The organism is Rhizobium sp. IY2, assembly GCF_047532935.1.
In the GTDB taxonomy this organism is placed as follows: Bacteria; Pseudomonadota; Alphaproteobacteria; order Rhizobiales; family Rhizobiaceae; genus Rhizobium; species Rhizobium anhuiense.
In genome coordinates this window covers 1-53,141 of sequence record NZ_JBLKNU010000009.1, presented here as the reverse complement: position 1 = coordinate 53,141, position 53,141 = coordinate 1, and the positions used below count along the sequence as shown (strand labels likewise).

The window sequence follows — 53,141 nt, the reverse complement described above, 5'->3', positions numbered from 1 at the left end:
ATGGCGGAAATGGCCGAGCAGGGTGCGATAGGGTTCGTTCATCGAGCTGCGCGCCTGTTCGCGCGTCGCATCGTCGGCCTCCGCGGCACGGATGGTGATCAGGCCTTCCTCGTGGCCGGTCATAGCAGGCACGACATAGCCGTTGCTCTCGATCGAATCCTCGAGGAAATCGAAGACCAGGCCGCCCTGCGGGTCTTGCGCCCGATCGGGATGCGGCAGCCTCCAGCGCAAGAGCGAATAAAACAGATGGCGCTGCGCCTGGCTGATGCGCCGCCAGCGGTCGATGCCGTCCTGGGTGTCGGTGTTCGGCACCAGCCGGTTATGGCGGCAGGCCACGCAGAATTCGCTGTTCCCATCGCCGTCCACCAGCCAGTTGCAGATGTCGAGGCCGGCATTGGCGCAGAAGCTGACCTCACGCTCGGGATCGGAAACCAGCTGCCAGAGGATCTCGTCGCGCGGCTCCAGCGCATGCATGGCGAGATCGCCGGACAGAAAGCCGAGGCGATGATTGCAGCGCACGCAGTGACGATTGTCGAAGTGGACGACCTGATCGCAATTGTCGCAGGCAAAAAGCTTCATCGTGTCTATCTCTGCAAAGCATTGGCGTGGGGGATTAAAAATGCCTGCCGCGCGAGGGCGCAGCAGGCATGGTGATAAAGGATGAGCGTCTGGCTCAGAGCCGGTCGACGGCGCCCTTGAGCTTGTCCTTGACCTTGCCGGTTGCGACCTGGCCCTTGCCCTTGGCTTCCTGGACGGCGCCCTTGGCCTGCATTTCGCGATCGTCCGTGGCCTTGCCGACGGCCTGCTTGGTCTTGCCGGCAATTTCGTTTGCCTTACCGGAAATCTTGTCGCTGGTGCTACCCATATGTGATGTCTCCTTGGTCGGCATGGGCCTCTTGCCCATGCTTGCCGAAATGAAACGTCACTTGCGGCTATTCGTTCCCACTGGCGCGAACCAGCTATTTTCTCAGGCGGGCTGCTTCTCAGGCCAACTGCTTCTCAGGCCAAGTGCTTTTCAGGCATGCCCGGCTTCAGCCGAAAGCATGGCGGCGGTCACGCCCATGCCGGCGAGCGCCCGCTCGTATTTGTCGTCGAGACTGCGGTCGAAGATCAGTTCCTCATTGGCCGGGCAGGTGAGCCAGCCATTGTTGACGACTTCGCTTTCCAGCTGGCCGGCTGCCCAGGAGGAATAGCCGAGCAGCATCGTCGCCCGCGTCGGCCCGTTGCCCTTGGAGATGGCGCGCACGATGTCGAGCGTCGCCGTCAGGCAGATATCGTCGCTGACGGGGATCGAGGAGTCGCTGGCATAATCGTCCGAATGCAGCACAAAGCCGCGGCCGCTCTCCACCGGGCCGCCGGTCTGGATCGGGAAGTCGCGGGCGCGCTTCGGCAGCACGATCGAATCTTCCTGCTTGATCATGTCGAGATGCTGCAGCACATCGGTGAAGGTGAGGCTCTGAGGACGGTTGATGACGAAGCCCATGGCGCCGGCATCCGAATGCGCGCAGATGTAAATCACGGTGCGCGCAAAATTGCGGTCTTCCATGCCGGGCATGGCGATGAGGAACTGGCCATCGAAGAAGCCACGTTCCCGTCTGTTCTTCAGCGTCGATAAGGACATCGTTCCTCCTGCTGCCAGACCGCACCAAGGCCTCGACAAGAGAAACATGGGCCAATGTCACACATCAATCAACTGAAAATGAAGATTTAAATCGCCGCGACTTCTGGCGGTCAAACACCGCTTTCGGTAAACCTTTGTTCCATGATGATTATTTCCTCAGTCCCGCGCGGTTTTTTGATTGCGGTCGTTTCGGCGGTCGCAGCACTTGTGCCGTTTTCTTCGGTTCATGCGGAAATGAGCGGCTGGGCGGAGAACGAAGGCGGCCGCATGCGCCTGGTGGCGCTTGCGCCCGATGCCGGCGGCAAAATCCGCGCAGCGCTTCAGATCGAGCCGAAACCCGGCTGGATCACCTATTGGAAAGAGCCCGGCGGCAACGGCATTCCGCCCCAGCTCACCATCGCGGCGGAAAGCGGCGTCACGCTCGATGCCATCGCCTATCCCGTTCCGAAACATTTTTTCAACGGCGCGATCGAGGATATTGCCTATGATGCGCCGGTGACGCTGCCGCTTTCGCTGAGCGCGGCCGGTAAAGGCCCGGTCGAGATCGATGCCGGCGCCTTCATCGGTATCTGCAAGGATATCTGCATTCCCTTCCAGGCGAATTTTCAGCTGAAGCTCGGCCCGGCCATGCAGTCGCGTCCGCAAGAGGAGGCGATCCTCCAGGCCGCCGATGCGAGCCTGCCGAAGCCGCCATCGGCGGATTTCGACGTGACCGCGCATGCGATGTCACCGGACAGGAAGACGCTATCGCTGACGCTGGTTTTGCCGAGTGAGGGGCCGAGCGACGGGAAAGCCGCCCCCGATATCATCGTCACCGGCCCGAGCGGCTATGCCTTCACCAAGCAGATCGGCGGCAAACGCGACGGCGCCACTTTCAAGGTCGATGTATCCATCGGCAAGCTGCCGAAGGATTACGACATATCGGGCAAGCGCTGGGGCGTGCTGGTGATCGATGGCGCAAGGGCGATGGAGACGACTCTTGCCTTTGAATGACTGGTCTTGCCTTTGAATGACCGGGTCTTATAGTCGCCGCAGGACCCCCGCGGCGGCCGCCGCCAAGGCAGAACCCCAAAGCCACAACCCCCAAAACCGAAACCCAAGGAGAAGACCATGACCATCGCGATCGGCGACAAGCTTCCTGCCGCCACCTTCAAGGAAAAGACGGCCGACGGCCCGGTCGAAATCACCACCGATCAGCTCTTCGCCGGCAAGCGCGTCGTGCTCTTTGCCGTGCCGGGCGCCTTTACGCCCACCTGCTCGCTGAACCACCTGCCGGGTTATCTCGAAAACCGCGACACCATCCTCGGCAAGGGCGTCGATGACATCGCCGTTGTCGCCGTCAACGACTGGCACGTGATGGGCGCCTGGGCGCAATCATCAGGCGGTATGGGCAAGATCCATTTCCTCGCCGATTGGGATGCCGGCTTCACCAAGGCCGTCGGCCTCGACGCCGACCTCTCCGCCGGCGGCCTCGGCCTCCGCTCCAAGCGTTATTCGATGCTGGTCGAGGACGGCGTGGTGAAAGCCCTCAACGTCGAGGAAAGCCCCGGCCAGGCAACCGTCTCGGGCGCTGCCGCGATGCTGGAACAGCTGTAAGCGTTTGAACAAGATCTGCCCCTCACCCTCTCCCCGTAAAAACGGGGCGAGGGGACGTGCCCTGCAACAGCGAGGTGGGAACCGAGAGGTTGCGGCTATCCCCCCTTCGCCCCGCCTGCGGGGAGAGGTTGCGGCAGCCGGATGACGGGCACGCGCCGATGGCAGGTTTGGAGAAACGCGCCTCCCGGAGCGTCGCATCCTTAAGCATCATGACAGATGAAGGCGGCCGTTCGGTCGCCTTTTTCGACTATGCAAGCGTCACCGGCTTCCGCCGAGCCGTCAAACGAGCGACGAGCCCGCAAAGACCCAGCACCACCAAGGGCGGAATTCCATGCGCATATTCGCCATGCAAGAGAACCGTCGCCACAGCCGCCAGCATCACGGCACTCCCGAGCAGGGAACCGTAGAGGCGCAATGGTTTGACGATGAGCATGACCGCTGCGGTCAATTCGCAGACGGCGGTCAGATAGTGGAAGCTTTCCGGATAACCCCACCGGGCGTAGTCCGCGGCAATTTCGGGGCTGACGAAGGTGTTGCCATAGGCGCCGATGAAGAAGAAGGCTGCAAGCAGCCAGGCAATGACGTTTGCCAGGGATAGGTTGACGACAGACATCGGCGCGATCTCAACGCGGTGCTTGCAGAGCGAGAATGCGGCTCGACAAACGCCAGCCCTCCGGCGTCCGCCGCAGCCGGTCGGTATAGGTCACGCTCGCCACCGCCCCATTCGACAACAGGCCGAGCCCCTTCGAGACGGCGGTGATCTCGTCGCCCGCGCCTTCCTGAACATACACATTCGTCGTGTGATGGGCCTTGGCATGGCCCTCCTGGCTGGCCATATGGCAGATCGCTGCAATGCCCGTGACCGGCGCAAAGCCGAAAACGCTCGAGTCGAAATATGCATCCTCGGTAAAGACTTCACCGAACCTGTCCCATGCATGGTTGTCGACGAGGTGGGCCCAGAGCGAGAGGATTTGGTTGATCTCGACGATGTCATCCGTCGTTGGTTTCATGTCTCATGGTCCTTGAAAGGGGATGGGAGCGAATTCGCTGTCGCGGGCGAAAAGGCGGATGCCCCGTCCTCGGGACGCCACATCCGCCGTGTCGGCTGAACGGTGGTGCGCATGCCGGGCCGTCAAGCGCCCGGCCGCGGGCCGTTACCAGTTGATCGGGCCATTGGTGTTGAAAAACTGGCCGGTGGGTCCGGCGTCATCCAGCAAAGCATATTTGACCGGTGCCCGAACGCCGTCTTCGATCGTGATGTAGCCGCCGCCTCTGTTCAATTCGGTCATGACATAACCGGGGCAGACGGCATTCACCTTGATCGGCGTATCTTTCAGCTCAAGGGCAAGCTGCACGGTCAGCATGTTGACCGCCGCCTTGGAGGCGGCATAGCCAAGCCATTTGACATCGGGGGACGGATTGTTTGCATCGCCCGTCCACCAGAGCGAACCCACGCTGCTGGAAAGGTTGACGATGCGGCCACTGGCCGCCTTGCGGATCAGCGGCAACAGTTTCTGGGTCACGATCACCATTCCGATGAAATTGACCTCATAGGATTCACGCAGGGTTTCGATGGAGGCGACGCTGGGGAAATCGTCGGTGTCGAGCAGCAGGATTCCCGCATTGTTGATCAGGATGTCGAGCCTGCCGAACCGCTCGCCGATCGAAGAGGCGGCAGCGTCGACCGTATCAGGGCGGTTGAGATCGATCTCGATCGCCTCGACCGCCAAGCCCTCCGCACGCAATGTTTCGGCCTTTGCCCGCCCGGCTGCAAGATCGCGTGCGCCGAGAAGGACGAACACGCCTTCACGGCCGAGCTGGCGAGCCGTTTCGAAACCAAGGCCGCGGGTCGCGCCGGTGACGAGCGCGATCTTTTGATATGTGGACATTTTATCTCCCGAGCAGGCGCACTCGCATGGCGAGGCTGTTTGCAATGACGTTGCTTAGCAACGCATCGTGAATTTGCACGGAAAATTATGTCCGTCAACGACAAATGTCACTAAGTGACATTTTGTTCGAAGTGGACGATGCCGGCGGCGCGATCGAAGAGATCGGCAAGTGACATGGCCGCTCCGCCATCCACCCAACTGTTTATCGATGCCCGAATGAGCGCGAAAACCGTTCCCGCGATCGTATAGGCGACAACGTCCGGGAGCGGAGACCGTCTGTCCGGCGAGGCGAGAATATGGGCGATTTCGTCGATCAGTTCGGCGATCATCTGTTCCTTTCGCGCAGAAATGCTCCTGTTGGAGCGGATTGCCGTTTCGATGGCGAGAAAGAAACGCGACTTTTCGTCGAACGCCGCAAGCATCGCCCGCGCGGCAGCAAGCAGTGCGACAACCGGCGGCTCCGAGGCGAGCCGCTCCGTCAGTTCCGCACGGATGATCGTCATGCCATCCTGCACCCAGCTGACGATCACATCCTCCTTTGTCGGGAAGTAGCGAAGCAGGGTGCGGGGCGACACGCTGACGGCGGCAGCGATATCGGCAATGGTCGTTTCCTCGAATCCTCGCTTGTGGATCAGCTCCAACCCGGCTTCGAGCAGCTGCGCGCGCGTGCGATCCTTCTTATCTTCCCGAAGTCCCAAAATTGTCTCCACGCTGACATGCGGCGGGCTTCTTTTGACACATCATGCCATTTGTCGTCCAGCGACAGAAATTTTGGGTGGAGGGGTGCCGCCATATCAGCCCCGTCCTTCGAGGTCCCGCGGGGGCACCTCAGGATGAGGCTGGAGAGAGGGCGCGGAATGGACCGGCGGCCGTTTGTCGCGCTTTACAATTGTGTGAGCAACTGCGCGCTCCCCGCCTCAATCTCGCCGCAATCGTTATAACATAACGGTAATGTTATTACATTGTAGGATGCGCTATGCCCCCGAGCCCCGACCGCCCCTCCGTCAGCCTGCTGGGACAGTCGGCATTTTCTAGGGTCATCGGCATCACGCTGGTCCTTGCCGTGCTCTGGCTGGCGATCCACTGGGCGGTTCTGCTGCCATGACGCCGCTGATCCGTCTGGAGAATCTGACCGTCGCCTACAACAGGCACCCCGCCGTCCACCACGTCTCCGGCGCCTTCGCCTCCGGCAGCCTGACGGCGATCGCCGGGCCGAACGGGGCGGGCAAGTCGACGTTGTTGAAGGCGATCATGGGTGAGCTTCGCCCGGCCGAAGGCAGGGTCGAGCATCGGCTGGGGCGGGCGGAATTCGGTTATCTCCCGCAGGCGGCCGAGATCGACCGGCGCTTTCCGATCTCGGTGATCGACACCGTCATGCTCGGCGCCTGGAAGAAGACGGGAGCCTTCGGCCGCATCGCGCCCGGCGAGATGAAAAGGGCAGGCGAGGCGCTCGCCGCCGTTGGTCTCGAAGGTTTCGGCCGGCGCCATGTCGGGTCGCTCTCGGCCGGCCAGTTCCAGCGCGTGCTCTTTGCCCGCCTGCTGCTGCAGGATGCCGGCATCATCCTGCTCGACGAGCCGTTTACCGCAATCGATGCCCGCACGACCAGGGACCTCGTCGATATCGTCACCCGCTGGCATGGCGAGGGCCGCACGGTGATCGCCGTGCTGCACGATTTCGAGCTCGTCCGCACGCATTTCCCGCAAACCCTGCTGCTCGCCCGCGAGCTTGTCGGCTGGGGTCCGACCAGTGAGGTCATGTCATCCGCCAATCTGTTGAAGGCGCGCGCCATGGCCGAGCGCTGGGATGAGGATGCCGTTGCCTGCGATCCCGAACAGGCGCCGGCGGCATGACGGCTTACGATCTCTTCCTCGCACCCTTCGCCGATTTCGGCTTCATGCGCCGCGCCCTCGTCGCCTGCCTCTGCCTCGGGCTCGGCTCGGGCCCGATCGGCGTCTTCCTGATGCTCAGGCGCATGAGCCTGATGGGCGACGCGATGAGCCATGCCGTGCTGCCGGGGGCGGCGATCGGTTATCTCGTCGCCGGCTCCTTGTCGCTGACGGCGATGGGCCTCGGCGGCCTGATCGCCGGCCTGTCGGTGGCGCTGCTGTCCGGCGCCGTCAGCCGGATGACCGTGCTGCAGGAGGATGCGAGCTTTGCCAGCTTCTATCTCGCGTCGCTGGCGCTCGGCGTGCTGATCGTCTCGCTGCGCGGCTCGAATATCGATCTGCTGCATGTGCTCTTCGGCACCATCCTGGCGATCGATGCGTCGGCCCTTTATCTGATCGGCGCGATCACCTCGCTGACCCTCGTCATCCTCGCCTTCATCTACCGGCCGCTGGTGGCCGAATGCTTCGATCCGGGATTCCTGCGCGCCGTCGGCGGGCGCGGGCCGGTCTATCATGTGCTCTTCCTGCTGCTCGTCGTGCTGAACCTCGTCGCCAGCTTCCAGGCGCTCGGCACGCTGATGGCGGTCGGCCTGATGATGCTGCCGGCAGCGATCGCCCAGCTCTGGTCGCGCAGCCTGGCCGTGATGATGGCGATTGCGGCCGGAAGTGCCGCCGCATCCGGCTATCTCGGCCTGATCGCCTCCTACCATCTCGAACTCGCCTCCGGCCCGACGATCATCATGACGGCGGCGATCCTCTACGGCTTTTCGATTTTTTTCGCGCCCTCCGGCCTGGCCCGGCGCTTCTTTCCCCGCCCGCATTTGAAGGGCTGATCCCAAGGAGACTTCGATGAACCCGAAAAGACTGCTTCTCTCCGCAGCAATCCCCGTTTTGATGGCGCTGTCGGCCATGCCCGCCTCCGCCGAAACACTGAAGGTTGTGGCGTCCTTCACGGTGCTTGCCGACGTCGTCAAACAGGTCGGCGGCGAGCATGTAAAGGTGACGAGCCTCGTCGGGCCGAACGGCGATCCCCATGAATTCGAGCCGTCGCCGGCCGATGCGAAGAATTTGAACGCGGCTCAGGTGACCTTCGTCAGCGGCGAGGGGCTGGAAGGCTGGATGGACCGGCTGATCACCGCCTCGGGCTACAAGGGCAAGCCGGTCACCGTCTCCGAAGGCATCGCCACCCGCACCATGGAAGAGGACGGCGCGGAGATCACCGATCCGCATGTCTGGAACAGCCCGGTCAACGTCAAGATCTGGGTCGCCAATATCGAAAAGGCGCTGTCTTCAGCCGATCCCACCGACGCCGCCGCCTTCAAGGCCAATGCCGAGAACTACACCAAGACGCTGGATGGATTGAACGCCTACGCCCATGCGAAATTCGACAAGGTCGCCGACGATCGCCGCAAGGTGCTGACCAGCCATGATGCCTTTGGCTATTTCGGCCGCGAATATAATATCAGCTTCCTCGCCCCGCTCGGTCTGTCCACGGAGAGCGAGGCCTCTGCCGCCGACGTCGCCAAGCTGATCGAGCAGATCAAGAGCGAGCGGGTGAAGGCCTATTTCTTCGAGAATTCCAATGATCCGCGCCTGGTCAAGCAGGTCGCCAAGGCAACCGGCGCCGAGCCCGGCGGCGAGCTCTATGTCGAATCGCTCTCCGACGCCAAGGGACCGGCGCCGACCTATGAAAAGATGTTCAAATACAATGTCGACCAGCTCGCCGCCGCCATGGCGAAATCGAGCTGATCAATTGAGGGACTGCGGGGTTTGCCCCCGCAGTCTTCACTGATTGAGGTCGAAGACCAGAATGCCGGCAAGGCCTCCATCCGTCGAGGAGACGATGCGCTCGCCCACAGCCACATGTTCGGGATGAATGAGATAAGCGTCGCGGGCTTCGGCACTTTCGAAGGTCACCGCAAAACCGTCGACGAAGCCGCCATGCAGCCCCTCGGGCGAAACGTTCGGCCCGTATTTGATATCCAATATGCCGGGAATGACCTGTTTCAGGGCGACGATCGCGTCGAACAGCGATTGTTTGTCGTCGGCCGTCATCGCCGTCTTCAGCCGCAGGAATACGCAGTGCAGGATCATCATGGTCCTCCCGATTTTCTTTGGCTGGAGAATAGCGGCGAAAACCGGGAGAGCAATGAGATTTATTTTCACGCAGGCGTTGCGCTGCGGGCCGGGCCCCGGGCAGATTACATCTGGTCGGTCTTGACCAGGGGCCGCTTGTAGATCTGCTGGACCAGATCGCTCGCCAGCGCCCGGGCTTCGTCCTTCTGGGCCGCCGTCATCGGCCGGCAGGTGTTCCTGGTATTTGAACTGTCGAGCACGGTCGTCGAACCGGAATTGGCGATGACCAGATGCCAGCTGCAGGAGGCGACCCTGTCGATGGCGACAGCACCATGGCAACCGGTGGACAGGCAGAAGGCAACGGTGACCTGCGCCCCGTGGTCGCCTTTATAGGCCAGCTCGACGGCTTTCTTGATATCCGTGACCCATCGCTGGCATTGCGCCTGTTTTGCCCCCGGCTCGCAGCTCTTGGTGACGGGAGTGATGTCGCCGGCCTGAAGCGGCGATACGCAAAAAACACCCATCGAGAGGGCGAGCAGAAACTTGAGCATGGGATTTTCCTTGTGCAAGCATTGAGAGGCGCACATCGCAGGCCATTGGTCAATGGCCGTTTATGGGAGGGAAGGGGCGCGACTGACAGCTTTCAGCCAACACCATCCTGTAATCGAACGCTCTCGTCTGCTGCTGGACGATGATTGGGACGGCGCTTTCCGGAAAGGCCTCGGCTTGCTGCTCGATCGCATTGCTGGGAGACAATGAATATTCGTCATTCCCGGACGAGACAGGGCCGGATCCTGAGCGCGTGCCGTGGGTGATCGCGGATGCTTCCGCGACATGGATTCCTGGCTATTTCCGCAGGATTTTCTCCATCGCTTTCCCCTTCGCGAGTTCGTCGATCAATTTGTCCAGATAGCGGATTTCACGCATCGTCGTTTCTTGGATGTCTTCCACGCGAACGCCGCAGATCACGCCGGTAATCAATGATCGGGAGGGGTTCATCTGAGGCGCTTGCGCAAAGAAATCCTCGAAGCTGGTCTTCTCAGCCAACTGATCGTCCAGGCTCTGCTGGCTATGCCCCGTCAGCCAACAGATGATTTCATCGACCTCTGTCTTCGTGCGTCCCTTCTTCTCTGCCTTGGCGACATAGTGAGGGTAGACGCTCGCGACGCTGACTGAATAGATGCGATGCTTCGTCATGCCTGCTCCTCAACGTTCCAGTTGTTTTCAGGCTTGAGATAGCTGATTTCTAGACCTCAACAAGCGGCCGATAATGGGTAAGCTTCCGCGGGCGCGAAGTAGATCGGTGCAAAGGCGGCATCTCTACAGCGCCGCGCATCTTCGACTGGATTGCACCAACAATGGACATCGGCTCGGCTTGGGTAGACGACCGCTACGGGGCCGCTTCCCGACCTTCCGTTCTCGGGCGTCGAAAATGAAATAGCTGCCACTAAGCGCGAAGCTATTTCAATGAACACGTCCGACCCCATTTCGGAGCATCCAGGATCTACTTTCGCCTCGCGAAGTTGCCGTTTGCGATCGAGAGTGGTGAACAATAGATAAGGGGTACTCCCCGCCGCTAGCGGCAGTTGATGTTTTCGAGTTCAGGCTCTCGCCGAGTTAAGCTTTATCATGAGCGGCGGCAGCAGGATCGATCTTAGGGGCTATACCCTTCAGCACATAATTTTCGCGTGCAATCTGGCCGTGGCGAAGCACTCGCTTCACTGCCATGTCAACTGTGGCGTCAACGCCTACAAGTTCCCGGTTCCACCTTTCCAGGTCGATGGCTGTCCAAGCCGGATCGACTTTTCCCTTTAGGGCATCTCCGCCCCTCGCACGGAACTCGAACTGATGTGCACTTGGAAGAACACCAGCTAGCTGGCCCTCTAGCGATTTCTCGTCTTCCTCGATCGATGTACCGCTCGCCCGCTCAAAGCCACGCGCAACCGCCTCGGAGCCGAATTGGAATTCGTTTTCGCCAGCGACCATGCGAAGTGTCGCACCGTGTTGGCGCATCAATTCGAAGAAGTCGCGTGTCGTCGCGAGGATGCGCTGATCTACTTCAACTACAGTGGACTGAAAGCGCTCCTCATCCGCCTCGCCAAAAATGTCAAGGAGTTCGGAAGCTTCCTCGACGGCCTCCTTTAGATTGGTGTCAATCAATTGCGCCTGATCACGGACCTCTTCCAACATAAAGCCGAACGAACCCCGCACAATGTTGGTTATATGCATGGAGGCCGCGGACTTATTCGCAATCGGGCCCTTTACCCCCAACCCCGACGTGTTCTTTGCTAGGACCTTGGATACCAAGTCTTGAAAAGTGGCGACCGCACCTGCTCCGAATTCAGCTTCGATGCCGTGCGAGCCAATCACAGGTCGACCGCCAAAGAACAGCGCCGCGGACGCATGTGTTGTCTCAGGCTCCAGATCTTGCGCCGCTATTTGCGTGTTGAGCTCTGCGAGTCTTGATTCAAGACCAAGCCGCGTTAGCGCATCCGCTTCGGTGATACGATCGAGCAAGCCCACTACGGCTGCTCGATCCGCCTTGGCGTAATCCCGTTCAAGCTTTCTAATCGAGCTCATGATGCGACAGCTCCTTCTACTGTCGGGGCAGGCCCCAGAATCGCAGATGCATCTGTGTCATCCGCTGCATTCTCCAACCGAACCTTTAACATGCCCTTCCACAGGTCGTCGCCTCTGCGATGAGAGAATAGTCCCATGTAGTATCGGGCCACTTCGACAATGGTCTCGGGGTGACCATGCAAGTCGATAAATAGAGCATCCAGCCTAAATTTCTGCTTCAACTGGCCTCGATCAAACAGGGCTAGATTTCCGCCGAGGAAGGCGTTCCAATCCGCCAACTGAAGAGCAGTCGCAGGGCGATAAATGAAGGACACCGTGTCCAAGTCATTCGGCTCTTTTTGCTCCAGAAAACTCCCATCAAGCCATTGAAATCCTTGCGAAATCCCTGCTGAGCGCAATTCACTTCGATGGTTTAACCATCTTCGCAGAATATCCCGTCGATTCTGTGTCGTTCCGAGTGTGCTGACGACCTCCAGCGCCGAAACTTCGTATGGGCTGAGATTCTCAAATGCGCCACCTGGCCCCTTAGAACCAACATAAGGCGGCAGTACCCCGTCGATTGTAAATGAAGGTATCGGCATTCGCTCCCCATCGAACCCTGGACGTTGCGGATTATACCGCACATTGCCGATCATATCGGACGCAAACAAGGCCTATAGCAGCACTTCAGGTGAATGAACCTGCTCCCGCTCATGTTGGCGGACTTGACGTCCGCTCGCTTTTTATACCTGCTCGAAATCCACCACTCTGCTTTCCACGCCAGTTTGGACATCTAGCCTCATATGGCGAACGTCTGCTTCCAGGGAAATCTAAAGGCGGCTGAACACCTGAAGTGGGGCGCGTTGCCGCCCGGCAGCATGGGCTCGGTCGGTGATCTCTGACCGAATTTCTGCTAAAGCTCGGAAGCAAATCGCCCGCGATGTCACCCACTGCCGAAGTGTGAAGGGCGCAACGGACTGACGGGCCTCTCGCTTATCAGGCCCCTTGTCTTGAAGGAGGAACGCCAGGATGAGCACCGACCTGGATACCGTGCGGTCCTATGATGCGGTCGCGGCGGAGTACGCTGCCGAGGCCGCGGCGATGCCCGAATGGGTCGCGACAGAGATCGATGTGTTCGTGACCGGGCTGGGCGGCTCGGGCAGGGTGCTGGAGATCGGAAGCGGTGGCGGGCGAGATGCACTTGCGCTTGAGAAGCGGGGAATTAGCGTCCGGCGCACCGACATTGCAAGGGGTTTCGTTGAACTGCTTCGCGAAAATGGCTTCGAGGCCGACCTGTTGGACCCGCTGACCGAAGACTTGGCCGACCCGCAGCGTCCCGGCACGCCGTACGACGGGATCTGGGCCTGTGCCTGCCTGATTCATGTCGCGCGCGAGGATTTCGGCACGGTGCTCGGACGGCTTGCCGAGGCGACCCGGACCGGTGGCCGATTGCACGCCTCGGTAAGAGAGGGCGAAGGCGAGGACGTGTCCACACATGGCAGTGCTGCAGCGCCCCGGCGCTACGTCGAGACGTACTGGCGCGAGTTTGCCCTGCGGTCCGCACTCACGGACGCCGGCTGGATCGTCAGCGAGATACGTCTGTGCGTCGGAAAGCCCCATGATCGGTGGCTCAGCGTTCGGGCGAGTCGGGCGTGACGCACATAGAACTTGCGGGAATGGCCGCTCCGCTCAAGCCCGTTTCGTCAGCGGAAAGCGGTCGCGCAACAGCCGCAGTACCGATTCAGAAGGGATCGGCGGCCCGAACAGGTAGCTCTGGCCGTAGCTGCAGCCCATCTTGGCGAGTTCGATCGCGTCCTCGTTGGATTCGATCCCCTCGGCCACCACCTTCATCTCAAGCTCGCGCGCCATCGATATCACCGACCGGAGCACGGTCGCCTTCTTGTCGCTGCCGTCGCGCACCAGCGCCTTGTCGAGCTTGATCGTGTCGAAGGGGAAGCGGGTGAGATAGGCGAGCGACGAATAGCCGGTGCCGAAATCGTCGAGCGCCAGCCCGATGCCGGCCTCCTTCAGCTTCTGCAGCACGAGGCGGGCCTGTTCCGGATTTTCCATCACCATGGATTCCGTCAGTTCGAGCTTGAGGCGCGAGGGATGGCAATGCGTCTTGGCGAGAACCGAGCGCACGTCGTCATAGAGTTCGTTGTTGAGCAGCTGCACGCTCGACAGATTGATCGAGACGAAGATCGGCAATTCGCCGGTCTGGTGCTGCCAGCTCATCAGATCGTTGGTCGCCTGTTCCAGCGCGAACATGCCGAGCGGGCCGATGAGATCGGAGGACTCGGCGATCGGAATGAATTCGGATGGCGGAATATTGCCGCGTTTGGGATGTTCCCAGCGCATCAGCGCCTCGAAACCGGCAATCTCGACATCCTCAAGCCTGGCGATCGGCTGATAGACCATCGACAATTCCTTGCGCTCGATGGCGCGGCGCAGATCCGTTTCCAGCTGCAGCCGATCGGTGCCGAAATCGCGGAAGGCCGGCTGGAACGGTTCGACGCGGTTGCCGCCCGCCCGTTTTGCCCGGTACATCGCAAGCTCGGCATCGCTGAGCAGGCCGGTGGCGCTTTCCTGCCGGTCGACCCAGGAGGCGAGCCCGACCGAGGCCGTCAGGATGATCTCGCGATTGGCGAAGTTGATCGGCACCATGATCGCCTTGCTGATCGCATCGGCGAAATCGGCGACCTTGGCCGGATTGTGCTCGGACACCAGGATCAGGCCGAACTGGTCGCCGGCAAGCCGGGCCAGCGTGTCCTGCGGCTTCAACAGCCGGCGCAGCCGCCGCGTCAGCGCGATCAGGATGTTGTCGCCGGCAGCCACCCCGAGCGAATCATTGACCAGCTTGTAGCGGTCGATGTCGATCACCATCACCGTCGGCCGCAGCGTGTCGCCGCCCGGCGCCAGCGCCAGCACCGATTGCAGCCGGTCGAGGAAGACCTGGCGGTTCGGCAGGCCGGTCAGATTGTCGTGCAGCGCATCGTGCAGCAGCCGCTCGACGGAATTCTTCTGCTCGGTCACGTCGACGATGGTGCCGACGCAGCGGATGATCTCGCCGTTCGAGCCGAGCACCGGCCGGGCGCGGATCAGCAGCCAGTGGAAATGCCCGTCCTCGGCGCGGATGCGGAACTCGTGGTTTAGCCGCCCGCGGCGGTGTTCGAGCAGCACGTCGAGTGTCGCGCGGAAGCGGTCGCGGTCGTCGGGATGCAGCCGCGGCAGCCAGTTGCGCGCCGCGCCATGCATGGCGCCCGGCGATAGGCCGAGTTTGGTCGAGACATCGGGAATGGTAACGACGCGGTCGCGCGCCACATCCCAATCCCAGACCATGTCGCCGGAGCCGGTCAGCGCGAGCGATTGCCGCTCGAGATCGGAAAACAGCCCCTGCTGGAACGCGCCGCCGGCAAAGGCATGCTGCATCACGGTGAAGCCGATCAGAAGCACGATGAGCACCAGGCCGCCGCCGAGGGCGGGCTGGATGATATCGTTGTCGAGCCGCCCGGTGACCGTCAGCCACGCCCCGAACAGCCAGACGAGGATCAACGCCCAGGCCGGCACCAGCAGGATGGCGCGGTCGTAGCGGTTGAAGCCGAGATAGATGATGAGCAAGAGCCCCATCGTCGCCGTCAGCGCGAAGGAAAGCCTGGCGATACCGGCGGCGATCGACGGATCGTAGATCGCCACGCCGAAGAGCAGGGCAAGGCCGAGCACCCAGGCAAGCGTGGCGTAGCCGAGATGCGCATGCCAGCGGTTGAGGTTCAGATAGGTGAACAGGAAGATGACGAAACTCGACGCCAGCGCCACCTCGGCGCAGGCGCGCCATATTCGCTGGTCTGCCGAGGCGACGCTGATGAGCTTGCCGAGAAAGCCGAAGTCGACGCAGATATAGCCGAGCACCGCCCAGGCGAGGGCCGCCGTCGCCGGCAGCATCGAGGTGCCCTTGACGACGAAGAGGATGGTCAGGAACACGGCGAGCAGGCCGGCAATGCCGAGCACGATGCCGCGATAGAGCGTGAAGGCGTTGATCGTATCCTTGTAGGCGTTCGGTTCCCAGAGATAGATCTGCGGCAGCTCCGGCGTCGACAGTTCGGCGACGAAGGTGATGACGGCGCCGGGGTTCAGCGTGATGCGGAAGACGTCGGCCTCGTCGCTCGGCTGCCGGTCGAGCGCGAAGCCTTCGCTCGGGGTGATGGCGCTGATGCGCTGCGAGCCGAGATCCGGCCAGAACAGCTTGGAATTGACCAGGCGGAAATGCGGGGCGACGATGACGCGCTCGAGCTGTTCTTCCGAGACATTGGCGAGCGCAAACACCGCCCAGTCGCCCTGATGGTTCTCCGAGCTCGCCCTGACCTCGATGCGGCGGCGGATGCCGTCCGCACCCGCGGCCGTCGAAACCTGGAAGGCCTCGCCCTGGTTCACATAGATCTCGGTCGTCGCGGTCAGGTCGAGCGCGGTATCGTCGCGGGAAATCTTCACCGGTTCGGCCGCCTGGGCCGTACCCGCCACGAAGGCGAAGGCCGCCAGGAAAAGGGCTGCGATCACCGCGATCACTCGTCCGGACGGTGACTTGGGCAGCATGCGGTCTCTGGTCATCGGCTGTCGGTTTTCCTGCCTTTATCCGTATCGGTGGCGAGACGTGAAAACATCACATGATCATGCCACTGACCGTTGATCTTCAAATATCCGCGCAGATAGCCTTCTCGCTGAAACCCGGCCTTTTCAAGCAGACGGATGCTGCGCGCGTTATCTGGAATACAGGCTGCTTCGATACGGTGCAACTCAAGCCCGGTGAAGATGTAAGGAATAACCATTTGCAGGGCGGCGAACATGTGCCCCTGGCCGGCATGGCGCTCGCCCATCCAGTAGCCGATCATGCAGCTTTGTGCCGCACCCCTCCTGATGTAGCCGATGGTGATGCCGCCGACGAGCGTCATGTCGCCTTTGAGGAAAATGAACAGCGGGACCGCCTGGCCCGAGGCATATTCCTGCTTGCCACGGATGACGCGGGCGCGATAGGCGCCCTCGGTCAACTCGTCGCGACGCCAGGTCGGCTCCCAGGGTTCGAGGAATTTGCGGCTTTCGGCGCGCAGCCGGTGCCACTGGTTGAAATCCTGGTAGCGCGGCAGGCGCAGGAGATATCTGTCGTTCTCCAGCTCCACCGCTTCCGGCTGCCGAGACAGAAACCGAAAAACGGATTTTGCCATCGATTACTCCCGGCAGACGGACGTCGGATCAGCTTGCCTGCAGCGTCTTCGACGCCGGGACCGAAAGCGAGGCGGTGATGTCTTCCATCGGCGCGAGCTGCTCCAACGGCCCGATCGCCGAAAGCGTCGGCACCGTGTCGTAGAACAGCCGGCCGGCAAGGTCGGTCAGCCGCTCGATGGTGATGCCTTCCAGCCGCTCCATCATCTCCGGATTGGAGATCGGCCGGCCGTAGAGCATCATCTGCCTGGCGATCTGGCCGGCGCGGGCAGCCGGGCTCTCCTGGCCCATCAGCAGCTGGGCGCGGATCTGGGCGCGGGCGCGCTCGATTTCCTTCTGGTGGATGGCATCGGTGGATTTGTGCAGCTCGTCGATGATGACCGGCAACAGTTCCGGCAGGTTCTCGCCGCCGGTCGCGGCATGAATGCCGAAGATGCCGGTGTCGGAAAAGCCCCAGTGGAAGGCATAGACGGAATAACAGAGGCCGCGGAACTCGCGCACTTCCTGGAAGAGCCTGGAGGACATGCCGCCGCCAAGAATATTGGCAAGGATCTGCGAGCAGTAGAAATCGCGGGCATGATAGGGCTTGCCCTCGAAGCCGAGCAGGATCTGCGCGTCCATCAGGTCGCGCGGTTCGCGCACGCTGCCGCCGATATAACGCGCCGCTTCCATGACGGGCGGGGCGGAAGGCGAAGTCGGCAGGCTCGCAAAACGATCCTCGACCATGCGGACGAATTCATCATGCTCGACGGCGCCGGTCGCCACCACGAACATGCGGTCGGTCGTGTAGTTGCGGCCGAGATAGCCGCGGATCTGCTGCGGCGTGAAGGAGACGACGGTCTCCGGCGTGCCGAGGATCGCCCGGCCGAGCGTCTGGTCGCGATAGGCGGCTTCGGAGAACCGGTCGAACACCACGTCGTCGGGCGTATCGTTGGCGGCGTTGATCTCCTGCAGGATCACCTGCTTCTCACGCTCCAGTTCCTCCTCCTCGAAAGCCGATTCCGTCAGGATGTCGGCGAGGATATCGACTGCGAGCGGCACATGATCCTTGAGCACGCGGGCATAATAGGAGGTCGTCTCGGTCGAGGTCGCGGCGTTGACTTCGCCGCCGACATCCTCGATCTCCTCGGCAATCTGGCGGGCCGAGCGGCGCGCCGTGCCCTTGAAAGCCATGTGTTCGAGCAGGTGGGCGATGCCGTGCTCGTCTCCCGTCTCGTTACGCGATCCTGATTTGATCCAGACTCCGAGCGCAACGCTTTCAAGGTGCGGCATGGTTTCTGTGACTACTGTCAGCCCGGATTTGAGCCGGGTGCACTCAACTGTCATTGGCTATCTTTCTGCGCCTGCTGTCGTCTCGCCACGGGCATGTTTGCCGATAAAAGTCTCAACGGCTTTCAGCTCCGGCTTGATGATCTGGAAACGCTCCTCCCTGTGCATCACATCAGCAAGCCACGTCGGAAGCGCCGGGTCAATACCGCAAGCGGATTTTACGGCGACGGGGAATTTCGCCGGATGCGCGGTCGAAAGCGTCACCATCGGCGTATTCGGCTTCTCTTTCTTCGCCGCAACGAAGACGCCGATCGCCGAATGCGGATCCAGCAGATAACCGGTCTCGGCATGGGTCTTGCGGATCGTCTCGGCCACCTGTTTCTCGCTGGCGCGGCCGGCGCGGAAGTCGCGGCGGATCGCCTTCAGCGCTTCAGGAGCAATCTCGAAGCCATTGGATTGTTTGAGACTCTCCATCGCCGCGCGCACCTTCGAGGCGTCGCGCCCATAGGCTTCGAACAGCAGCCGTTCGAAGTTCGACGAGATCTGGATGTCCATCGACGGCGAGCTCGTCGCCTTGACCGCCTTCATGTCGTAGCGGCCGGTCTTCAGCGTCCGCGCCAGAATGTCGTTCTCGTTGGTGGCGATCACCAGGCGGTCGATCGGCAGGCCCATGCGCTTGGCGCAGTAACCGGCGAAGATGTCGCCGAAATTGCCGGTGGGCACCGTGAACGAGATCTTCCGGTCGGGTCCACCGAGGGCGACGGCCGCGGTGAAATAATAGACGATCTGGGCCATGATGCGGGCCCAGTTGATCGAATTGACGCCGGATAGACGAACCTTGTCGCGGAAGGCCACGTCGTTGAACATCGCCTTCACCAGGTTCTGGCAATCGTCGAAATTGCCCTCGACGGCAAGCGCATGCACGTTTGGCGAAGACGAGGTCGTCATCTGCCGCTGCTGCACCGGCGAGACCTTGCCGTGCGGGAAGAGGATGAAGATATCGGTGCGCTCGCGGCCCGCAAAGGCGTCGATCGCCGCCCCGCCGGTATCACCCGAGGTGGCGCCGACGATCGTCGCCCGCTCGCCGCGCTTTTCCAGCGCATAGTCCATCAGCCGGGCGAGCAGCTGCATCGCCACGTCCTTGAAGGCGAGCGTCGTGCCGTGGAAGAGCTCCATGACGAAGCTGTTCGGCCCGGTCTGGACGAGCGGCGCGATCGCCGGGTGGCGGAAGGTGCCGTAGGCCTCGTCGATCATCGCCCGGAACGTGTCGTCGGGGATCTCGCCGTTGGTGAAGGGCGACAGGATGGTGAAGGCCACTTCCTGATAGGTCTTGCCGCGCAGTGCCCGGATCTCCTTCTTCGAGAAGCTCGGCCATTTACGGGGAACGTAGAGCCCGCCGTCGCGCGCCAGCCCGGTCAGCAGGGCGTCGCAAAAGCCGAGGGAAGGGGCCTCGCCGCGGGTCGAGATATAGTCCACGTTCGTCATCCTTGATCTATCGCTGGAAGAAATCCGGCCGGGCGCAGCCGTGGCTTGCTCTGCCGAAAATTGGAGAGGGGCTGCCCCGTAGGCACGCCATCGCGGGTATCCTGTTGAAGTTGCCCGCATCCGGCGGCGAAAAGTGCATCAAAACGGCGCTTACCCAATCGATTTTTGTTTGCGCCGCTGATATAGACCATCGCAAACCGTCATGAAAGGCCTCGCGGAAAAGACATGGGGCCTCCAAGAAACGCTTGTACAAGGGATGGAATATGGTGCTCGGCAAGGTCTCGCGTCTCATCGTCTCCGCATCTTTTCTTGCCCTGCTCGCCGGCTGCAACTCGCTCGGCATAGGCGGAGACAGCAAGTCGTCTGCACCGCCGACCCAGCCGAACGGCACCGCCCAGATCATGCCGCTGGCACCCGCCAACCCCTCGTCGAACAATCCGTCGATCGGCACGGCCACGACCGCGCAGGGCACCGTTGCCCCGGTCGTCCAGGGCGCCTGCCCGCAGATCTTCATGCGTGACCAGGATGCGATCTTCCGCACCTATGCCAAGGGCAAGAAGGACGATCCGCAGCAGATCGTCTACCAGGCCTCCTTCGGCGATTACACCCGCCAGTGCACGCTGAACGACACCAACCTGACGATGACGGTCGTTGCCCAGCTGCGCCTGATCACCGGCCCGGCCGGCGCGCCGGGCCCGCTGACGCTGCCGATCCGCGTCACCATCCTCGACGGCGAGAACGTGCTCTATTCCGAGGTCACCAAGTTCGCGACCGAGATCCCGGCAGGCGCGCCTGGCACGCAGGTGATCTTCCGGAAGGAAGGCATCAAGATGCCGGTCGGCGCCGGTGCCCTGGTGCGCGTCAATGTCGGCTTCGACACCCAGCCGGCGAAGACCAAGAAGAGCAGCTAAGCAATTCGGCCTTCGGCCTACACCGGCCTGGGAGCTCATCGATAGCGGCCCCTCATCCGGCTGCCGCCACCCGGTCAGGCTAGGGTGAGGGCAGCCGTACGCTCAAACCAGAGCGGGCTAGCGGGCTTCGGGCGCTTCAGAGAACGTTGTCCCAGGCGGCCAAGGCGGCGACGACGCCCGGCAGGTCGTTCATGCGCGAGATCGCCGTTTCGGCGCCGGCATCGGTCAATTTATCGGCATGGGCGGGGTAGCTGTGCGAGGCGCCGGTAAAGCCGATGACGCGCATGCCGGCGGCGCGCGCCGCATGCACGCCGTGCACGGAATCCTCGACCACGACAACCTTGTCAGGCGAAACTCCCATCTGGCTTGCGCCGTGCAGGAAGATGTCGGGCTTCGGCTTGGCGCGGTCGGGGCCGAGATCCTTGGCGGAGAAAATGTTGGGTGCAAACAGCGGCTTCAACCCCACCTTGGTCAGCATCATGTCGAGCCGCTTGGTGCTGGAATTCGAGCAGATGCAGCGCTTCATCGGCAGCCGGGAGACGGCGAATTCGACCCCCGCAATGGCCTTGACGTCCTGCGCCAGCCGGAGGTCGAGCATCTTTTCCGACTTGTCGAGCAGCGAGGCCGAAAGCGGGATGCTCGCCTCGCGCTCGATCTGCAGCAGGATGTTGCGCCATGTCATGCCGGCGAAACGCTCGCCCATTTCCTCGACGCCGATCGGGTAGCCGGCCTCCGTCAGCAGCGCGGATTCGACTTCCGCCGCGATGATTTCGGAATCGACGAGAACGCCGTCGCAGTCGAAGATGATGAGGTCGAAGCCGTCCATATGTTCACGCCTTGCTGAAATCTGGGCCGAAAGCCTGGGTCTTGTCCGGGGATGCTGCGGCTTTACACGATGCCCGCCCAAAGCTCAACCGGATCTCAAGCATGGCTGCGATGCGGCAAGCGACCGGCTCCGGCGTTGCTGCCGGATCGACGGCGTAAGCCACCGTCATCCCGGCCTCGACAAGCAGGCACTCGCTCGCCACCGAAGGCGCATGGGGAGGGAACCGGAAGGCACAATCGCACGCCGCATCAGCCGAATGCTCGCCTGGCATCGTGCGCGGCGCTATCAGGTGAGAGCCCCTGGAAATGACCGTGGAATGACGTCGGCAGGATTGCCCGCCAACGTCATGGCAAGCTTAAAGCGAGCTCAGAAATGCGAGGGACGGCATAAAGAAATATTCGCCTCCCTTCATCTTCACCGCTTGAGGAACGGTTGCAACGGTCTTGAGGGAGCCGGGATCACCCCAGATGGCCGCTCCTTCCATATCTGGTCGCGCAGCATCTTGTTTTGTTTGACCGATGACCGGATCGACCCCAGGCGCTGGAAAGCCGGTCGGCACAGCTGGGAAACCGGGATTGTTGGCCCAATTTTTCTGCGTGAATTCGAACTGATTGCCTATATCACTGTTGAACGCCATGAATAACAGGCCGACGTATTTACTCGGTTTGTTCTCGATCCTGCCATCGTTCGGATTATCTGTTCGCACGCCATAGGTTTGGCCGCGTCGAGCCATGAGGTGCTTTCGTTCGCCAGCACTGTTTTCGAACCCGCCCGACCCGCGCGGATTGGTTTTTCGGATATGCCCTGAAAAGGGACACTTTGCGCCGCTCTTGTCGCTGAAGTAGTTGAAGTTGTTCGGGACGGGTGACTCAACGCCGTCTTCTGACTGCATCGTGACCGGCGTTCCGTCCTCAAAGCGCCCGACGACCATGGCGCCGGCCCTTTCGTCATCAGCTCCGAACAAACGATCTGCAAGTTTCTGCTCTTGCCTTTTGAACCGGCGGACGTTTTGTTCCAGCTTCCGGTATACGAAGTAACTTCCGAAATGAACGGCCGGATCGGGCGCTGCTGGATCAGGAACAATAACCTGTTCTAATGGGAAAGCCGGATCCCAGTTGGCAATTCCATCTGTCGCGTTTTCTTCCGCGTCGATGTCTTCCAGCAGAAACAGCGGCTGGCTGCGCCCATCGACATAGCCGAAGTGTTCGATACCTTCTCTATTGTCATTGTGAAGACCCAGGCCATCTTGCGTCCCCACGATTGTTACCCCATGCGAGGCCTGGATCAAGTTTACCACCTGATCGTGAGCAGTGACCTTGGTGTCATTGAGCATATCTCCCACCAGAACGACCGCATGGATGGGATTGCGAAAATAAGAATCCCACCTGCTGACATCAGGGTCATTCAAGTCGGATTTTTGCATGCCCGCGCGAAATATCGGATCGCTCGGCCTTTGGGCGATTTGGAGGGCTTGATAGCCCTCGTCTGTGAGGCCAAGCCCAATGTACGGCGTTCCCGGCGTCGAAGGTTTGGCTTTGAATGCTTCAATTTCCATTAAATGCTGCTTTGCCGATTTCATCAGCGTCGTGGAAATTGCCCGAAGGAAGTTTTTCGCAGCTTCCTTATCGTCAAACCGCAGAAAAAACAGAGTCAAAAACTCACGAACATGCGCCTTGATGATGTTCGGCTGAAGGTTGTCAAGCATAGTGCTGTCGTCGGCAGATGGATTTTTCCATGAGATTGGAGAATTTAACGTGACGGACATCTTGCGTTCCTCCGTTAATGACATCGTCATTAAACAACAGGTAGCATATTAGAGTCAACGCAACCATTTATTGTTTGATTTGTGTTTCCAATGGCGTGTTGAATCTTTTGCCGTTTTTGATCTGCAAACGACCCTATTGGCATCAGGGTGCGCTAGATGTCCTCGATGCTGCGGGTGAGGGGGTGGACTTTGATCTGATTTATCACCCGCCCACTTGGATAGGCTCTGCTGCCACTGCCGGAGAGTGCAGGCACTGCCGGTCGCCCTCCGCTGAGAAGATGATCGGGCGACTTTCCGCCGTCCGGCGCGCCCAGCCTTTGTCGAAGAAACTTGAGAGCAGGGCCTCGCCGAGACGGCCTGCCAGATCAGCCCGCCTTTCGTTACAGTTGAGGCAGGAGCGGCAGCCGCGATGATCTGAGGCCCCCGACGTCGCGGGAATGGAAATGGCGAGCAGACAGAAGCCGTCAGGCCGCCAGCTGCCCGCTCCGGCGTCCAGCGGCGGATGGCGTCGAAGCCGTCGCGCGCAGCTTGAACCGGGAAACGAGTTCACGCAGCTTGGCGGCTTCCTCGGCGAGATGACCGGATGCCGCGGTTGATTGCTCGACCATCGCCGCGTTCTGCTGGGTCACCTGATCCATGGAATTGACGGCGGTGTTGACTTCGGCAAGGCCGGTCGACTGTTCTCTTGCCGAGACGGCGATGGCATCCATGTGCTGATTGATGCGGGCGATCTGTTCGCTGATCGCCTTCAGAACCTGGCTGGTGTCGAGAACCAGCTTGACGCCGCTTTCCACTTCCACCGACGATTTCTGGATGTGGCCTTTGATTTCCTTTGCCGCCTGGGCCGATCTCTGGGCGAGTTCGCGCACTTCCTGGGCCACCACCGCAAAGCCCTTGCCCGCCTCTCCGGCGCGCGCCGCTTCGACACCGGCGTTCAGCGCCAGCAGGTTGGTCTGGAAGGCGATCTCGTCGATCACGCCGATAATGCTGGAGATCTGCTGCGACGAAGCCTCGATGCGGCGCATGGCCTCTTCGGCATGCGACACGACCTCCGAAGACTTGGCGGCATTGCGGTTCGCATCGGTCGCTTCCGTGCGCGCCTCGTCGGTGCGCTTGCTCGAGTTCGAGACATTGGCGGTGATCTGATCGAGCGCTGCGGCGGTTTCTTCGAGCGAGGCAGCCTGCTGTTCGGTGCGTTTGGACAGATCGCCGGCCCCGGATGCGATTTCCCGGGTGCCTTCGTCGATCGCGGCAATGGCGGCCGCAATGGCGCCGAGCGTTTGGTCGAGCTGGCGGATCGACATGTTGAAATCATGCCGGAGGCTTTCGAAATCAGGTGCGAACGGCTCGTCGATCTGGAAGGCGAGATCGCCGGATGCAAGCCGCTTCAGGCCGGCGGCAAGGCCGGATGTCGCCGCCCGCAGCCGAACGGCTGCATCTTCGTCGGCCTGTTTGCGGGCCGTCAGCCGTTCGGTTTCGCCCTGCAACCGGGCTGCCTCGGCGTCTTGCTCGAGCTGCCTGTTGGCAATTGCCGCCTGGCGGAAGATTTCGACGGCCGATGCCATCGTTCCGATTTCGTCCGAGCGGCCGATCCCGGTGCAGGCAATGGCCGTGTCACCGCCGGCAAGCCTTTGCATATCGTTGGAAAGCGCCAGGATCGGCTTGGTTACGGTCTTGCGGGTCAGGAAATAGAGACCAATGGCGAACAATGCGGCTGCGGCCAGAAGTGCTTTCAGAGCGATATCGACCGAAGCCTTGACGTCGGCGCTACGCTTGGAGATTTCGTCTGACGCGGCGGTGATCTCATCGCCGGCCTGTTCCATGGCCGTTTCCAACGTCGAGAACTGCTGCATGAATGCGGGCAAGGCCTTCAAGGCTGCCGAGGGATCCTGGCTTGCCAGATCCACGATTTTCGTGGCGCTCTCGATATAGCTCAGAAGCGGAGGTTCGATGCTGGCAAGCAGCGCTTTGGTCTTGTCGTCGGCGGCAAGTGCCTTGTTGGCGGCAATCATCTCGCGAAACGACGCGTCGTGTTCCACCAGGTCCGCCTTCACCGCGGCCGCTTCTATGCCCGCTGCCGGATTGGACGCCAGCATCGATGCCAGCACGTCCGCGCGCATCGCGTCATGCATCATGTCGGCCTGCATGTGGTTGCGCAGAATTTGCGCCGACCGGGCAACGTCGGCGTTGTTTTCCGACAGGGTCGAGGCCGACCAGATGCCGACCCCCGTGGCGCCACCCGCCAAGGCGAAAATCGCGATGCTCGCAATGATGATCTTATGCTGGATCGACGCCATGACAGGGCTCTCTCGTTAATTTAGAACGTGAGAGTACCGGAATATGCTTAATGATTTCTCAGCACCGGTCCTTAGTGGCGTGAAAACAACAGGTTGCATTCGATATTTCATTTTCGATGAAAGGTTGATCCGCCCATCGTGGCCGCTCATTGCTGCTTCATGGTCTCAGGCGTAGCATGCAGGTGCACAAGGAGAGGGACCATGAGGCTTTCAGCTTTCGTCCGACCGGCGGCAGCCGTAGTGCTGCTGTTTGCCTTCACATCCACCGACGTCATCGCCAGGGGCAAGCACCGAAGCTGTGCGCAGCTGCAGGCGATGAAGGATAATGCCCTGACCGGCGGAAAGCATGCCGGGGATGGCACCGACAAGAGAGCCAAGGTCGAAAGGAAGATGAGGAAGAAGGGCTGCCAGAGCTAAGCCGCCGATAGCGTGCGAGTACCGAGAGAACATGGACCGGCAGCAGGCGAGCCTGTTACCGAAACGGCAGACTACGCCTTCGTTGAGGACGGCGCGAGATCCATCAAATCCGCGTCATGCAGTTCTAACCGAAGCCCCAGGACTACCTTTGGCATTCTCATGCACTAGATGGCGATCGAGGAGGACGTCACCGCCGCTATGGGGAGGAGAACAAGCGGCATGCCAAGGAACGGACGAAGAGGAAGACCGCATGACGATCGAGGACATCATCGAGACCCTGGAAAAGACTGATATGCCCGACAGCCGGATCGACGCCTTCATCACCTGTGCTTTCCTGCTGAAGCAATTCCGGCCGGCCGAACCGGACGATTTCGACGGTCCCCACGACTATATGCCGAGCAGTATCAAGTCGCCGCATGGTTTCCTGATGGCGCGCTCCTTCACGCATGATGTCAATCACGCCATCGATCTGTGCCGGGAGGTGCAGCCGGATGCGGTTTGGCACCTCGCCTGCGGCCGCCAGGCATCGGACGAGTCGCTTTACGGTGCGCAGCTGCGCGAGATCGATGAGGGCGAAAGCGTGCTCGGTGAAGCCGAGAGCAACCACGCGGCGCTGGCGCTCACTCTCGCGGCGCTGCGGGCGCATGTGCGGCAGGAAGATGAAAAGAGGGCAGGGGCATGAGGCCGCCGGAAACGGCCTTGGAACCTCCTGCAGACCGGCAATAAGCTACGGATCGACCGGAAACAGCCTGAGAAACTGCCGGTCGCCTTCCGGGGAAAACAGGATCGAGCGGCTTTCGGCCGTGCGCCGCGCCCAGCCCTTGTCGAGGAAGCTTGACAGCAGCGCCTTGCCGAGGCTGCCGGCGAGGTGGGTGCGTCTTTCGCTCCAGTCGAGGCAGGAGCGGCAGAGCGGCCGGCGCGAGGATCTGAGGTCGCCGACATCGATGCCGATGCATTTGAGGTCGCCTTCGCCCTTTTCCGTCAGCGCCAGGCCGTCGCCGACCGCCTCGATCGAGCCGGAGGCAATCAGGCTGTCGAGCATACGCACGCCGTAATCACCGGCAAGATGATCGTAGCAGATGCGCGCCTTGCGCAGCGCCGGCTCCTTCGGTCCCGGCTGGTGGCGCAGGTGCCCGCGTCCGGCGGCAAAACCCATCATGCTTTCGATCAGCCGGGCAACGGCCTCGTCGGCGAGGGTGAAATATCGGTGGCGGCCCTGCTTGCGCTGGGCAAGCAGCCCACCGGCTTCGAGCTTGGCGAGATGGGTGCTCGCCGTCTGTACGGTGATGCCGCCGACGCCGGCAAGCTCGGTCGCCGTCAGCGCCCGGCCACCAATCAGCGCCGCCAGCATGTTGGCGCGGGCGGGATCGCCGATCAGCGCGCCGATCTGCGCAATGTCTGGGCCTTCCTTCATAGTTCGATCGTAACCGAAGCATCGCCGTCAGGCAATGTGCGAAAACGGCCCAGGAGAGCACTGAGACAGCAAAGGAGAAACGATATGATCACCTGCTTCATCCGCTATCAGATCGACCCCTTCAGGAAGGAAGCGTTTGCCGAATATGCCCGCAACTGGGGCCAGGCGATTCCGAAGAACGGTGCTGACCTGATCGGCTATTACGGCCCGCACGAGGGATCGGCGACGACGGCTTACGGCGTCTATAATATCGAGAGCCTTGCCGCCTATGAAGCCTATCGCGCCCGGCTGGCGTCCGACCCGCTCGGCCGCGAGAATTACGAATTGGCCCGACGCGAGCGCTTCATCCTGAAGGAAGATCGCATCTTCCTCAAAAATGTCTCCGCCCCTCACGCCAAGCTGGTGCTGCCATGATCGCCGTCATCTTCGAAGTCGTGCCCTATATGGGCGAACGCCACAAATATCTGGATCTTGCCGGCGAGTTGCGCAGCGAGCTCGAAAAGATCGACGGCTTCATCTCGATCGAGCGTTTCGAGAGCCTGACGAACCGCGGCAAGTTTTTATCGCTCTCCTTCTTCCGCGACGAGGCGGCCGTCAAGGAGTGGCGCAATCTCGAGGCGCACCGGGCAGCGCAGCAGGCCGGCCGCGGCGGCATCTTCGCCGATTACCGCCTGCGGATCGCCAGCGTCGTCCGTGATTACGGCATGTTCGAACGCGACGAAGCGCCGGCCGACAGCCGCAGGATTCACGATGCCGCCTGATCGCCGGCATCGGCAAAGTCTGCCGCTCACTCATCGGCCGGCCGAATAAATTCCCGAAATCGGCCACCGCTTCAGGCTTTGGTAACTAAGTTGCGTAACCATAACGGACAGTTAAGCGTAGAGCGTATAAGTGAGTATCAGAATGGCATCAGTTTTTCCGCTTGCCGACCTCAAGGCTTCCGTCAAGTCGGATTCCCGGCCGGGATCCCGGTCGGATTCCTGGGTTGACACGATCATCAAGGGCGATTGCGTCAGCGCCCTCGAAGCTTTGCCCAGCCACTCCGTCGATATCATCTTTGCCGACCCGCCGTATAATCTCCAGCTCGGCGGAACGCTGCATCGTCCCGATCAGTCGCTGGTCGATGCGGTCGATGACGAATGGGATCAGTTCGCCTCCTTCGAGGCTTATGACGCCTTCACCCGCGCCTGGCTGCTGGCCTGCCGGCGGGTGCTGAAGCCGACAGGCTCGATCTGGGTGATCGGCTCCTACCACAATATCTTCCGCGTCGGCGCCACGCTGCAGGATCTGAACTTCTGGATCCTCAACGACATCATCTGGCGCAAGACCAACCCGATGCCGAATTTCAAGGGCCGCCGTTTCCAGAACGCCCATGAGACGATGATCTGGGCGAGCCCCAACGCCAAGGCCAAGGGCTATACCTTCAATTACGATGCGATGAAGGCGGCCAATGACGACGTGCAGATGCGCTCCGACTGGCTGTTCCCGATCTGCAATGGCGGCGAGCGGCTGAAGGGCGAGGACGGCAAGAAGGTGCATCCGACGCAGAAGCCGGAAGCGCTGCTTGCCCGCGTCATCATGGCCTCGACCAAGCCCGGCGATATCGTGCTCGATCCTTTCTTCGGCTCGGGAACGACGGGTGCGGTCGCCAAGCGTCTTGGCCGCCACTTCGTTGGCATCGAGCGCGAACAGGATTATATCGATGCAGCCTCGGCCCGCATCGCCGCCGTCGAGCCGCTCGGCAAGGCGGAACTGACCGTCATGACCGGCAAGAAGGCCGAAGTCCGCGTTGCCTTCAACGTGCTGGTCGAAAGCGGCCTGATCAAGCCCGGCCAGGTGCTGACCGACGCCAAGCGCCGCTACAGCGCGATCGTGCGCGCCGACGGCACCGTGGCCTCGGGCGGCGAGGCCGGCTCCATTCATCGTCTCGGCGCCAAGGTGCAGGGTCTCGATGCATGCAACGGATGGACCTTCTGGCATTTCGAAGACGGGCAGTCCCTGCGCCCGATCGACGATCTCAGGTCCGTCATCCGCAGTGATCTGGCAAAGGTGGAGTGAGCACCACCTTCGCAAGATCGAGATACCTTCTTCCGATTTCCCTCCAGTTGCGGGAGAAGGCCAAGGCGCCCGGAGTTCAAGCTCCGGGCGTCTTCTATTTGCGCTGTACCAGCAAAACTGCGCAGCGGTTTTGCTGGAACGCGGTCATCAGAACTCTTGATAATCGGTGACCTCGACCCGCGTGACGCGCCCTTCCGCATTGAAGGTGATTGTCTCCTCGCCCTCGCGGATCAGCGGCTTGCCCGTCTTGCTGTGGGTGGCGCGCACCGACCAGACCGATCGGCCGGAGAGCGGCGTCAACGTTTCCACCAGCGAATTTTCCGCCGTCTGATCGGGATAGTCGTCGAAATAGCGCCGGAAGGCAGCCATGATCTCAGGCCGGCCGGCAAGACTGCCGACGCCGTTCGAGACATAGGTCGCATCCTCGGCGAAATAGGCCTCGATGGCGGGAAAATCGAGGGCGTTGATGGCGGCGTGAAAGCGCTCGATTTCTTCTGCGGGGTCGAAAGCCATGGATCTCAGACCTTCAATCCGTAAGCGGCGAGATCGCTGCGCAGCTTCTCCGCACCCGAAAACAGCACCGCATTCCAGCCATAGGCCTTGGCGCCTTCGACATTGACCGGCGCGTCGTCGATGAAGATCGTGGCCGCCGGATCGAGGCCGAAGCTTTTCGTATGCGTCTCGTAGATGGCGATATCCGGCTTGATCAGGCCGACATCGCCGGAAACGGTGACGCCGCGCGGTCGGTTGAGGAAGGCGAAGCGTTGCTGCGCCTCGCGGAAGGTGTCGGAGGCGAAGTTGGTCAGCATCGTCACGTCGCGCCCTTCGGCGATCAGCCCCTCCATGATCGCGACGCTGTCCTCATAGGCGTGCGGCACCATCTCGTGCCAATATTTGCGGAAGGCGCGGATCTGTTCCTCACGTGCCGGGTGCTGTTCGATCAGCAGCGCTTCGGCCTCCGCCCATGTGCGGCCGCGGTCCTGCTCGATGTTCCAGTCATGGGTGCAGATATTGGCGAAGAACCAGTTGCGCTCGGCCTCATCCGGGATCAGGCGGCTGAAGGGAAGATGCGGATCGTAATGAATGAGGACTTTGCCGATATCGAAAACAATATGCTTTATGCCGGTGGTCATGGTCATCCCTTGGATGTTTTAAACGCGAGAGGAATAGCCGCTGCGATCGCTTTTTTCATGACGGTCGGCAGCGCCTGCGCTTCAAGATTTGTAACCGGCTCCCACCATCCGTCATTCGTGCCGACCTTATCGGCGATCGCTGCGCGCCAGATCGACAGCCGGAGCTCGAAATGGGTGAAGACGTGGATGACGGTGCCACAGGACTGCCATGCCGCCTCGAAGGGCGCGGCCTTGGTTGAGGTCTCGCCGTCGATGCGTGCCGTCCAGGCTGTCGTCGGCACCTCGGTCATGCCGCCGAGCAGGCCGCTGTCGATGCGCCGCCGCAGCAGGATTTCGCCATCGCCGGTCACCGCGATGAAGGCTGCGCCATAGCGCACAGGCTTCTCCTTCTTCGCCGCCTTGACCGGATAGATCTCGGGATCGGAAAGCTTGAGCGCCTCGCAGGCGCCGCGGAACGGACAGAGCGAACAGGCCGGCCGCTTCGGCGTGCAGATCGTCGCACCGAGATCCATCATCGCCTGGGCGAAATCGCCGGGGCGTTCTGCCGGCGTCAGCAGCGCCACCTTTTCCTTCATCGCGGGCTTGGCGGCCGGCAGCGGTGTTTCGATGGCATAGAGCCTGGAGATCACCCGCTCGACATTGCCGTCCATGACGGCCGCCTGCCGGTTGAAGGCAATGGCCGCGACGGCGGCGGCCGTATAGTCGCCGATGCCGGGGAGCGACTTCAGCCCCTCTTCGGTATCGGGAAAGATGCCGCCATGCTCTGTCGCCACCGCCTCGGCGCATTTCTTCAGGTTGCGGGCCCGGGCGTAATAGCCGAGCCCCGCCCAGGCGGCCATGACAGCGTCGTTCTCGGCCGCGGCAAGATCGGTCACCTCGGGCCAGCGCTTGAGAAAGCGCTCGAAATAGGGTTTGACCGCCTGCACCGTCGTCTGCTGCAGCATCACCTCGGAAAGCCAGACGTGATAGGGATCGGCCTTGACGCCGCGGGCCGCCATGCCGGGCGAGACACGCCAGGGCAGGTCGCGGTGGTGGCGATCGTACCAGTCGAGGAGGGGCTTTGCCGAGGGCGTGTCGAGTGTGGTGATCGTCATGATTTGCCGCGATGGGGGGAAGTGCCTATACTTGGCGAAGCAATGCCGCGCGATCAAGTCGGCCGCGCCAATTGCCTGTGCGATTGACGGCAGGGCCCAAGGGTTTCGATGAGTTATCCACGCAAAGATGTAAAGCAGATTTCCGAGCTGGCAAACGGGCTGATCGATCCCGTCCTGGCGCGGCGCGCCGGCATCAACACGGCGCTGCTCGGCTCGTGGAGCGAAATCGCCGGCGAGGATTTCGCCGATTGCACCCGGCCGGAAAAAATCGCCTGGGCCCGCGGCGGCAATGAGGCCGGCGGCTTCCGCCCCGGTGTGCTCACCATCGCCTGCGAAGGCGCGCGCGCGCTGTTCCTCACCCATGCCCAGGGCGAACTCATCCAGCGCATCAACAGCTTCTTCGGCTTCGCCGCCGTCCACCAGATCCGCATCGTCCAGAAGCCCGTCTCACAACCCATCCGCCGCTCCCGCACCCCGGCGCCGCTGAAAGGCGAAGCCGCCCGCAAGCTCGAAGGCATGATGGAGGGGATCGAGAACGACAAGCTGCGCCAGGCGATCCAGCGCTTAGGGACCGCGGTGATGGGGAAGCGGGGGAATCAGCGCTGACGTCCAGGACCGCCGCTAAACGACACCCTTCTTCAGGATGAAATTGCCGTAGGGCCGGATCTCCCCCGTCTGAACCACCGCAAAGCAGGCTTCAGCCAGTGGATAATAGGCGAAGCGCTCGATGGGCCTGCTCGTGATGCTGCGCTTTTCCGCCGTCGAGCAGAGCAATTCCACATCTGCATGAACCGGTAGCATGATGCCGGTTTGATCCGGATCCTCCATATGCATGAGCGGCTGTTCGACGAAATGATCGAGCGGCATGACCGCCAGGATCGCCGCTATGGCGTCTGGCGCGCTGGCCGCGTTCATCGATATGAGCCTGCCGCTGACGGTCTTTTTCGACACGCGGCACGCCGAGAAATTCTTGTCGACGATGGCGATCTCGTCGCCGTGGCCCATCGCGCTCAATAGCCACAAAAGATCCGGGCAAAGAATCCCGGGAATGTTTTTCAGTGCCATGTTCGTTCCTCCCTTTGGATCCGTATATCACCATAAATCGCAGAAGAAAACGCTTGCGCAAACGTTTCGATGGCCATATAGCGGTTTTCAGCATTTCATTGGAGGATGAAATGGGCCGGGTGACCGCCGAGGCTGGGGAGGCTTGTTCAGGGTGGTTGAATCTTTCGATTTTGTTCTGGGAATTGACGCGGCGGCAGTTTGAAGCTGCGCGTCAGGCGTGACGGGGAGGTCTGCAATCATGGCGACAATCACTGACGTTGCACGCGCCGCGGGCGTCTCGGTCTCGACCGTGTCGCACGTCGTCAACGGCACCCGGCATGTGAACGAAGCGACGGCGGCGCTCGTCAGGGACGCGATCGAAAGTCTCGGATTCGTGCCGAATGCTGTGGCCCGGTCTCTGGTGCGATCCTCGACCGATGCGGTGGGTATCGCGATCTCGATCAGCACCAATTACTATTTCAACGATATCGTATCTTCTATCGAGCGAGCCTGCGCCGCCATCGGGCAGCTCGTTTTTCTCTGCGACACGCAGAACGATCCGGAGACCGAGTTGCGGCTGGTCCGTGAACTCGTTCAGCGGCGGGTGGATGGGGTAATTCTGGCTCCATCCTGTGATCCGGAAAATCGAGCCATCGACTATCTCAAATCGTCTCGTATGCCCTTCGTGCTCGTCGACCGTCTGACGGTTGCCGATGCGGATGGGGTTTGCCTGGACAATGAGACGGCGATGGAGACGCTGATCGACCATCTGGTGGGCCACGGCCACCGCCGCATCGGCCTCATCGCCGGCGAGCCGGGGCTGCTTTCCACGATCGAACGCGTGCGTGGATACGTCGGCGCCATGCGCAAGCACGGGCTCGAGATCGATCGTAGCGTGATGAGCGAAGGCAATGCGAACAGCGCGGATGCACGCCAGTCGGCGCTTGCGATCCTCAGTCGGGCGGACCGACCGACGGCGATCGCCTCGGGCAACAATCTGGCCACAATCGGCGTCATGCGCGCGGTGCGGGATCTTGGCTTGCGCATCTCCGAGGATCTGGCGTTGATCGGCTTTGACGATTTCGATTGGGCTGACTGTTTCGAGCCGCGGCTGACCGTCATGGCGCAGCCGAGCGAGATGATCGGCATGCAGGCTGCGGAAATGCTGGCCAGGCGGATCAAATCGAGCACGGAAAACGCGCGGCAGGTCCGTCTGCCGGCAAAATTGGTAATTCGCCGCTCCTGCGGCTGCGGAGGGCATTGAAATGACGTCGGCGCTGGCTCTTGCTGGGATCACCAAATCCTTTCCGGGCGTGCGCGCCCTGAAGGGCGTGTCGTTTTCCCTGCAGCCCGGAGAAATCAGGGCGTTGGTGGGTGAAAACGGGGCCGGAAAATCGACGCTGATGAAAATCCTCTCCGGCGCCTATTCGGCCGACGAGGGGAGCATCGAGCTTTTCGGCGAAGCGGTGCTCGATCCGACGCCGGCCGGGATGATTGCCCGCGGCGTCGCGGTCATCTATCAGGAACTGGCGCAGGCGCCGCACCTGACCGTCGCCGAAAACGTTCTGATGGGGCGGCTGCCATGCAAGGGCGCCCTGATCGACTGGGGCGAGGCAAAACGCCGGACGATGGAGGTCGTTGACCGGCTCGGTTTCGATGTCGATCCGACAGCACGGATCGGCACGCTCTCCGTTGCCAAGCGCCAGATGGTCGAGATCGCCAAGGCGCTGGCCCGCAATGCGAAGATCATCGTTCTCGACGAGCCGTCGGCGGTGTTGGCGCAGGCAGAGATCGACCAGCTATTCCGGGTTGTCCGGCAGCTGGCTCGTGAGAGCGGCGTTGCCTTCGTCTATATTTCGCATCGCCTGCGCGAGGTTTTCGAACTGAGCGACACGGTCACCATCCTGCGCGACGGCACAGTCATCCACAACGGACCTTCAAATGGCCTGACGACGGACGATCTCATTCGCAGCATGGTCGGCCGGGAAGTGGGCGACGTCTTCCCCACCCGCACGCCCCGGATCGGCGAGGAAGCGCTGTCCGCTCAGGGCATTTCGACGCCAGCGCTGCTCAAAAACGTCAGCATCCATGTTCGAAAGGGCGAGATTGTCGGTCTTTTCGGGCTGGCGGGTGCAGGCCGCACCGAGCTTCTGCGCGCCATCTACGGCGCTGACCCGCGCGGTGCCGGCGAGGTTAGGATCAACGGCGCGATGGCCAGCATCGGTTCGCCGCGCGCCGGCATCACCAAGGGGCTCGGCCTGGTGCCGGAAGACCGCAAGACGGAAGGCCTCTTCCTGATACAGAGCGTCGGCTTCAACATCATGTCGGCCAGCCTCGCGCAGATCGTCCGTTTCGGGCTTCTGTCGCTCCGCCGCGAGCGCAAAATCGTCAACGGTCTGATCGAGCGGCTGCGGATCAGGACGCCGAACGCCGCGGCAGCGACGCAGAACCTTTCGGGCGGCAATCAGCAGAAATGCGTGCTGGCCCGGCTCGTCAGCGCCGGATGCGAGATTCTGCTGGCCGACGAACCCACACGCGGCGTCGATGTCGGAGCCAAGCGCGAGATCTACGACCTGCTGGTCGAACTGGCCGAAGCCCGTGGGCTGGCAATCGTCATGGCTTCTTCCGAACTGCCGGAAATCCTTGGTTTGTGCGACCGGCTCTACGTTTTGAGAGAGGGTGAGGTGACGGCTGAACTCGACGCACGCACAGCAACCGAAGAAGACGTCATGCACTTCGCGGCACTACATTAATGAGGGGACTACCATGAAATATCTTCCGCGCGGAACGGGTCTTGCCGGTGCATTGATCGTACTGATCATCGCCGCCTCGCTGATCTCTCCTCATTTTCTCAATCCTATCAATATCCTGAACGTCCTGAGGCAGGTCGCCCTCTACGGGATCCTCGGCATCGGCATGACATTCGTGATCCTCACCAAGGGGATCGATCTTTCCGTTGGGTCGATCGTCGCGCTGGTTGGCGTCACCGGCGCGGTCCTGATGGAGCAGGGGATGCCCATCCCGCTCATGGTGCTGATCTGTATCGCCATCGGCGCCCTCGTCGGCTGCGTCAACGGCTTCGGCATTTCCTATTTCCGCATTCCGGCCTTCATCATGACGCTCGGCTGCATGGTCATGGTGCGCGGCTTCGCGCTGATGATCGCCGATGGTGGAACCGTCAATCCGGGAAAGCTCGCCGACAGTTTCTTCGTGCTCGGCGGCGGCTATATGCTGGGCGTGCCGACACCGATCTACGTCTTTGCGGCAGTCTGCATCATCGCCGCCGTCGTGCTCAGCTTCACGCAGTTCGGCCGGGCCATCTATGCGGTCGGCAGCAATGAGGAAGCGGCGAGGCTCTCCGGCATCAACGTGCCGCTCGTCATCTTCAGCGTCTATATCATTTGTGGTGTGCTGGCAGCGCTTTCCGGCCTGATTTTCCTGTCCCGTCTGTCCGTCGGCGACCCGAATTCCGGCCTCGGCCTCGAACTGGAGGCAATCACGATCGCGGTGATCGGCGGCACGTCGCTGTTCGGCGGCGAAGGCACTGTTCTCGGCACGATCGGCGGCGCCATGGTGCTGGCCATCATCGCAAACATTCTCAATCTCGCAGGCGTTTCACCATTCTCACAGCAGGTGGTGAAGGGTGCGATCATCGTTCTTGCCGTGCTGCTCGAAGCCGGAAGAAAACCACGCAAGTAGCGTGTTAACCAGAGGGAGGACTTAAAATGCTCAACATCACCAGACGTATGCTCATCATCTCCGCCGGGCTCGCCACCGTCTTGACGGCCGCCCCCGCCTTCAGCGCCGACAAGATCATCATCGGCTTCTCGCAGGCGAGCTCGAACTCGGCCCACCGCAACACGATGACCAAACGCAACCAGGCCTATGCAGCGGAACATTTCAAGGATGTCGATCTGCTCGTCACCAACGCGGAAGGCAAGTCCGCAAAGCAGATTTCGGATGTCGAAAGCCTGATGGTCCAGGGCATGAAGGTTCTGATGATTTCGGCGCAGGATAGCGCCGCTATCGCTCCGACCATCAAGCAGGTGCTGGCTGCCGGCATTCCGGTGATCACGCTCGAGCGCAGCCTCGATATTCCCGTTACGCTGCATGTCGGCCCGCACAACAAGCCCATCGGCACGCTTGCCGGCAAGTACATCGCCGAGGCGCTGAAAGGCAAGGGCAATGTCGTCGAGATCAAGGGCGACCCGGCTGTGGCTCCCGCGGTTGAACGCCATGAAGGATTTGCCGAAGCCATTGCCGGCACCGATATCAAGGTGATCGCCGAAACCCACGCCGACTGGGACCAGGAAAAGGCGCTGAAGTTCATGGAAGACACGCTTCAGCGTTTCCCGGCCGGGCAGATCCAGGCCGTTTACGCCCATAACGACAATATGGCGTTTGGTGCGCTGCGGGCGATCCAGGCTGCCGGCCGTGACAAGGAAGGCATCCTCATCATCGGCATCGACGGCGAGAATGCCGCCATCCGCGCCGTTGCCAAGGGCGATCTGACCGCGACCTTCACCTATTCCACCGTCGCCCCTGAAGGCGTCATTGCCGCGCACGCGCTTGCCACCAACGACACCGCAGCGCTGGAAAAGCTCGGAACCTTGACGAAGAAGGACGATGGCTCGATGGAAATCGAGATCGCGTCGAAGATGATCACCAAGGAAAATGCCGCCGAGTTCTTCTGCAAGGGCTTCGGCGACGACCCCGAATGCAAGTGATCCAGTAGACTGCGAAGTCCGGCGCGACAACAGAAGCGCCGGACTTTGGTTCGAGATACAAAGATCAGGCCGCCCGGTCGGCGGCGGGTCGAGCGGCCGAACGTCAGCTAAAAAGCTTGCGCATAAAGCCTCTTTTGAACTCCGTTCCAAGTGTATTACACTGTAATCACTTGATGGGAGTAACAGGAATGCGCAGCAGCAAACCTATTACCGTGACGCTCGGTAGCCAGCAGAAAAGCCTGGAAGCGCGGCTGGAATCTGGCGCCTATAGTTCGGCGAGCGAGGTTATCCGCGCTGCATTGCGCGCGCTCGACCGGGAAGAGGATGCGATCAACGAAATCATGCGTCTGAAAATCCGCGAGGCGATCGACGGCCCGGGTTCGGATATCGATGCCGATCTTGTCTTCGAGCGGCTCGAACGTCTGCACGCCGAGCGGATGAAGGCTGAGGGCGGTGGCGCATAAGGTTGCGTTTCGTCCGCGAGCAGAGAAGGATCTGCTTGATATCTACGAATTCATCGCTTCCGACAATCCCTTGGCGGCCATCGAATTTATCCGCCGGTTGAAGCAGGTTTGTCATGATCTCGAGGACATGCCGGAAGGGGGAGCGCCGCGCGAGGATTTTGCCCCGGGCGTGCGAATTCTGGTTTTCGAGCGGCGTGTGACGATCGCTTACCGGATCGTGAAGGATCGGGTGCAGGTGTTGAGACTGTTTTATGCCGGCCGAAATACGCCTTCGGCCTTCCGTGAAAACTGAGAACCGCCGATTTCGGACGCAACGTGCGCTTTTGGTCCCATCACGGTCACAATTCTTTGAAGGAAGTTGGTGATCCGTGGCTTGTGAGCGGCCGCAAGCCGTTATATCGCACAATCACGCCGTCAATCTCATTAGTTATGGGGAACCCATGCAGATGTCCGAAATGCAACTGACGAAACGCCGCCTGCTCAGCGGTATCGCCATCGCCGCAGCTGCCGTCGCGCTTGTCGCCTGCAACGACAGCAAGGACGCTGCCGATGCTTCGTCTTCCGGCAAGACCATGGCCGACGGCACCAATGTCGACACCATGCAGACGGCGGCCACAGCGGCGACCGACATGCCGGAGTCTGACGGCGATGTCGATATGGCCCAGGTGCTGAAACCCGGTGCGCTGCCGGAAATGGCGCTGGGCAAGGCCGACGCCCCGGTCAAGATCGTCGAATATATGTCGATGACCTGCCCGCATTGCGCTCATTTCCACAACACCACTTTCGACACGATCAAGCAGAAATATGTCGACAGCGGCAAGGTGCAGTTCATCATCCGCGAATTCCCCTTCGACCCGCGCGCCGCCGCAGCCTTCATGCTCGCCCGCTGCAGCTCTTCCAATCCGGAACAGTTGAGCACGCCGGAACAGTATTTCCCGATGGTTTCGATGCTGTTCAAGCAGCAGCAGATCTGGGCCGCCGCCGATGACGGCCGCGCCGCACTGCTGCAGATGTCGAAGCTTGCCGGATTTACTGAGGATAGCTTCACGAAATGCTTGACGAACCAGAAGCTTCTGGATGAAGTGAACGCCACGCGGGAAAGAGGTTCCAAGGATTTCGGCGTCAACGCCACCCCGACTTTCCTCATCAATGGCAAGCGCTACTCTGGAGACATGCCGGTTGACACCATGTCGAAGCTCATCGACAGCCTGCTCTGAACCGGATCGTTTCGATAGAACGGGCGACGGCGAAAGCCGTGCGCCCGTTTTTTTGTGGCTGCGTGACAAGCCCGCCCCGCGCGCCGGAGCTTCTGCATGAAGTTCAATAAGCTGCGCCTGGTCGGCTTCAAATCCTTCGTCGAGCCGACGGAATTCATCATCGAACGGGGGCTGACCGGCGTCGTCGGGCCGAATGGCTGCGGCAAGTCGAACCTCGTCGAGGCGCTGCGCTGGGTGATGGGCGAGAATTCCTACAAGAACATGCGCGCCTCCGGCATGGACGACGTGATCTTTTCCGGTTCCGGCAACCGCCCGGCGCGCAACACCGCCGAAGTGGCGCTCTATCTCGACAATGGCGAGCGCACCGCACCGGCCGCCTTCAACGACAGCGACGAGATCCAGGTCACGCGCCGCATCGAGCGTGAGCAGGGCTCGCTCTATCGCATCAACGGCAAGGAAAGCCGCGCCAAGGATGTGCAGCTGCTGTTTGCCGACGCCTCCACCGGCGCGCGTTCGCCCTCGATGGTCGGGCAGGGGCGCATCGGCGAGCTGATCCAGGCCAAGCCGCAGGCCCGCCGCCAGCTGCTGGAAGAGGCGGCCGGCATATCGGGCCTGCATTCCCGCCGCCACGAGGCCGAACTGCGGCTGCGCGCCGCCGAAGGCAATCTCGAGCGTCTCGACGACGTCACCTCACAGCTCGAAAGCCAGATCGAGAGCCTGAAGCGCCAGGCCCGCCAAGCCAACCGCTTCAAGACGCTGTCTGCCGACATCCGCGCCCGCGAGGCGATGCTTTTGCATATCCGCTGGGTGCAGGCCAAGGAGGCCGAGGCCGAGGCCGACAGCGCGCTGAACCAGGCGACATCAGTCGTCGCTGAAAAGGCGCAGCTGCAGATGGAGGCGGCGAAGAACCAGGGCATCGCCAGCCTGAAACTGCCGGAACTGCGCGAGGGCGAGGCCCGGGCGGCCGCCGCGCTGCAGCGCCTGCAGATCGCCAGAAGCCAGCTCGAGGAAGATGCCGGCCGTATCCTGCGCCGCCGCGACGAGCTGACCCGCCGTCTCGCCCAGCTTGCCGAGGATATAAGACGCGAGGAGCGGCTGGTGGCCGACAATGCCGTCATCCTGGCCAAGCTCGACGCCGAAGAGGCGGAGATTGCGGAAATCCTCGCCGATTCCGGCCGTTACGCCGAGGAGACCCGCGAGGCTTTCGAGGGCGCGGCGGCCAAACTGGCCGATAGCGAGCGCATCTTCACCCAGCTGACGGCCGAGCGCGCGGAAGCCGCTGCCGGCCGCAACCAGCTGGAACGCGCCATCCGCGATCTCACCGACCGGCGGATGCGTCTCGAACGGCAGATGGATGAGGCGAACCACGAACTCTCCGCCATCGGCGAGAAGATATCAGGCCTGCCCGATCCGGACGAAAAACGCGCCATCGTCGAGGCCGGCGAAATCGCCGTCGCCGACGCCGACGCCGCCGTCCAGGTGATCGAACAGGCGCTGACTGCTGCCCGCCAGACCGAGGCGCTGTCGCGCGCCCCGGTCGAGCAGGCCCGCTCGGCGCTGAATGCGCTGGAGACCGAGGCGCGAACCATTTCCCGCATGCTCGCCGCTGGTGCGGCCGCCGGCAAATTTCCGCCGGTTGCCGATGAGCTGAAGGTCGATCGCGGCTTCGAAACGGCGCTGGGTGCTGCGCTTGGCGACGATCTGGAATCGCCGCTCGATGCCGAGGCCCCGGCGCATTGGTCGGTCAATGGCGACGGCGCCGCCGATCCCGCGCTTCCCACCGGCGTAACACCGCTGCTCGACCATGTCCGCGCGCCCGCGGCACTGACTCGCCGCCTGCGCCAGATCGGCCTGGTCGCCGAAGCGGAAGCGCAGTCGCTGATGGCGGCGCTGAAAACAGGCCAGCGGCTGGTGACGAAAGAGGGCGCCGTCTATCGTTGGGATGGCCATGTCACCGGTGCCGATGCCCCGAGTGCCGCCGCGCTCCGCCTTGCCCAGAAGAACCGCCTGGCCGAACTCGAAGGCGAGGCCGCTCTTGCCCGCGACGTGCTTGCCGAAGCCGAGGAGCGGCAGGCGGCCGCAGCTGAGGCGATCCGCGCCGAGGAGCGCCGGCTTGCCGAGGCGCGCGACATGAGCCGTCTGTCGGCGCGCCATCTCGCCGAAGCCCGCGATGCGCTTGCCGCCGCCGAGCGTGCCTCCGGCGATCTCATCCGCCGCCGCGACGTCGTCAGCGAGGCCGCCAGCCAGCTGCGCGCGCAGCTGGAGGAGATTGCCGTCCAGGAGGAAAATGCTCGCATCGAGCTGGAGGACGCGCCTGATCTCACAGCGATTGACGAGCGGCTGCGCTTCCAGCAGGCCGAAGTTGCGACCGATCGCGGCGCGCTCGCCGAAAGCCGAGCCCGCCATGAAAGCCTGGCCAGGGAAAACGACGCCCGCCAGCGCCGCATCGTGGCGATCGGCCAGGAGCGCGAGACTTGGCGCCAGCGGGCGGCAAGCGGCGAAGATCATGTCGCCACGCTGCGCGAGCGCGAGGAAGAGGCGCGCGAAGAGGCAGCCGAGCTGGAATTGGCGCCGGATGAATTCGACGACAAGCGCCGTGCTCTGCTCAGCGAATTGCAAAAGGCCGAGGAGGCGCGCCGCCAGGCCAGCGATCTGCTGGCTGAGGCAGAACGCATCCAGCGCGAGGCCGACCAGAAGGCGACGACGGCATTGTCGGAACTTGCCGAATGCCGTGAACGCCGCGGCCGCGCCGAGGAGCGCCTGGTCTCTGCCCGCGAGAAGCGGCAGGAAAGCGAAGGCCGCATCCGCGAGGTCCTGAACGTCGCCCCCCACGAGGCGCTGCAACTGACCGGCCGCCCGGCCATGCAGGCGCTTCCCGATCCGCGCGAAGTCGAGCGCGAGCTGGAGCGTCTGAGGATCGAGCGCGAGCGGCTCGGCGCTGTCAACCTGCGCGCCGACGAGGAACAGAAGGAGCTGAGCGAAAAGCTCGAAGCGCTGATCAAGGAACGCGACGACGTCATCGATGCGATCCGCAAGCTGCGCGGCGCCATCCAGAGCCTCAACCGCGAGGGCCGCGAGCGGCTGATCGCCGCCTTCGACATCGTCAACGCCCAGTTCCAGCGGCTGTTCACCCATCTGTTCGGCGGCGGCACGGCCGAGCTGCAGCTGATCGAATCCGACGACCCGCTCGAAGCCGGCCTGGAAATCCTCGCCCGTCCGCCTGGCAAGAAGCCGCAGACCATGACGCTGCTATCGGGCGGCGAACAGGCGCTGACGGCAATGGCGCTGATCTTCGCCGTCTTCCTCACCAATCCGGCGCCGATCTGCGTGCTCGACGAAGTGGATGCGCCGCTCGACGACCACAATGTCGAGCGCTACTGCAATCTGATGGACGAAATGGCGGCCTCCACCGAGACCCGCTTCGTCATCATCACCCACAATCCGATCACCATGGCCCGCATGAACCGCCTCTTCGGCGTCACCATGGCCGAGCAGGGCGTCTCCCAGCTCGTTTCCGTCGACCTGCAGACGGCCGAGCGCCTGCGCGAGATTGCCTGAGGTTTTGTAGGGGAGAGCCTTGCGGTGTCTCTCTGCCTTGGGGAAGAGTGACATTTCTTATTTTCACAGGCCGGCAGTGCTTGCGGGGTGGATCCTCTGGCCAAGCCCTGGGATGACGGAGTGTGGGGAACCTGCTGACCAAGACAATGCTCCGGGCGTCTCCACTCTTGCCGTCGCGCCCTCCGTCTCCGTCATGCTCGGGCTTGACCCGAGCATCCATGCAGCCGCCGGCCAGACGCAATTTCAGCAAAGGTATGGTGCGGTTTTGCGCCCAGAAATTGCGTAAAATCAAATGGAAGGAAATAAACACCAAAAAAGGTCGGCTTCCCGGCCTCCCGTACCCCATTTGGGTGATGCTCTTTTCGCTGACTTGCATTAGAAGTTGTTTCAACGCAACCTAATTACTTTGCTGCAAAGCGAGCGATCAAAGGTTGTGAGTTGTCGAATTTACGTGCGGTTTTCCGGGCGAGGGCAAGAACCGGAAACCGTTGGAGCAATTCCAGGAGAAGCAGCGATCTGTTTTCCCCGGAATTGCGTAAAACGAAGGTCAGAACGGTTCTCTTTACAAAAAGTTGAACCGTTCCTGGGTTGAGGGACCCCCCGTCCGGTTTTCCTGGCCGGACGGAAACAAGGCTTTGCGGGACATTGTTGCAGTCCCGCAAAGCTTTTTTTATGCCTTCTCTTATGTCCGGGCGATGTTTCAATCGTTTCGCCTCTGGCCGCAGCCAAGATTTATTGTGCAACGCAACATTTTGCCGCATTTGTCGATTTTCATTTCAACTCCAAGGCATTAAGCTGTAACTCAGACTGATGACACTGCCTGCCTGCTTCTCTTTCGTCACGCTCGGGCTCGTGCCCCGGCATCTGCAACCGATCTACGCAGCAGATCCTCGGCACAAGGCCTGGGATGACGCCGAGAAAAGAGCGAGCTTTGTCAACAAACTGAGGGATTGAGCTGATCCCGGTTTGGTGTTGGGGGGAAGATGACCAAGTGGGTCTATAGGTTCGGCGACGGGCAGGCTGAGGGCCGGGCGCGCGATCACGAGATTCTGGGCGGCAAGGGCGCCAATCTCGCGGAGATGTGCAGCCTCGGGCTGCCGGTGCCGCCGGGGTTGACGATCGTCAGCGATGCCTGCACCACCTATTACAAGAACGGCCGCCGCATCGAGGAGGCCGTGAAGGCCGAGGTCCGCGCCGGCATTGCCGAGATAGAGGCGATCACCGGCCGCCATTTCGGTTCCGTCAGCCAGCCGCTGCTCTTGTCGGTGCGCTCCGGCGCCCGCGTTTCCATGCCGGGCATGATGGACACGGTGCTCAATCTCGGCCTCAACGACGAGACCGTGCAGGCGCTCGGCCACGATGCCGGCGATGCGCGTTTTGCCTGGGACAGCTACCGCCGCTTCATCCAGATGTATGCCGATGTCGTCATGGGTCTCGGCAACGACGCCTTCGAGGAGATCCTGGAAGACGAGAAGGCCAAGCTCGGCCATGAATTCGATACCGAACTCAGCGCCTCGGAATGGCAGCATATCGTCTCGCTCTACAAGAAGCTGATCGAGGAAGAGCTGGAGCAGGAATTCCCCCAGGATCCCGAAGTCCAGCTCTGGGGTGCGGTCGGCGCGGTCTTTTCCAGCTGGATGAGTGCGCGCGCCGTCACCTACCGCCAGCTTCACAATATTCCGGAAGGCTGGGGCACGGCGATCAACATCCAGGCGATGGTCTTCGGCAATCTCGGCAATTCTTCCGCGACCGGCGTCGCCTTCACCCGCAACCCCTCGACCGGCGAGAAGGCGCTTTACGGCGAATTCCTGGTCAATGCCCAGGGCGAGGATGTCGTGGCCGGCATCCGCACGCCGCAAAGCATCACCGAGGAGGGGCGGATTTCCTCCGGCTCCGAAAAGCCCTCGATGGAAAAGCTGATGCCGGAGGCTTTTCGCGAGCTCTGCCGCATCTGCACCGAGCTCGAGATCCATTACCGCGACATGCAGGATATCGAATTCACCATCGAGCGCGGCAGGCTGTGGATGCTACAGACTCGTTCGGGCAAGCGCTCGACCCGGGCAGCGATGAAGATCGCCGTCGACATGGTCGATGAGGGCGTGATCACCGAGGACGAAGCGGTGCTGCGCATCGAGCCATCCAGCCTCGACCAGCTGCTGCATCCGACGATCGATCCGCGCGTCACCCGCCAGGTGATCGGCACCGGGCTGCCGGCCTCGCCCGGCGCTGCCACCGGCGCCATCGTCTTCACCGCGGAAGAGGCCGTCGAGGCGGAATCCGAAGGCCGCAAGGTCATCCTGCTCCGGGTCGAGACCAGCCCCGAGGATATTCACGGCATGCATGCCGCCGAAGGCATCCTGACGACGCGCGGCGGCATGACCAGCCATGCTGCGGTGGTTGCCCGCGGCATGGGCATCCCCTGCGTCGTCGGCGCCGGCACCATGCGCATCGATCAACGCAACGAGCGGCTGCTCGGCGTCGGCGTGACGCTGAAGAAGGGCGACATCATCACCATCGACGGCTCGGCCGGCCAGGTGCTGAAGGGCGAGGTGCCGATGACCCAGCCGGAGCTGTCGGGCGATTTCGGCCGCATCATGGGCTGGGCCGACCGCGCCCGGCGCATGACGGTGCGCACCAATGCCGATACGCCGGCCGATGCGCGCGCCGCTCGCTCCTTCGGCGCCGAAGGCATCGGCCTTTGCCGCACCGAGCACATGTTCTTCGAGGGCGAGCGCATCCATGTGATGCGCGAGATGATCCTGGCCGTCGATGAGAAGGGCAGGCGGGTGGCGCTCGACAAGCTCTTGCCGATGCAGCGGCTGGATTTCACCGGCCTGTTCACCGTCATGCACGGCCTGCCAGTGACGATCCGCCTGCTCGATCCGCCACTGCACGAATTCCTGCCGAAGACCGATGACGAGGTCGCCGAAGTCGCCTTCGCCATGGGCATGGAGGCGACCGTGCTGCGCCAGCGCGTCGATGCGCTGCACGAATTCAACCCGATGCTCGGCCATCGCGGCTGCCGGCTGGCGATCTCCTATCCTGAAATCGTCGAGATGCAGGCCCGCGCCATCTTCGAGGCGGCAATTGCCGCAGCCCAGGAAACCGGGGCCGCCGTCGTGCCGGAGATCATGGTGCCGCTGGTCGGCCTGCGCTCCGAACTCGATTACGTCAAGGCGTGTATCGACGCGGTGGCCGGCAATGTAATGAGCGAGGCCGGCATGAAGATCGATTATCTCGTCGGCACGATGATCGAGCTGCCGCGTGCGGCCCTTCGCGCCCATGTGATTGCCGAAGCCGCCGAATTCTTCTCCTTCGGCACCAACGACCTGACACAGACCACCTTCGGCATCTCGCGCGACGACGCCTCGGCCTTCATCCCCACCTATCAGCGCAAGGGCATCATCGAGCACGATCCCTTCATCTCGCTCGATTTCGACGGGGTCGGCGAATTGATCAGCATCGCCGCCGAACGCGGCCGGCGCACCCGCAACGACATGAAGCTCGGCATCTGCGGCGAACATGGCGGTGACCCGGCCTCGATCCGCTTCTGCGAAACGATCGGCCTCGATTATGTCTCCTGCTCGCCGTTCCGCGTGCCGATCGCCAGACTGGCGGCGGCGCAGGCGGTGATCTCAGGCGGTCTGGAAGAGATCCGGCGGGGTCCGAAAGACCTGCGGGGAAGCCTGTAAGATAGTCGGTGGCGCCAGGGCAGGGGCGTCCGCGGCACTCAGTGATGATGCCGCCAGTGATCGCGGTAGATATACGGCCCGTTCAGATCCCAGGCCATGCTCTGCATCAGCTCGGCGCTCTGCGCCCGCGATTCGGCCCGCCGGTCGAGTTCGATGCGCTGCAGGCAGGTGGCAAAACCATCCGTGCCGCGCCGGAAGCCGTAGCCGAGGCAGCGCTGCTCATCCGCCGCCCGCCGCTCCTCCGGCGTCATCGTCTGGCAGGCGGAGAGCCCGGCGATGATGGTGGCCAGGGCGGTGACGAGAAGGGGATAGCGCATGGGTTTATTCCTTGGAATGCATTTCCCAGAGGAAAGTCCTTTCAGCCGATGCCGTCAAGCCGCCCCTCATCCGCCTGCCGGCACCGACCGGGGTCGAGCCACGTGGCTCGACGATGTCTACGCCGCCCCAGCCGGATCCCCGATCGGCAGCAGCGCCGGATTGAGCGGCGGATCCTGCGGGTTCTTCGTATCGGCCGGGTCCTGCGCCGGCGTCAGCGGCGGTTTTTGCTGGATGGGGTCGGGAATGCCGGGGGTCGGCGTCGGGCCGCGCGGCGTATCGGCATTGGGTGTCGGGATCGGGTCTTTGTTGGGCATGAGTGCCTCCTTTTCGAAAAAGGAACGGCATCGTCCGCATATGGTTCCACTTTCGCCACCGGACATTCCTCTGTATGAGGGGACTGGAAAACACTCTGGAACGAGCATGGCCATTCGCGATCGATTTTCGAAAAAACTGAGCTGCCCGCAATGCGGCAATGAGGGCTTTGCCGAGGCCTCGGAAGTCGACGATCCCAAGCGCAAGCACCCGGATTTCAAGGTCGATCAGCTGCCGCGCGGTTTTGGCGTGCAACGGCCTGCCAATCAGCAGGAAAATTTCGTGATCAAGTGCGAATGCGGGCGCAAGTTTCCCTTCCGCAGCGTTGCGGAAGCCGCGGCCGAGCGTCGCTAAAATGTTGATCTAGAACCTAGATCCGCTCCAGCAATTCGACAAAGGCATCGGCGAAACGCACGAGCGGCGCGGTGTCTTCATCCGGCGCCTGCATGCGGATCTCCGTGCCGTGGTCATCGAGCAGCGCCAGCACGACGCGCATCGCCTGGCCGTCGCCTGGAATGCGCAGCACGGCGATGCGGCGGCAATCCTGGACGAGGCCGGAGGCCGGCAGGTCGAACAGCAATTCGCCGCCGGAGCGTTCCGCTGCCCGGCGCACCGCCTCGCAGAAGCCAGCCTCGCCGCCGGTATAACCTTCGAGCGAAAGTTCGAGCTCGAGCAGCTCCATCGGCAGCGTCGGTTCGGACTGGTGGTCGATCCCGCCAAGCGCAGACGCCTGCGGCCTTTCTGCTATCTCGGGTGAAATCATCCCGTCTCTCCTGTCTCTCTATCGGAGATGAAACCGTGGCAGAATGGCCTTTTTTTGGCATATCAGCAAGGGCTTATGAAACGGCCCCGTTTCGTCATGGCCTTCGCCGTGGATTCAAACGCAATGCTTCAGACAATGGTTTCAATCTAGCCGAATCTTGCCCCGGGTCCGGATGATTTTGGGCCGGGCCGGCCTAAAATCTGAATCCGGATCTAAATCAAAGAATAGAGCATGATGTCGTCCGAAACCGCTTCACACTTTTCGGCATCATGTTCTAAACAGGGGTGAGGCGATTTGCGTGGTCGAACGCGCGGGCGCTAACGAGCAACCGGTAAGTTTGATGGCCATCCGCTTCGACCGTCCCGTTTCCAGCGCCGCCCGCTTTTCGCGGCTGCTCGGGGCGTTTTCCCTGGTGCTGGCGCTGGCGGTGATCATCGCCCACCGCTTCGGCGGTCTGGCCACGCCCTATCTGGTGCTGCTGTTGATTGCCGCCGCCGGCGGCGCGCTGCTCGCCGCCATGCTCGCCGCCCTCGGGCTGCGCAGCCTCTGGATGACGGGGGCCGAAGGCGGGCTGGCGGCGCTGGCGGCACTGATCTATGCCGCCTTTCCGCTTGCTATCGGCGCCTTTGCCACCGAGCACTATCTGACGCTGCCTGATATTTACGATGTCTCCACCGATCCGGTCTCCGCACCCGACTGGCTGTCGCCGCCGCACTCCGACCAGATCTGGCTGAAGCGCAATCCGGAGGTGACGCCGGACGATCGCGAAAAGCAGCTCACCGCCTATCCCGAACTCACCGGCCGGCGTTATGAGGGCGCACTCGACCGCGTGCTGGAAGCGGTGCGCAAGGTCGCCAAGATGAGCGGCATTACCATCACCAGGAGCAATGGCGACACCGAGCCGGGCCGCGATCCCGAGGACATGCCGGTCAAGCCGCCGCAGCCGAACGACGATGCCGTGGCCGATGCGCCCGATATCATCCCCGTGCCGACGCCGCGCCCCTATGACGACGATGTCGCCAAGCTGATCCGCGGCGCCAACGGCGTGACGCTGCAGGGCACCACCCGCACGCTGATCCTCGGCCTGCGCTTCGATATTCTCATTCGGCTGCGCGAAGAGGCCGAAACCACCTTCGTCGACATCCGCGTCGCCTCCCGCTACGGCCAACACGACCTCGGCTTCAGCGCCGAAATCGCCGGCGATTATCTGAAGGCGCTGGATGCCGAGCTCTTGGGGATTGCGGGTGGGTGAGCAACGGTGGCGCAAAGCGCCAGCAATCGATCCAGTGAATCGATTGCAGTTGCGAACGCCCTGAGCCCAAGCGAAGGGCCGGGATAGGGTGCGGCGGACTCGACGCCCTGCGAGCCGCAGCCTCTCGATTCCCTCTTCTCCCCGAGAGGAGAAGAGATTTGCGGCAATCTCTCCGTTCCTCGCTCGCTCTCGCAGGGTTCGACCTCACTAAGGTTAGGGTGAGGGGCAGCTATCCGCGCAAACCGACAGGCACATCACCGTCACCCCTCCACCACCAACCACCCGGTATACCGCACCACCAACCCCGTCAGCCGCCCACCGATCTCCACATGAAAGTGGAACCGCCCATCCCGCTCCTCCTCATAGGTATCCCCACCCGGCGCCAGAAACAGCGGCAGCGGAATCCCGCAAAACCGCCAGCCGCGCACCACGAGCCGCAGCTTCTCCCCATCCGGCACCGGCGCCATCAGCACCCGGAACGGCCCGAACACCTCGGCGAGCAGATGCCGGTCGCGGCCCTTGCCTTCGGCCTGCCAGCTGCGGAACACCTTGCCGCCGAAATCCCGCGTCCAGATCTCCCTGTCGCCATCACTTGCGAACCGCACCGTGACCGGCACATCCTCGCCCGCTGGGGGAAAGCCGATGACGCCTGCGACGATCCGCGCCAGCAGCCCGCCGCCGCGTTCGATCCGCGCCCGGCCGGAGGCGACGCGGGCGCCGCCGGCATGCAGGGCTGATAGGGCGGGCGGCAGCCGCTCCCAGGCGCTGCCGAGAATCCTGTGGTAGAGCGGCAGGGGTGCGGCCTCGTTTTCCATCCGGATGCCGGATGTGATCTGAAAACGCCGGAAGGCCGCTTCGAAATCCGCCAGCTGCAATTCCCCCGCCGCCGGCCGGGCGCCATTCTCCGGCCGCACGCCGGTCAGCAGCCGGCGCACCAGCGCGTCGACGCCGATGATCGGAATGAACGGCCCGTCATCACCCTCGGCAATCAGATGCCAGCCTGATGTCAGCCGCTTTCCCGCATGATCGACGCCGCCGACGCGGACGAACATGCCGCCACGATGTTCGCCGATCGCGAAAGCATGGCTGGCGCGCTGCAGCAGCCGAGCAAACGGCAGCAGCGATGGCAGCAGCCGGAGGTGGACGAGCCGTGCCGCAAGGCTGAGCAAGTGCTGCAGTGGTTGCGGCTCTGTTCCGACCCCGGTGAAGCTGGATTTGAGATCGGCAAAGCGCCCCGGCAGCAGCGCCAGGTCAGGCGCATCCACCAGCAGGAATTTCCGGCTGCGCAGCGGCGGAACCCCCGGCGGCGCCACCGTCACCCGCATCGCATCGATCAGCCCGCGCCCGGAGGCCGGCCGCCCATGGCGCAGCACCGTGACCTTCCTGCCGGCATAGGTGGCGATTGCTCTCACGACATTGAGCCCGATCCGCACATGCGGCGAGGGGGCAATGCCGGCGGCGACACTGTCGATCCGCGAGAAATGCGGCGCCATCGCATCGAGTGCCGCGAAGGAGAGGGCGGGCAGGCTGCTGAGCCCCGAGAGCGCGAAGGTGCCCTTGGCCCTGGCCGCCGCATCGAGCCCATCGATGCCGGCGACGAAACCGGTGCTGTCGGCGATATCGGCATAATCGATGCTCAGATCGATGCAGGCCTCGACCACCTTATAGGCATCCTTCCCGAAGGTCTGGAACGGCCCCGAGGCATCGACGACGAGATGCGGCCTTAGCCGCGTCAGCTGTTCGGCGAGATCGCCGTCGCGGTCGAAGCTGACGGCCTGCACCATCGCACCGAGATTGTTGCTTCCCAGGCCCTCGGCTCCATCTTTCGGCGTCCGCAGATCTGCAACGAAATCGTCAGCCTTTTCAAGCGAGCGCCCGGCAACCAAGAGCCTCAGCCTGGGTTGGTCGCCAAGCAGCCGGGCAAGCCGCCCGCCGAAAGTGCCGTAACCGCCGATGATGAGCAGCGAAAACCGGTCCTCGCTCATGTGATGAAGCGGCTTCGCTGCTCCGGCGTCGGCACCATGCAGCTCTGCCGGCCGGCAATCTTCAGCCTGTTGCGGGCGATGAATTCATAGAGCGCATCGGCCGCCGGCCGCGGCAGCAGCCGGAAGATCTTGACCAGCGAATAGGGAAAGCCGAGGCCCGCCACCATACGGATCGAGCCGTCGGACTTGAAGAAGGCGCGGCCGTTTTCGATCAGGATATTGGTCTCATAATCGCGCGCGTGGAGCCCGTAATGCCGGTAGAGCGCCTCGCCGAGCGGCGTCTGTGCCGCGAGGAAACGGTATCGCCGCTGCTTGTCATGTTTCAGCGCGAATTTCACCCAGCCGGAGCAGAACACGCATTCGCCGTCGAAGACGATCAACGGCCGGTCATCGGCAAAGGCGGGCACGTCGGCATCGTCGCGATAGCTGTAATCGGCTCGGGGCGTCATCCCTATCTCCCTGTTGCCGGCCGGTAGGTAGCGGCAAGCGAAGGCGGCCCATCCGCCGCAATCTCGCCGCGCTCCAAAAGGTCCTCGATATGGGCGAGCACGGAAAGGGCGGCTGCCCCATGCAGCTTCGCATCGGTGTCGCGATAGATCACCTTCACCATCTCGGATATCCGCCCGTCGCCCGCCTGGACGCGCGCCAGCACCGCCTGCTCGCGCTTCAGCCGGTGCGCCTTCAGCGCCCGCAGGAATCCGGCCGGCTCCGTCACCGGCCCGCCATGGCCGGGCAGCAGCAGTCGGTCGTCGCGCGCAATCAGCCGGTCGAGCGAAGCCATGTAATCCGCCATCGAACCATCCGGGGGTGCGACGATCGAGGTCGACCAGGCCATGACATGATCGCCGGAGAAGAGGATGTCACGGCCCTCAAGCGCGAAGGCGGCATGATTGGCCGTGTGCCCCGGCGTCAGCACCGCAGTCAGCGCCCAGCCATCGCCCGATAGGGTCTGACCGTCACCGAGCACTATATCGGGCACGAATGATAGATCCGAGCTTTCGGAAAAGGGATTGATCTCGCCCTCGCGCAACGGCCGCGCCGGCCGGTGCGGCCCTTGCCCCACCGTCACCGCCCCCGTTGCCGCCTGCAGGCGCTTGGCCAGCGGCGAGTGGTCGCGGTGCGTGTGGCTGACGAAGATATGCGTCACCTCGCGGCCGGCAAGGGCTGCCATCAGCGCTTGATAATGCGCCTCGTCCTCCGGGCCGGGATCGATGACCGCGACGGAGGCCGCGCCGACGATATAGCTGTTGGTGCCGAAAAAGGTGAAAGGGCCGGGATTGTTCGCTGTAACCCGCTCGACACCTGAAACAACCGGCACGGCCTGGCCATAGGCCGGCTCGAAAGCGAGGTCGAATGCGGGACTGTCCATGAAGGAATGATCTCGGGCCGATGACGTCGCCAATTCCTAGCACGACGGCGGGTGCTGCGCAGCGCATAAATCTGCGCCGGGTTAAACTTAGTCATTGTGACAGGCGAAGAGCTTTGCTAATCAGGCGTCGATTTGAGCAAGCGGTTTCCGCTCAAGCTCTGGTGGGGCGTCGCCAAGCGGTAAGGCAACGGTTTTTGGTACCGTCATCCCTGGTTCGAATCCAGGCGCCCCAGCCAAACATTCTTCGTACATTCTATTGTTTGTTGCGCTGGTTGATTAGTACACTTAAATGATGTCGGAAGCGATACTCATCCGACATGCAAAGGATTTGCCCCGCCCCGTGCGCGATTGCCAACATCTCACCAAGGCGGCAAGATTTTCATGCTCCTTTACAAGGTCGATCGGCCAGACTTAATACGAGCTGTAGATCTGAGGAGATCGCGCTTGCCACTCAGTCGCCGGTTTAGAAGGCTAAGTTGACCCACGATGCGCAAAATATCGCAATCTGGCCTTGCTCGACATCGGAGCGTGGAGTGCATAGATTCTGATATAAATGATCTTTTGAGCCGCCTTGGGAGCGTCAATGTCGATTTCGTCCAGCCGCTTTGAACTCGCCCTGGAGCAGCTTAAGCCTAGCGACTGGGAGCGTTTTGAGAGTCTTTGTTCTGCTTTTCTCTCGACCGAGTTCAGCGGACTTCGCACTATGGCAAGCCCCGGTGGGGACCGTGGAAGAGACGCGGAGTTATACAACTTTTCAGACGAACCAAATGTGCTTTTCCAATATTCCGTCACTGAGAATTGGAAACCTAAGATTCAGAAGATGGCCTGCTGCCGGTTTCATGGACATCGAGTTAAGGTGTTCCTCCTGAAACCGGAGAGCATGAATGCAAAGACGAATATTCAGCCGCGAGTACAAGCTTGAGGCTGTGAAG

Annotated in this window: 58 protein-coding genes, 1 tRNA gene and 2 pseudogenes (1 of these 61 running past the window's edge); 29 read left to right on the top strand and 32 right to left on the bottom strand. The window is 62.1% G+C overall.

Translation table 11 applies throughout. The annotated features are described in order from the left end of the window. From ACMUVN_RS24170 to ACMUVN_RS24160, 3 genes are all read right to left on the bottom strand, one after another. Nucleotides 1-579: the 5' portion of a putative zinc-binding metallopeptidase gene (locus ACMUVN_RS24170; protein ID WP_414815536.1), read on the bottom strand. Its footprint begins 492 nt before the window's first position; only the first 579 of its 1,071 coding nucleotides appear in the window; it begins with the start codon at nt 577-579; its stop codon lies off the left edge, out of view. Between the two features lie 94 nt (nt 580-673). After that, a complete protein-coding gene (locus ACMUVN_RS24165) occupies nt 674-865 on the bottom strand; it encodes a CsbD family protein (RefSeq protein ID WP_003546001.1) in 192 nt (63 codons plus the stop codon). A gap of 150 nt (nt 866-1,015) precedes the next feature. Further along, entirely contained in the window at nt 1,016-1,621 is a 606-nt protein-coding gene (locus tag ACMUVN_RS24160; protein ID WP_028755755.1) for a YqgE/AlgH family protein, read from the bottom strand. Between the two features lie 141 nt (nt 1,622-1,762). On the opposite strand from ACMUVN_RS24160, the gene ACMUVN_RS24155 reads away from it, so the two are divergent. Both ACMUVN_RS24155 and ACMUVN_RS24150 read left to right on the top strand, forming a co-directional pair. Continuing rightward, nucleotides 1,763-2,614 carry a protein-disulfide reductase DsbD domain-containing protein gene (locus ACMUVN_RS24155; RefSeq protein WP_414815535.1) on the top strand — a complete coding sequence of 284 codons (852 nt, stop codon included), beginning with the start codon at nt 1,763-1,765 and terminating at the stop codon, nt 2,612-2,614. A 117-nt stretch (nt 2,615-2,731) separates the two neighbouring features. Continuing rightward, nucleotides 2,732-3,217 (top strand): peroxiredoxin, encoded by a 486-nt coding sequence (locus ACMUVN_RS24150; RefSeq protein WP_011650769.1) that lies wholly within the window; start codon nt 2,732-2,734, stop codon nt 3,215-3,217. A 247-nt stretch (nt 3,218-3,464) separates the two neighbouring features. Here the strand turns inward: ACMUVN_RS24150 and ACMUVN_RS24145 are convergent, their stop codons facing one another. From ACMUVN_RS24145 to ACMUVN_RS24130, 4 genes are all read right to left on the bottom strand, one after another. Beyond that, complete coding sequence (locus ACMUVN_RS24145) at nt 3,465-3,830, bottom strand: DoxX family protein (RefSeq protein WP_414815534.1); 366 nt, start codon at nt 3,828-3,830, stop codon at nt 3,465-3,467. 10 nt (nt 3,831-3,840) lie between these two features. Beyond that, a complete protein-coding gene (locus ACMUVN_RS24140) occupies nt 3,841-4,227 on the bottom strand; it encodes a nuclear transport factor 2 family protein (RefSeq protein ID WP_414815533.1) in 387 nt (128 codons plus the stop codon). Between the two features lie 144 nt (nt 4,228-4,371). Then, entirely contained in the window at nt 4,372-5,106 is a 735-nt protein-coding gene (locus ACMUVN_RS24135) for an SDR family oxidoreductase (protein WP_127430498.1), read from the bottom strand. Nucleotides 5,107-5,216: 110 nt separating this feature from the next. After that, nucleotides 5,217-5,804, bottom strand: a complete 588-nt coding sequence (locus tag ACMUVN_RS24130; RefSeq protein WP_414815532.1) for a TetR/AcrR family transcriptional regulator — start codon at nt 5,802-5,804, stop codon at nt 5,217-5,219. A 278-nt stretch (nt 5,805-6,082) separates the two neighbouring features. Between ACMUVN_RS24130 and ACMUVN_RS24125 the strand changes: the two genes are divergently transcribed. From ACMUVN_RS24125 to ACMUVN_RS24110, 4 genes are read left to right on the top strand one after another with little or no spacing between them, the layout of a single operon-like run. Further along, the gene (locus ACMUVN_RS24125) at nt 6,083-6,211 is read left to right on the top strand and encodes a hypothetical protein (RefSeq protein ID WP_254961312.1); all 129 of its coding nucleotides are present in this window, start codon (nt 6,083-6,085) and stop codon (nt 6,209-6,211) included. Then, nucleotides 6,208-6,957 carry a metal ABC transporter ATP-binding protein gene (locus ACMUVN_RS24120; RefSeq protein ID WP_414815531.1) on the top strand — a complete coding sequence of 250 codons (750 nt, stop codon included), beginning with the start codon at nt 6,208-6,210 and terminating at the stop codon, nt 6,955-6,957. Before ACMUVN_RS24125 ends, ACMUVN_RS24120 begins: the two co-directional genes overlap by 4 nt. Continuing rightward, nucleotides 6,954-7,826 carry a metal ABC transporter permease gene (locus tag ACMUVN_RS24115; RefSeq protein WP_047613966.1) on the top strand — a complete coding sequence of 291 codons (873 nt, stop codon included), beginning with the start codon at nt 6,954-6,956 and terminating at the stop codon, nt 7,824-7,826. Before ACMUVN_RS24120 ends, ACMUVN_RS24115 begins: the two co-directional genes overlap by 4 nt. A 16-nt stretch (nt 7,827-7,842) precedes the next feature. Continuing rightward, on the top strand, nt 7,843-8,742 hold the full coding sequence (locus ACMUVN_RS24110; protein WP_414815530.1) for a metal ABC transporter solute-binding protein, Zn/Mn family: 900 nt from the start codon (nt 7,843-7,845) through the stop codon (nt 8,740-8,742). A gap of 36 nt (nt 8,743-8,778) precedes the next feature. Here ACMUVN_RS24110 and ACMUVN_RS24105 read toward each other — a convergent pair whose 3' ends face one another. Both ACMUVN_RS24105 and ACMUVN_RS24100 read right to left on the bottom strand, forming a co-directional pair. Next, the gene (locus ACMUVN_RS24105; RefSeq protein WP_028755746.1) at nt 8,779-9,087 is read right to left on the bottom strand and encodes a Dabb family protein; all 309 of its coding nucleotides are present in this window, start codon (nt 9,085-9,087) and stop codon (nt 8,779-8,781) included. Nucleotides 9,088-9,194: 107 nt separating this feature from the next. After that, complete coding sequence (locus tag ACMUVN_RS24100) at nt 9,195-9,620, bottom strand: hypothetical protein (protein WP_414815529.1); 426 nt, start codon at nt 9,618-9,620, stop codon at nt 9,195-9,197. A 79-nt stretch (nt 9,621-9,699) separates the two neighbouring features. Between ACMUVN_RS24100 and ACMUVN_RS24095 the strand changes: the two are divergent. After that, a pseudogene (locus tag ACMUVN_RS24095) lies at nt 9,700-9,828 on the top strand (TetR family transcriptional regulator); the annotation flags it as partial. 87 nt (nt 9,829-9,915) lie between these two features. Here ACMUVN_RS24095 and ACMUVN_RS24090 read toward each other — a convergent pair. The 3 genes from ACMUVN_RS24090 to ACMUVN_RS24080 all read right to left on the bottom strand — a co-directional run bounded on the left by ACMUVN_RS24090 (nt 9,916) and on the right by ACMUVN_RS24080 (nt 12,230). Then, nucleotides 9,916-10,266 (bottom strand): DUF2200 domain-containing protein, encoded by a 351-nt coding sequence (locus ACMUVN_RS24090; protein WP_254961317.1) that lies wholly within the window; start codon nt 10,264-10,266, stop codon nt 9,916-9,918. Nucleotides 10,267-10,686: 420 nt separating this feature from the next. Next, complete coding sequence (locus tag ACMUVN_RS24085; protein ID WP_414815528.1) at nt 10,687-11,649, bottom strand: hypothetical protein; 963 nt, start codon at nt 11,647-11,649, stop codon at nt 10,687-10,689. After that, complete coding sequence (locus tag ACMUVN_RS24080) at nt 11,646-12,230, bottom strand: DUF6932 family protein (protein ID WP_414815527.1); 585 nt, start codon at nt 12,228-12,230, stop codon at nt 11,646-11,648. The genes ACMUVN_RS24085 and ACMUVN_RS24080 overlap by 4 nt, the downstream gene beginning before the upstream one ends. Before the next feature lie 427 nt (nt 12,231-12,657). On the opposite strand from ACMUVN_RS24080, the gene ACMUVN_RS24075 reads away from it, so the two are divergent. Further along, the gene (locus ACMUVN_RS24075; protein ID WP_414815526.1) at nt 12,658-13,284 is read left to right on the top strand and encodes a class I SAM-dependent methyltransferase; all 627 of its coding nucleotides are present in this window, start codon (nt 12,658-12,660) and stop codon (nt 13,282-13,284) included. Between the two features lie 33 nt (nt 13,285-13,317). Here the strand turns inward: ACMUVN_RS24075 and ACMUVN_RS24070 are convergent, their stop codons facing one another. From ACMUVN_RS24070 to thrC, 4 genes are read right to left on the bottom strand one after another with little or no spacing between them, the layout of a single operon-like run. Next, nucleotides 13,318-16,230: a sensor domain-containing phosphodiesterase gene (locus ACMUVN_RS24070; protein WP_097595232.1), complete on the bottom strand. Its 2,913-nt coding sequence runs from the start codon at nt 16,228-16,230 to the stop codon at nt 13,318-13,320. Continuing rightward, a complete protein-coding gene (locus ACMUVN_RS24065) occupies nt 16,227-16,841 on the bottom strand; it encodes a GNAT family N-acetyltransferase (protein WP_028755741.1) in 615 nt (204 codons plus the stop codon). The genes ACMUVN_RS24070 and ACMUVN_RS24065 overlap by 4 nt, the downstream gene beginning before the upstream one ends. Before the next feature lie 28 nt (nt 16,842-16,869). After that, a complete protein-coding gene (locus ACMUVN_RS24060; RefSeq protein ID WP_028755740.1) occupies nt 16,870-18,165 on the bottom strand; it encodes a M16 family metallopeptidase in 1,296 nt (431 codons plus the stop codon). A gap of 3 nt (nt 18,166-18,168) precedes the next feature. Further along, nucleotides 18,169-19,593, bottom strand: a complete 1,425-nt coding sequence (gene thrC, locus ACMUVN_RS24055) for a threonine synthase (protein ID WP_047613972.1) — start codon at nt 19,591-19,593, stop codon at nt 18,169-18,171. Between the two features lie 263 nt (nt 19,594-19,856). On the opposite strand from thrC, the gene ACMUVN_RS24050 reads away from it, so the two are divergent. Beyond that, nucleotides 19,857-20,504, top strand: coding sequence for a hypothetical protein (locus tag ACMUVN_RS24050; protein WP_028755738.1), 648 nt, complete (start codon nt 19,857-19,859; stop codon nt 20,502-20,504). Nucleotides 20,505-20,640: 136 nt separating this feature from the next. Here ACMUVN_RS24050 and ACMUVN_RS24045 read toward each other — a convergent pair whose 3' ends face one another. The 5 genes and pseudogenes from ACMUVN_RS24045 to ACMUVN_RS24025 all read right to left on the bottom strand — a co-directional run bounded on the left by ACMUVN_RS24045 (nt 20,641) and on the right by ACMUVN_RS24025 (nt 25,392). Further along, nucleotides 20,641-21,330, bottom strand: coding sequence for an HAD family hydrolase (locus ACMUVN_RS24045; protein WP_028755737.1), 690 nt, complete (start codon nt 21,328-21,330; stop codon nt 20,641-20,643). 4 nt (nt 21,331-21,334) lie between these two features. Further along, nucleotides 21,335-21,499, bottom strand: a complete 165-nt coding sequence (locus ACMUVN_RS24040) for a hypothetical protein (RefSeq protein ID WP_164735927.1) — start codon at nt 21,497-21,499, stop codon at nt 21,335-21,337. Between the two features lie 186 nt (nt 21,500-21,685). Further along, entirely contained in the window at nt 21,686-23,095 is a 1,410-nt protein-coding gene (locus tag ACMUVN_RS24035) for a peroxidase (RefSeq protein WP_047614444.1), read from the bottom strand. Between the two features lie 202 nt (nt 23,096-23,297). Continuing rightward, nucleotides 23,298-23,498: pseudogene (locus tag ACMUVN_RS24030) on the bottom strand (hypothetical protein); the annotation flags it as partial. Between the two features lie 61 nt (nt 23,499-23,559). Further along, on the bottom strand, nt 23,560-25,392 hold the full coding sequence (locus ACMUVN_RS24025; RefSeq protein ID WP_414815525.1) for a methyl-accepting chemotaxis protein: 1,833 nt from the start codon (nt 25,390-25,392) through the stop codon (nt 23,560-23,562). A gap of 201 nt (nt 25,393-25,593) precedes the next feature. Here ACMUVN_RS24025 and ACMUVN_RS24020 point away from each other — a divergent pair, with 201 nt between their 5' ends. Further along, a complete protein-coding gene (locus ACMUVN_RS24020) occupies nt 25,594-25,809 on the top strand; it encodes a hypothetical protein (RefSeq protein WP_028755733.1) in 216 nt (71 codons plus the stop codon). 250 nt (nt 25,810-26,059) lie between these two features. Further along, the gene (locus ACMUVN_RS24015; RefSeq protein WP_414815524.1) at nt 26,060-26,491 is read left to right on the top strand and encodes a hypothetical protein; all 432 of its coding nucleotides are present in this window, start codon (nt 26,060-26,062) and stop codon (nt 26,489-26,491) included. 45 nt (nt 26,492-26,536) lie between these two features. Here ACMUVN_RS24015 and ACMUVN_RS24010 read toward each other — a convergent pair whose 3' ends face one another. Then, complete coding sequence (locus ACMUVN_RS24010) at nt 26,537-27,223, bottom strand: ArsR/SmtB family transcription factor (protein ID WP_183904275.1); 687 nt, start codon at nt 27,221-27,223, stop codon at nt 26,537-26,539. Nucleotides 27,224-27,307: 84 nt separating this feature from the next. On the opposite strand from ACMUVN_RS24010, the gene ACMUVN_RS24005 reads away from it, so the two are divergent. The 3 genes from ACMUVN_RS24005 to ACMUVN_RS23995 all read left to right on the top strand — a co-directional run bounded on the left by ACMUVN_RS24005 (nt 27,308) and on the right by ACMUVN_RS23995 (nt 29,281). After that, on the top strand, nt 27,308-27,637 hold the full coding sequence (locus ACMUVN_RS24005) for an NIPSNAP family protein (RefSeq protein ID WP_414815523.1): 330 nt from the start codon (nt 27,308-27,310) through the stop codon (nt 27,635-27,637). Beyond that, nucleotides 27,634-27,984 (top strand): antibiotic biosynthesis monooxygenase family protein, encoded by a 351-nt coding sequence (locus tag ACMUVN_RS24000; RefSeq protein ID WP_414815522.1) that lies wholly within the window; start codon nt 27,634-27,636, stop codon nt 27,982-27,984. The genes ACMUVN_RS24005 and ACMUVN_RS24000 overlap by 4 nt, the downstream gene beginning before the upstream one ends. A gap of 142 nt (nt 27,985-28,126) precedes the next feature. Further along, nucleotides 28,127-29,281 (top strand): site-specific DNA-methyltransferase, encoded by a 1,155-nt coding sequence (locus ACMUVN_RS23995; RefSeq protein ID WP_047613981.1) that lies wholly within the window; start codon nt 28,127-28,129, stop codon nt 29,279-29,281. 147 nt (nt 29,282-29,428) lie between these two features. Here ACMUVN_RS23995 and ACMUVN_RS23990 read toward each other — a convergent pair whose 3' ends face one another. From ACMUVN_RS23990 to mutY, 3 genes are read right to left on the bottom strand one after another with little or no spacing between them, the layout of a single operon-like run. After that, nucleotides 29,429-29,794, bottom strand: coding sequence for a nuclear transport factor 2 family protein (locus tag ACMUVN_RS23990; RefSeq protein WP_047613982.1), 366 nt, complete (start codon nt 29,792-29,794; stop codon nt 29,429-29,431). 5 nt (nt 29,795-29,799) lie between these two features. Then, on the bottom strand, nt 29,800-30,414 hold the full coding sequence (locus ACMUVN_RS23985; protein WP_414815521.1) for an HAD family hydrolase: 615 nt from the start codon (nt 30,412-30,414) through the stop codon (nt 29,800-29,802). Nucleotides 30,415-30,416: 2 nt separating this feature from the next. Beyond that, a complete protein-coding gene (mutY, locus tag ACMUVN_RS23980) occupies nt 30,417-31,508 on the bottom strand; it encodes an A/G-specific adenine glycosylase (protein ID WP_414815520.1) in 1,092 nt (363 codons plus the stop codon). A gap of 108 nt (nt 31,509-31,616) precedes the next feature. Between mutY and ACMUVN_RS23975 the strand changes: the two genes are divergently transcribed. Continuing rightward, complete coding sequence (locus ACMUVN_RS23975; protein ID WP_028757158.1) at nt 31,617-32,114, top strand: DUF721 domain-containing protein; 498 nt, start codon at nt 31,617-31,619, stop codon at nt 32,112-32,114. Between the two features lie 15 nt (nt 32,115-32,129). On the opposite strand, the gene ACMUVN_RS23970 is transcribed toward ACMUVN_RS23975, so the two are convergent. Further along, a complete protein-coding gene (locus tag ACMUVN_RS23970; RefSeq protein ID WP_414815519.1) occupies nt 32,130-32,573 on the bottom strand; it encodes an RbsD/FucU family protein in 444 nt (147 codons plus the stop codon). Between the two features lie 53 nt (nt 32,574-32,626). On the opposite strand from ACMUVN_RS23970, the gene ACMUVN_RS23965 reads away from it, so the two are divergent. The 10 genes from ACMUVN_RS23965 (at nt 32,627) to ppdK (ending at nt 46,210) form a co-directional block, all read left to right on the top strand. Beyond that, nucleotides 32,627-32,794 (top strand): hypothetical protein, encoded by a 168-nt coding sequence (locus ACMUVN_RS23965; RefSeq protein ID WP_168333474.1) that lies wholly within the window; start codon nt 32,627-32,629, stop codon nt 32,792-32,794. Between the two features lie 17 nt (nt 32,795-32,811). Continuing rightward, nucleotides 32,812-33,816 (top strand): LacI family DNA-binding transcriptional regulator, encoded by a 1,005-nt coding sequence (locus ACMUVN_RS23960; protein ID WP_063476498.1) that lies wholly within the window; start codon nt 32,812-32,814, stop codon nt 33,814-33,816. A gap of 1 nt (nt 33,817) precedes the next feature. Next, nucleotides 33,818-35,305 carry a sugar ABC transporter ATP-binding protein gene (locus tag ACMUVN_RS23955; RefSeq protein WP_097595223.1) on the top strand — a complete coding sequence of 496 codons (1,488 nt, stop codon included), beginning with the start codon at nt 33,818-33,820 and terminating at the stop codon, nt 35,303-35,305. A 13-nt stretch (nt 35,306-35,318) separates the two neighbouring features. Continuing rightward, a complete protein-coding gene (locus ACMUVN_RS23950; RefSeq protein WP_097595222.1) occupies nt 35,319-36,251 on the top strand; it encodes an ABC transporter permease in 933 nt (310 codons plus the stop codon). Nucleotides 36,252-36,277: 26 nt separating this feature from the next. Beyond that, entirely contained in the window at nt 36,278-37,279 is a 1,002-nt protein-coding gene (locus tag ACMUVN_RS23945) for a substrate-binding domain-containing protein (RefSeq protein ID WP_063476501.1), read from the top strand. 188 nt (nt 37,280-37,467) lie between these two features. Next, nucleotides 37,468-37,743 (top strand): type II toxin-antitoxin system ParD family antitoxin, encoded by a 276-nt coding sequence (locus tag ACMUVN_RS23940; RefSeq protein ID WP_168333473.1) that lies wholly within the window; start codon nt 37,468-37,470, stop codon nt 37,741-37,743. Further along, nucleotides 37,733-38,035: a type II toxin-antitoxin system RelE/ParE family toxin gene (locus ACMUVN_RS23935; protein WP_414815518.1), complete on the top strand. Its 303-nt coding sequence runs from the start codon at nt 37,733-37,735 to the stop codon at nt 38,033-38,035. The genes ACMUVN_RS23940 and ACMUVN_RS23935 overlap by 11 nt, the downstream gene beginning before the upstream one ends. A gap of 154 nt (nt 38,036-38,189) precedes the next feature. After that, complete coding sequence (locus ACMUVN_RS23930; RefSeq protein WP_414815517.1) at nt 38,190-38,960, top strand: DsbA family protein; 771 nt, start codon at nt 38,190-38,192, stop codon at nt 38,958-38,960. A 96-nt stretch (nt 38,961-39,056) separates the two neighbouring features. Then, nucleotides 39,057-42,518, top strand: a complete 3,462-nt coding sequence (gene smc / locus ACMUVN_RS23925) for a chromosome segregation protein SMC (protein WP_414815516.1) — start codon at nt 39,057-39,059, stop codon at nt 42,516-42,518. Between the two features lie 983 nt (nt 42,519-43,501). Continuing rightward, nucleotides 43,502-46,210, top strand: a complete 2,709-nt coding sequence (gene ppdK / locus ACMUVN_RS23920) for a pyruvate, phosphate dikinase (RefSeq protein WP_168333470.1) — start codon at nt 43,502-43,504, stop codon at nt 46,208-46,210. 38 nt (nt 46,211-46,248) lie between these two features. Here ppdK and ACMUVN_RS23915 read toward each other — a convergent pair whose 3' ends face one another. Then, entirely contained in the window at nt 46,249-46,527 is a 279-nt protein-coding gene (locus ACMUVN_RS23915) for a hypothetical protein (protein WP_028757165.1), read from the bottom strand. Nucleotides 46,528-46,644: 117 nt separating this feature from the next. Next, a complete protein-coding gene (locus ACMUVN_RS23910; protein WP_012756389.1) occupies nt 46,645-46,842 on the bottom strand; it encodes a hypothetical protein in 198 nt (65 codons plus the stop codon). Between the two features lie 106 nt (nt 46,843-46,948). On the opposite strand from ACMUVN_RS23910, the gene ACMUVN_RS23905 reads away from it, so the two are divergent. Further along, nucleotides 46,949-47,194 (top strand): hypothetical protein, encoded by a 246-nt coding sequence (locus tag ACMUVN_RS23905; RefSeq protein WP_028757164.1) that lies wholly within the window; start codon nt 46,949-46,951, stop codon nt 47,192-47,194. A gap of 16 nt (nt 47,195-47,210) precedes the next feature. On the opposite strand, the gene ACMUVN_RS23900 is transcribed toward ACMUVN_RS23905, so the two are convergent. Then, nucleotides 47,211-47,603, bottom strand: coding sequence for a hypothetical protein (locus tag ACMUVN_RS23900; protein ID WP_097595217.1), 393 nt, complete (start codon nt 47,601-47,603; stop codon nt 47,211-47,213). Nucleotides 47,604-47,943: 340 nt separating this feature from the next. Here ACMUVN_RS23900 and ACMUVN_RS23895 point away from each other — a divergent pair, with 340 nt between their 5' ends. Further along, nucleotides 47,944-48,855 carry a DUF1499 domain-containing protein gene (locus ACMUVN_RS23895; protein WP_414815515.1) on the top strand — a complete coding sequence of 304 codons (912 nt, stop codon included), beginning with the start codon at nt 47,944-47,946 and terminating at the stop codon, nt 48,853-48,855. 260 nt (nt 48,856-49,115) lie between these two features. Here ACMUVN_RS23895 and ACMUVN_RS23890 read toward each other — a convergent pair whose 3' ends face one another. The 3 genes from ACMUVN_RS23890 to ACMUVN_RS23880 are packed head-to-tail and all read right to left on the bottom strand — an operon-like array spanning nt 49,116 to nt 52,209. Further along, complete coding sequence (locus ACMUVN_RS23890; RefSeq protein WP_414815514.1) at nt 49,116-50,840, bottom strand: DUF4166 domain-containing protein; 1,725 nt, start codon at nt 50,838-50,840, stop codon at nt 49,116-49,118. Beyond that, nucleotides 50,837-51,289 (bottom strand): thiol-disulfide oxidoreductase DCC family protein, encoded by a 453-nt coding sequence (locus ACMUVN_RS23885; protein WP_183905820.1) that lies wholly within the window; start codon nt 51,287-51,289, stop codon nt 50,837-50,839. The genes ACMUVN_RS23890 and ACMUVN_RS23885 overlap by 4 nt, the downstream gene beginning before the upstream one ends. A 2-nt stretch (nt 51,290-51,291) precedes the next feature. Next, complete coding sequence (locus ACMUVN_RS23880) at nt 51,292-52,209, bottom strand: MBL fold metallo-hydrolase (RefSeq protein WP_183905819.1); 918 nt, start codon at nt 52,207-52,209, stop codon at nt 51,292-51,294. 162 nt (nt 52,210-52,371) lie between these two features. On the opposite strand from ACMUVN_RS23880, the gene ACMUVN_RS23875 reads away from it, so the two are divergent. Further along, nucleotides 52,372-52,445, top strand: a tRNA-Gln gene (locus ACMUVN_RS23875). A gap of 347 nt (nt 52,446-52,792) precedes the next feature. Continuing rightward, entirely contained in the window at nt 52,793-53,131 is a 339-nt protein-coding gene (locus ACMUVN_RS23870; RefSeq protein WP_414815513.1) for a hypothetical protein, read from the top strand. Nucleotides 53,132-53,141 lie beyond the last annotated feature (10 nt).

Excerpts from the sequence above, each read along its gene's own strand:
- ACMUVN_RS24020 (WP_028755733.1), top strand. The coding sequence starts at position 25,594 with ATGAGGCTTTCAGCTTTCGTCCGACCGGCGGCAGCCGTAGTGCTGCTG.
- ACMUVN_RS23885 (WP_183905820.1), bottom strand. The coding sequence starts at position 51,289 with ATGACGCCCCGAGCCGATTACAGCTATCGCGACGATGCCGACGTGCCC.
- ACMUVN_RS24120 (WP_414815531.1), top strand. The coding sequence starts at position 6,208 with ATGACGCCGCTGATCCGTCTGGAGAATCTGACCGTCGCCTACAACAGG.
- mutY (WP_414815520.1), bottom strand. The coding sequence starts at position 31,508 with ATGACGATCACCACACTCGACACGCCCTCGGCAAAGCCCCTCCTCGAC.
- ACMUVN_RS24150 (WP_011650769.1), top strand. The coding sequence starts at position 2,732 with ATGACCATCGCGATCGGCGACAAGCTTCCTGCCGCCACCTTCAAGGAA.
- ACMUVN_RS23930 (WP_414815517.1), top strand. The coding sequence starts at position 38,190 with ATGTCCGAAATGCAACTGACGAAACGCCGCCTGCTCAGCGGTATCGCC.
- ACMUVN_RS24140 (WP_414815533.1), bottom strand. The coding sequence starts at position 4,227 with ATGAAACCAACGACGGATGACATCGTCGAGATCAACCAAATCCTCTCG.
- ACMUVN_RS23940 (WP_168333473.1), top strand. The coding sequence starts at position 37,468 with ATGCGCAGCAGCAAACCTATTACCGTGACGCTCGGTAGCCAGCAGAAA.
- ACMUVN_RS24015 (WP_414815524.1), top strand. The coding sequence starts at position 26,060 with ATGACGATCGAGGACATCATCGAGACCCTGGAAAAGACTGATATGCCC.
- ACMUVN_RS24105 (WP_028755746.1), bottom strand. The coding sequence starts at position 9,087 with ATGATCCTGCACTGCGTATTCCTGCGGCTGAAGACGGCGATGACGGCC.
- ACMUVN_RS23895 (WP_414815515.1), top strand. The coding sequence starts at position 47,944 with ATGGCCATCCGCTTCGACCGTCCCGTTTCCAGCGCCGCCCGCTTTTCG.
- ACMUVN_RS23975 (WP_028757158.1), top strand. The coding sequence starts at position 31,617 with ATGAGTTATCCACGCAAAGATGTAAAGCAGATTTCCGAGCTGGCAAAC.
- ACMUVN_RS24160 (WP_028755755.1), bottom strand. The coding sequence starts at position 1,621 with ATGTCCTTATCGACGCTGAAGAACAGACGGGAACGTGGCTTCTTCGAT.
- ppdK (WP_168333470.1), top strand. The coding sequence starts at position 43,502 with ATGACCAAGTGGGTCTATAGGTTCGGCGACGGGCAGGCTGAGGGCCGG.
- ACMUVN_RS23880 (WP_183905819.1), bottom strand. The coding sequence starts at position 52,209 with ATGGACAGTCCCGCATTCGACCTCGCTTTCGAGCCGGCCTATGGCCAG.
- ACMUVN_RS23870 (WP_414815513.1), top strand. The coding sequence starts at position 52,793 with ATGTCGATTTCGTCCAGCCGCTTTGAACTCGCCCTGGAGCAGCTTAAG.
- ACMUVN_RS23955 (WP_097595223.1), top strand. The coding sequence starts at position 33,818 with ATGACGTCGGCGCTGGCTCTTGCTGGGATCACCAAATCCTTTCCGGGC.
- ACMUVN_RS23985 (WP_414815521.1), bottom strand. The coding sequence starts at position 30,414 with ATGACCACCGGCATAAAGCATATTGTTTTCGATATCGGCAAAGTCCTC.
- ACMUVN_RS23905 (WP_028757164.1), top strand. The coding sequence starts at position 46,949 with ATGGCCATTCGCGATCGATTTTCGAAAAAACTGAGCTGCCCGCAATGC.
- ACMUVN_RS24050 (WP_028755738.1), top strand. The coding sequence starts at position 19,857 with ATGGTGCTCGGCAAGGTCTCGCGTCTCATCGTCTCCGCATCTTTTCTT.
- ACMUVN_RS24010 (WP_183904275.1), bottom strand. The coding sequence starts at position 27,223 with ATGAAGGAAGGCCCAGACATTGCGCAGATCGGCGCGCTGATCGGCGAT.
- ACMUVN_RS24155 (WP_414815535.1), top strand. The coding sequence starts at position 1,763 with ATGATGATTATTTCCTCAGTCCCGCGCGGTTTTTTGATTGCGGTCGTT.
- ACMUVN_RS23950 (WP_097595222.1), top strand. The coding sequence starts at position 35,319 with ATGAAATATCTTCCGCGCGGAACGGGTCTTGCCGGTGCATTGATCGTA.
- ACMUVN_RS24115 (WP_047613966.1), top strand. The coding sequence starts at position 6,954 with ATGACGGCTTACGATCTCTTCCTCGCACCCTTCGCCGATTTCGGCTTC.
- smc (WP_414815516.1), top strand. The coding sequence starts at position 39,057 with ATGAAGTTCAATAAGCTGCGCCTGGTCGGCTTCAAATCCTTCGTCGAG.
- ACMUVN_RS24005 (WP_414815523.1), top strand. The coding sequence starts at position 27,308 with ATGATCACCTGCTTCATCCGCTATCAGATCGACCCCTTCAGGAAGGAA.
- ACMUVN_RS24045 (WP_028755737.1), bottom strand. The coding sequence starts at position 21,330 with ATGGACGGCTTCGACCTCATCATCTTCGACTGCGACGGCGTTCTCGTC.
- ACMUVN_RS23890 (WP_414815514.1), bottom strand. The coding sequence starts at position 50,840 with ATGAGCGAGGACCGGTTTTCGCTGCTCATCATCGGCGGTTACGGCACT.
- thrC (WP_047613972.1), bottom strand. The coding sequence starts at position 19,593 with ATGACGAACGTGGACTATATCTCGACCCGCGGCGAGGCCCCTTCCCTC.
- ACMUVN_RS23945 (WP_063476501.1), top strand. The coding sequence starts at position 36,278 with ATGCTCAACATCACCAGACGTATGCTCATCATCTCCGCCGGGCTCGCC.
- ACMUVN_RS24090 (WP_254961317.1), bottom strand. The coding sequence starts at position 10,266 with ATGACGAAGCATCGCATCTATTCAGTCAGCGTCGCGAGCGTCTACCCT.
- ACMUVN_RS24035 (WP_047614444.1), bottom strand. The coding sequence starts at position 23,095 with ATGTCCGTCACGTTAAATTCTCCAATCTCATGGAAAAATCCATCTGCC.
- ACMUVN_RS24080 (WP_414815527.1), bottom strand. The coding sequence starts at position 12,230 with ATGCCGATACCTTCATTTACAATCGACGGGGTACTGCCGCCTTATGTT.
- ACMUVN_RS23900 (WP_097595217.1), bottom strand. The coding sequence starts at position 47,603 with ATGATTTCACCCGAGATAGCAGAAAGGCCGCAGGCGTCTGCGCTTGGC.
- ACMUVN_RS23960 (WP_063476498.1), top strand. The coding sequence starts at position 32,812 with ATGGCGACAATCACTGACGTTGCACGCGCCGCGGGCGTCTCGGTCTCG.
- ACMUVN_RS24085 (WP_414815528.1), bottom strand. The coding sequence starts at position 11,649 with ATGAGCTCGATTAGAAAGCTTGAACGGGATTACGCCAAGGCGGATCGA.
- ACMUVN_RS24110 (WP_414815530.1), top strand. The coding sequence starts at position 7,843 with ATGAACCCGAAAAGACTGCTTCTCTCCGCAGCAATCCCCGTTTTGATG.
- ACMUVN_RS24025 (WP_414815525.1), bottom strand. The coding sequence starts at position 25,392 with ATGGCGTCGATCCAGCATAAGATCATCATTGCGAGCATCGCGATTTTC.
- ACMUVN_RS24165 (WP_003546001.1), bottom strand. The coding sequence starts at position 865 with ATGGGTAGCACCAGCGACAAGATTTCCGGTAAGGCAAACGAAATTGCC.
- ACMUVN_RS24065 (WP_028755741.1), bottom strand. The coding sequence starts at position 16,841 with ATGGCAAAATCCGTTTTTCGGTTTCTGTCTCGGCAGCCGGAAGCGGTG.
- ACMUVN_RS24060 (WP_028755740.1), bottom strand. The coding sequence starts at position 18,165 with ATGACAGTTGAGTGCACCCGGCTCAAATCCGGGCTGACAGTAGTCACA.
- ACMUVN_RS24000 (WP_414815522.1), top strand. The coding sequence starts at position 27,634 with ATGATCGCCGTCATCTTCGAAGTCGTGCCCTATATGGGCGAACGCCAC.
- ACMUVN_RS23970 (WP_414815519.1), bottom strand. The coding sequence starts at position 32,573 with ATGGCACTGAAAAACATTCCCGGGATTCTTTGCCCGGATCTTTTGTGG.
- ACMUVN_RS23995 (WP_047613981.1), top strand. The coding sequence starts at position 28,127 with ATGGCATCAGTTTTTCCGCTTGCCGACCTCAAGGCTTCCGTCAAGTCG.
- ACMUVN_RS24070 (WP_097595232.1), bottom strand. The coding sequence starts at position 16,230 with ATGACCAGAGACCGCATGCTGCCCAAGTCACCGTCCGGACGAGTGATC.
- ACMUVN_RS24100 (WP_414815529.1), bottom strand. The coding sequence starts at position 9,620 with ATGCTCAAGTTTCTGCTCGCCCTCTCGATGGGTGTTTTTTGCGTATCG.
- ACMUVN_RS23915 (WP_028757165.1), bottom strand. The coding sequence starts at position 46,527 with ATGCGCTATCCCCTTCTCGTCACCGCCCTGGCCACCATCATCGCCGGG.
- ACMUVN_RS24075 (WP_414815526.1), top strand. The coding sequence starts at position 12,658 with ATGAGCACCGACCTGGATACCGTGCGGTCCTATGATGCGGTCGCGGCG.
- ACMUVN_RS24145 (WP_414815534.1), bottom strand. The coding sequence starts at position 3,830 with ATGTCTGTCGTCAACCTATCCCTGGCAAACGTCATTGCCTGGCTGCTT.
- ACMUVN_RS23910 (WP_012756389.1), bottom strand. The coding sequence starts at position 46,842 with ATGCCCAACAAAGACCCGATCCCGACACCCAATGCCGATACGCCGCGC.
- ACMUVN_RS24040 (WP_164735927.1), bottom strand. The coding sequence starts at position 21,499 with ATGACGGTGGCTTACGCCGTCGATCCGGCAGCAACGCCGGAGCCGGTC.
- ACMUVN_RS24135 (WP_127430498.1), bottom strand. The coding sequence starts at position 5,106 with ATGTCCACATATCAAAAGATCGCGCTCGTCACCGGCGCGACCCGCGGC.
- ACMUVN_RS23990 (WP_047613982.1), bottom strand. The coding sequence starts at position 29,794 with ATGGCTTTCGACCCCGCAGAAGAAATCGAGCGCTTTCACGCCGCCATC.
- ACMUVN_RS24125 (WP_254961312.1), top strand. The coding sequence starts at position 6,083 with ATGCCCCCGAGCCCCGACCGCCCCTCCGTCAGCCTGCTGGGACAGTCG.